At 73.9% G+C, this 55565-nt stretch carries 55 protein-coding genes and 1 riboswitch (1 of these 56 running past the window's edge); of the genes, 30 read left to right on the top strand and 25 right to left on the bottom strand.

All coding sequences use genetic code 11. From position 1 onward, the window contains the following. The 7 genes from cobO to ACIBIW_RS35910 form a co-directional block, all read right to left on the bottom strand. A protein-coding gene (cobO, locus tag ACIBIW_RS35940) for a cob(I)yrinic acid a,c-diamide adenosyltransferase (protein ID WP_399342610.1) crosses the window boundary here: on the bottom strand, positions 1-552 show its 5' portion. The gene continues 75 nt to the left of window position 1, outside the view; only the first 552 of its 627 coding nucleotides appear in the window; the start codon lies at positions 550-552; the stop codon falls past the left edge of the window. Beyond that, positions 552-2687 (bottom strand): putative cobaltochelatase, encoded by a 2136-nt coding sequence (locus tag ACIBIW_RS35935; protein WP_399342608.1) that lies wholly within the window; start codon positions 2685-2687, stop codon positions 552-554. The genes cobO and ACIBIW_RS35935 overlap by 1 nt, the downstream gene beginning before the upstream one ends. Beyond that, positions 2684-4264, bottom strand: a complete 1581-nt coding sequence (locus ACIBIW_RS35930; protein ID WP_399342606.1) for a cobyric acid synthase — start codon at positions 4262-4264, stop codon at positions 2684-2686. Before ACIBIW_RS35930 ends, ACIBIW_RS35935 begins: the two co-directional genes overlap by 4 nt. Continuing rightward, entirely contained in the window at positions 4261-5223 is a 963-nt protein-coding gene (locus tag ACIBIW_RS35925; RefSeq protein WP_399342639.1) for a cobalamin biosynthesis protein, read from the bottom strand. Before ACIBIW_RS35925 ends, ACIBIW_RS35930 begins: the two co-directional genes overlap by 4 nt. Before the next feature lie 52 nt (positions 5224-5275). Further along, positions 5276-5399, bottom strand: a riboswitch (cobalamin riboswitch). An 86-nt stretch (positions 5400-5485) separates the two neighbouring features. After that, entirely contained in the window at positions 5486-5707 is a 222-nt protein-coding gene (locus tag ACIBIW_RS35920; RefSeq protein ID WP_399342605.1) for a hypothetical protein, read from the bottom strand. Between the two features lie 66 nt (positions 5708-5773). Continuing rightward, complete coding sequence (locus tag ACIBIW_RS35915) at positions 5774-7114, bottom strand: anion permease (protein ID WP_399342603.1); 1341 nt, start codon at positions 7112-7114, stop codon at positions 5774-5776. Positions 7115-7290: 176 nt separating this feature from the next. Next, the gene (locus ACIBIW_RS35910; protein ID WP_399342602.1) at positions 7291-8067 is read right to left on the bottom strand and encodes a lysozyme; all 777 of its coding nucleotides are present in this window, start codon (positions 8065-8067) and stop codon (positions 7291-7293) included. Between the two features lie 188 nt (positions 8068-8255). Between ACIBIW_RS35910 and ACIBIW_RS35905 the strand changes: the two genes are divergently transcribed. The 6 genes from ACIBIW_RS35905 to ACIBIW_RS35880 all read left to right on the top strand — a co-directional run bounded on the left by ACIBIW_RS35905 (position 8256) and on the right by ACIBIW_RS35880 (position 15352). Further along, positions 8256-9047 carry a class II aldolase/adducin family protein gene (locus ACIBIW_RS35905; protein ID WP_399342600.1) on the top strand — a complete coding sequence of 264 codons (792 nt, stop codon included), beginning with the start codon at positions 8256-8258 and terminating at the stop codon, positions 9045-9047. A 75-nt stretch (positions 9048-9122) separates the two neighbouring features. Next, positions 9123-10250 (top strand): alpha/beta hydrolase family protein, encoded by a 1128-nt coding sequence (locus ACIBIW_RS35900; RefSeq protein ID WP_399342599.1) that lies wholly within the window; start codon positions 9123-9125, stop codon positions 10248-10250. Between the two features lie 381 nt (positions 10251-10631). Next, complete coding sequence (locus ACIBIW_RS35895; protein WP_399342598.1) at positions 10632-12044, top strand: hypothetical protein; 1413 nt, start codon at positions 10632-10634, stop codon at positions 12042-12044. Positions 12045-12254: 210 nt separating this feature from the next. Beyond that, the gene (abc-f, locus tag ACIBIW_RS35890; protein WP_399342596.1) at positions 12255-13853 is read left to right on the top strand and encodes a ribosomal protection-like ABC-F family protein; all 1599 of its coding nucleotides are present in this window, start codon (positions 12255-12257) and stop codon (positions 13851-13853) included. Between the two features lie 352 nt (positions 13854-14205). After that, positions 14206-14427, top strand: coding sequence for a helix-turn-helix domain-containing protein (locus ACIBIW_RS35885; protein ID WP_018533414.1), 222 nt, complete (start codon positions 14206-14208; stop codon positions 14425-14427). 127 nt (positions 14428-14554) lie between these two features. Further along, positions 14555-15352 carry an enoyl-CoA hydratase/isomerase family protein gene (locus tag ACIBIW_RS35880; protein ID WP_399342594.1) on the top strand — a complete coding sequence of 266 codons (798 nt, stop codon included), beginning with the start codon at positions 14555-14557 and terminating at the stop codon, positions 15350-15352. 54 nt (positions 15353-15406) lie between these two features. Here ACIBIW_RS35880 and ACIBIW_RS35875 read toward each other — a convergent pair whose 3' ends face one another. After that, entirely contained in the window at positions 15407-16168 is a 762-nt protein-coding gene (locus ACIBIW_RS35875) for a nucleopolyhedrovirus P10 family protein (RefSeq protein WP_399342592.1), read from the bottom strand. A gap of 196 nt (positions 16169-16364) precedes the next feature. Here ACIBIW_RS35875 and ACIBIW_RS35870 point away from each other — a divergent pair, with 196 nt between their 5' ends. The 7 genes from ACIBIW_RS35870 to ACIBIW_RS35840 all read left to right on the top strand — a co-directional run bounded on the left by ACIBIW_RS35870 (position 16365) and on the right by ACIBIW_RS35840 (position 20391). Then, positions 16365-16850 carry an Asp23/Gls24 family envelope stress response protein gene (locus tag ACIBIW_RS35870; protein ID WP_399342590.1) on the top strand — a complete coding sequence of 162 codons (486 nt, stop codon included), beginning with the start codon at positions 16365-16367 and terminating at the stop codon, positions 16848-16850. A gap of 49 nt (positions 16851-16899) precedes the next feature. Then, positions 16900-17082: a hypothetical protein gene (locus ACIBIW_RS35865; protein WP_399342588.1), complete on the top strand. Its 183-nt coding sequence runs from the start codon at positions 16900-16902 to the stop codon at positions 17080-17082. Between the two features lie 4 nt (positions 17083-17086). Beyond that, positions 17087-17434, top strand: a complete 348-nt coding sequence (locus tag ACIBIW_RS35860) for an Asp23/Gls24 family envelope stress response protein (protein WP_399342586.1) — start codon at positions 17087-17089, stop codon at positions 17432-17434. Next, on the top strand, positions 17431-18096 hold the full coding sequence (locus ACIBIW_RS35855) for a DUF6286 domain-containing protein (RefSeq protein WP_399342585.1): 666 nt from the start codon (positions 17431-17433) through the stop codon (positions 18094-18096). The genes ACIBIW_RS35860 and ACIBIW_RS35855 overlap by 4 nt, the downstream gene beginning before the upstream one ends. A 3-nt stretch (positions 18097-18099) precedes the next feature. Further along, positions 18100-18675, top strand: coding sequence for an alkaline shock response membrane anchor protein AmaP (gene amaP, locus ACIBIW_RS35850; protein WP_399342583.1), 576 nt, complete (start codon positions 18100-18102; stop codon positions 18673-18675). A 104-nt stretch (positions 18676-18779) separates the two neighbouring features. Continuing rightward, positions 18780-19571, top strand: a complete 792-nt coding sequence (locus ACIBIW_RS35845) for an SURF1 family protein (protein WP_399342582.1) — start codon at positions 18780-18782, stop codon at positions 19569-19571. Positions 19572-19635: 64 nt separating this feature from the next. Next, the gene (locus ACIBIW_RS35840; protein ID WP_399342580.1) at positions 19636-20391 is read left to right on the top strand and encodes an SDR family oxidoreductase; all 756 of its coding nucleotides are present in this window, start codon (positions 19636-19638) and stop codon (positions 20389-20391) included. Positions 20392-20403: 12 nt separating this feature from the next. On the opposite strand, the gene ACIBIW_RS35835 is transcribed toward ACIBIW_RS35840, so the two are convergent. The 3 genes from ACIBIW_RS35835 to ACIBIW_RS35825 all read right to left on the bottom strand — a co-directional run bounded on the left by ACIBIW_RS35835 (position 20404) and on the right by ACIBIW_RS35825 (position 24191). After that, a complete protein-coding gene (locus ACIBIW_RS35835; RefSeq protein ID WP_399342578.1) occupies positions 20404-21426 on the bottom strand; it encodes a DEDDh family exonuclease in 1023 nt (340 codons plus the stop codon). Positions 21427-21529: 103 nt separating this feature from the next. Beyond that, on the bottom strand, positions 21530-22576 hold the full coding sequence (locus tag ACIBIW_RS35830; RefSeq protein WP_399342638.1) for a CopD family protein: 1047 nt from the start codon (positions 22574-22576) through the stop codon (positions 21530-21532). A gap of 76 nt (positions 22577-22652) precedes the next feature. After that, positions 22653-24191 carry a S8 family serine peptidase gene (locus tag ACIBIW_RS35825; RefSeq protein WP_399342576.1) on the bottom strand — a complete coding sequence of 513 codons (1539 nt, stop codon included), beginning with the start codon at positions 24189-24191 and terminating at the stop codon, positions 22653-22655. A 391-nt stretch (positions 24192-24582) separates the two neighbouring features. Here ACIBIW_RS35825 and ACIBIW_RS35820 point away from each other — a divergent pair, with 391 nt between their 5' ends. The 3 genes from ACIBIW_RS35820 (at position 24583) to moaA (ending at position 27798) form a co-directional block, all read left to right on the top strand. Then, positions 24583-24966: a DUF485 domain-containing protein gene (locus ACIBIW_RS35820; protein ID WP_399342575.1), complete on the top strand. Its 384-nt coding sequence runs from the start codon at positions 24583-24585 to the stop codon at positions 24964-24966. After that, complete coding sequence (locus tag ACIBIW_RS35815) at positions 24963-26600, top strand: cation acetate symporter (protein ID WP_399342574.1); 1638 nt, start codon at positions 24963-24965, stop codon at positions 26598-26600. The genes ACIBIW_RS35820 and ACIBIW_RS35815 overlap by 4 nt, the downstream gene beginning before the upstream one ends. 199 nt (positions 26601-26799) lie before the next feature. After that, the gene (gene moaA / locus ACIBIW_RS35810) at positions 26800-27798 is read left to right on the top strand and encodes a GTP 3',8-cyclase MoaA (protein WP_399342572.1); all 999 of its coding nucleotides are present in this window, start codon (positions 26800-26802) and stop codon (positions 27796-27798) included. A 71-nt stretch (positions 27799-27869) separates the two neighbouring features. Here moaA and ACIBIW_RS35805 read toward each other — a convergent pair whose 3' ends face one another. Next, positions 27870-28115 carry a hypothetical protein gene (locus ACIBIW_RS35805; protein WP_399342570.1) on the bottom strand — a complete coding sequence of 82 codons (246 nt, stop codon included), beginning with the start codon at positions 28113-28115 and terminating at the stop codon, positions 27870-27872. Between the two features lie 210 nt (positions 28116-28325). Further along, on the bottom strand, positions 28326-28769 hold the full coding sequence (locus tag ACIBIW_RS35800) for a DUF3099 domain-containing protein (RefSeq protein WP_399342568.1): 444 nt from the start codon (positions 28767-28769) through the stop codon (positions 28326-28328). Positions 28770-29041: 272 nt separating this feature from the next. Between ACIBIW_RS35800 and ACIBIW_RS35795 the strand changes: the two genes are divergently transcribed. Then, positions 29042-29341, top strand: a complete 300-nt coding sequence (locus tag ACIBIW_RS35795; RefSeq protein ID WP_399342567.1) for a GlsB/YeaQ/YmgE family stress response membrane protein — start codon at positions 29042-29044, stop codon at positions 29339-29341. 58 nt (positions 29342-29399) lie between these two features. On the opposite strand, the gene tyrS is transcribed toward ACIBIW_RS35795, so the two are convergent. The 3 genes from tyrS to ACIBIW_RS35780 form a co-directional block, all read right to left on the bottom strand. After that, on the bottom strand, positions 29400-30668 hold the full coding sequence (tyrS, locus tag ACIBIW_RS35790; RefSeq protein WP_399342635.1) for a tyrosine--tRNA ligase: 1269 nt from the start codon (positions 30666-30668) through the stop codon (positions 29400-29402). Positions 30669-30759: 91 nt separating this feature from the next. Beyond that, a complete protein-coding gene (locus ACIBIW_RS35785; protein ID WP_399342565.1) occupies positions 30760-32160 on the bottom strand; it encodes a metallopeptidase TldD-related protein in 1401 nt (466 codons plus the stop codon). Next, positions 32157-33707, bottom strand: a complete 1551-nt coding sequence (locus ACIBIW_RS35780; RefSeq protein ID WP_399342563.1) for a TldD/PmbA family protein — start codon at positions 33705-33707, stop codon at positions 32157-32159. Before ACIBIW_RS35780 ends, ACIBIW_RS35785 begins: the two co-directional genes overlap by 4 nt. A gap of 311 nt (positions 33708-34018) precedes the next feature. Here ACIBIW_RS35780 and fabG point away from each other — a divergent pair, with 311 nt between their 5' ends. Both fabG and fabI read left to right on the top strand, forming a co-directional pair. Continuing rightward, the gene (gene fabG / locus ACIBIW_RS35775; protein ID WP_399342562.1) at positions 34019-34723 is read left to right on the top strand and encodes a 3-oxoacyl-[acyl-carrier-protein] reductase; all 705 of its coding nucleotides are present in this window, start codon (positions 34019-34021) and stop codon (positions 34721-34723) included. A 5-nt stretch (positions 34724-34728) separates the two neighbouring features. After that, positions 34729-35499: an enoyl-ACP reductase FabI gene (fabI, locus tag ACIBIW_RS35770; RefSeq protein WP_399342561.1), complete on the top strand. Its 771-nt coding sequence runs from the start codon at positions 34729-34731 to the stop codon at positions 35497-35499. A gap of 115 nt (positions 35500-35614) precedes the next feature. Here fabI and ACIBIW_RS35765 read toward each other — a convergent pair whose 3' ends face one another. After that, the gene (locus tag ACIBIW_RS35765) at positions 35615-36313 is read right to left on the bottom strand and encodes a FadR/GntR family transcriptional regulator (RefSeq protein ID WP_399342560.1); all 699 of its coding nucleotides are present in this window, start codon (positions 36311-36313) and stop codon (positions 35615-35617) included. Between the two features lie 58 nt (positions 36314-36371). On the opposite strand from ACIBIW_RS35765, the gene ACIBIW_RS35760 reads away from it, so the two are divergent. The 4 genes from ACIBIW_RS35760 to ACIBIW_RS35745 all read left to right on the top strand — a co-directional run bounded on the left by ACIBIW_RS35760 (position 36372) and on the right by ACIBIW_RS35745 (position 39057). Beyond that, positions 36372-37766, top strand: a complete 1395-nt coding sequence (locus tag ACIBIW_RS35760) for a CynX/NimT family MFS transporter (protein ID WP_399342559.1) — start codon at positions 36372-36374, stop codon at positions 37764-37766. A 149-nt stretch (positions 37767-37915) separates the two neighbouring features. After that, positions 37916-38032, top strand: a complete 117-nt coding sequence (locus ACIBIW_RS35755; protein ID WP_399342557.1) for an SGM_5486 family transporter-associated protein — start codon at positions 37916-37918, stop codon at positions 38030-38032. A gap of 210 nt (positions 38033-38242) precedes the next feature. Beyond that, complete coding sequence (locus tag ACIBIW_RS35750; RefSeq protein ID WP_399342555.1) at positions 38243-38449, top strand: hypothetical protein; 207 nt, start codon at positions 38243-38245, stop codon at positions 38447-38449. A 95-nt stretch (positions 38450-38544) separates the two neighbouring features. Next, the gene (locus tag ACIBIW_RS35745; RefSeq protein ID WP_399342553.1) at positions 38545-39057 is read left to right on the top strand and encodes a SixA phosphatase family protein; all 513 of its coding nucleotides are present in this window, start codon (positions 38545-38547) and stop codon (positions 39055-39057) included. 70 nt (positions 39058-39127) lie between these two features. Here the strand turns inward: ACIBIW_RS35745 and serB are convergent, their stop codons facing one another. After that, the gene (gene serB, locus ACIBIW_RS35740) at positions 39128-40345 is read right to left on the bottom strand and encodes a phosphoserine phosphatase SerB (RefSeq protein ID WP_399342550.1); all 1218 of its coding nucleotides are present in this window, start codon (positions 40343-40345) and stop codon (positions 39128-39130) included. Positions 40346-40814: 469 nt separating this feature from the next. Here serB and ACIBIW_RS35735 point away from each other — a divergent pair, with 469 nt between their 5' ends. Then, positions 40815-43409, top strand: a complete 2595-nt coding sequence (locus ACIBIW_RS35735) for an FHA domain-containing protein (RefSeq protein ID WP_399342548.1) — start codon at positions 40815-40817, stop codon at positions 43407-43409. A gap of 220 nt (positions 43410-43629) precedes the next feature. Here the strand turns inward: ACIBIW_RS35735 and ACIBIW_RS35730 are convergent, their stop codons facing one another. The 3 genes from ACIBIW_RS35730 to ACIBIW_RS35720 form a co-directional block, all read right to left on the bottom strand. Beyond that, positions 43630-44469: a transglycosylase SLT domain-containing protein gene (locus ACIBIW_RS35730; protein ID WP_399342545.1), complete on the bottom strand. Its 840-nt coding sequence runs from the start codon at positions 44467-44469 to the stop codon at positions 43630-43632. A 322-nt stretch (positions 44470-44791) separates the two neighbouring features. Beyond that, positions 44792-45874: an S-adenosylmethionine:tRNA ribosyltransferase-isomerase gene (locus tag ACIBIW_RS35725; protein ID WP_399342543.1), complete on the bottom strand. Its 1083-nt coding sequence runs from the start codon at positions 45872-45874 to the stop codon at positions 44792-44794. Further along, complete coding sequence (locus ACIBIW_RS35720) at positions 45871-46575, bottom strand: SDR family NAD(P)-dependent oxidoreductase (protein ID WP_399342541.1); 705 nt, start codon at positions 46573-46575, stop codon at positions 45871-45873. The genes ACIBIW_RS35725 and ACIBIW_RS35720 overlap by 4 nt, the downstream gene beginning before the upstream one ends. 195 nt (positions 46576-46770) lie before the next feature. Between ACIBIW_RS35720 and ACIBIW_RS35715 the strand changes: the two genes are divergently transcribed. Then, on the top strand, positions 46771-47916 hold the full coding sequence (locus ACIBIW_RS35715) for a GAF domain-containing sensor histidine kinase (RefSeq protein ID WP_399342540.1): 1146 nt from the start codon (positions 46771-46773) through the stop codon (positions 47914-47916). Beyond that, positions 47909-48589, top strand: a complete 681-nt coding sequence (locus ACIBIW_RS35710) for a response regulator (protein ID WP_399342538.1) — start codon at positions 47909-47911, stop codon at positions 48587-48589. The genes ACIBIW_RS35715 and ACIBIW_RS35710 overlap by 8 nt, the downstream gene beginning before the upstream one ends. 72 nt (positions 48590-48661) lie before the next feature. On the opposite strand, the gene ACIBIW_RS35705 is transcribed toward ACIBIW_RS35710, so the two are convergent. After that, positions 48662-49450, bottom strand: a complete 789-nt coding sequence (locus ACIBIW_RS35705) for a hypothetical protein (protein ID WP_399342535.1) — start codon at positions 49448-49450, stop codon at positions 48662-48664. A gap of 192 nt (positions 49451-49642) precedes the next feature. On the opposite strand from ACIBIW_RS35705, the gene ACIBIW_RS35700 reads away from it, so the two are divergent. From ACIBIW_RS35700 to ACIBIW_RS35690, 3 genes are all read left to right on the top strand, one after another. After that, the gene (locus tag ACIBIW_RS35700) at positions 49643-50434 is read left to right on the top strand and encodes an ABC transporter ATP-binding protein (protein WP_399342533.1); all 792 of its coding nucleotides are present in this window, start codon (positions 49643-49645) and stop codon (positions 50432-50434) included. A 112-nt stretch (positions 50435-50546) separates the two neighbouring features. After that, complete coding sequence (locus tag ACIBIW_RS35695) at positions 50547-50975, top strand: NfeD family protein (protein WP_399342531.1); 429 nt, start codon at positions 50547-50549, stop codon at positions 50973-50975. 201 nt (positions 50976-51176) lie between these two features. Beyond that, complete coding sequence (locus tag ACIBIW_RS35690; protein ID WP_399342529.1) at positions 51177-52154, top strand: SPFH domain-containing protein; 978 nt, start codon at positions 51177-51179, stop codon at positions 52152-52154. 141 nt (positions 52155-52295) lie between these two features. On the opposite strand, the gene ACIBIW_RS35685 is transcribed toward ACIBIW_RS35690, so the two are convergent. The 3 genes from ACIBIW_RS35685 to ACIBIW_RS35675 all read right to left on the bottom strand — a co-directional run bounded on the left by ACIBIW_RS35685 (position 52296) and on the right by ACIBIW_RS35675 (position 54403). Then, positions 52296-52805 carry an HNH endonuclease gene (locus tag ACIBIW_RS35685; protein WP_399342528.1) on the bottom strand — a complete coding sequence of 170 codons (510 nt, stop codon included), beginning with the start codon at positions 52803-52805 and terminating at the stop codon, positions 52296-52298. 190 nt (positions 52806-52995) lie between these two features. After that, positions 52996-53535 carry a YbhB/YbcL family Raf kinase inhibitor-like protein gene (locus ACIBIW_RS35680; protein ID WP_399342527.1) on the bottom strand — a complete coding sequence of 180 codons (540 nt, stop codon included), beginning with the start codon at positions 53533-53535 and terminating at the stop codon, positions 52996-52998. Between the two features lie 85 nt (positions 53536-53620). Beyond that, positions 53621-54403, bottom strand: a complete 783-nt coding sequence (locus tag ACIBIW_RS35675) for a sporulation protein (protein ID WP_399342525.1) — start codon at positions 54401-54403, stop codon at positions 53621-53623. A 210-nt stretch (positions 54404-54613) separates the two neighbouring features. Here ACIBIW_RS35675 and ACIBIW_RS35670 point away from each other — a divergent pair, with 210 nt between their 5' ends. Then, positions 54614-55255, top strand: coding sequence for a DNA-3-methyladenine glycosylase (locus ACIBIW_RS35670; protein ID WP_399342523.1), 642 nt, complete (start codon positions 54614-54616; stop codon positions 55253-55255). Positions 55256-55565: the final 310 nt, after the last annotated feature.

The raw sequence follows: 55565 nt of genomic DNA, 5'->3' as shown, positions 1-55565 counted from the left end.
GTCCGCGTACGCGCACAGCGCGGGCGGCGCGTCCCTGCCGGTGATCACCACATGCTGGCTGCCGGGCCGCTCCCGCAGCACGGACACCACCTCGTCGGTGTCGATCCAGCCCCAGCGCAGCGCGTACGTGAACTCGTCGAGGACGTAGAGCCGGTAGGTGCGGGCCGCCAGGTCGCGCCTGACCTGCTCCCAGCCCTCCCGCGCGCGTGCGGCGTTGGCCGTGTCGTCCGGGGTGTCCCCCTCGCCCTCCGCCGCGGGCCGCTGAATCCACGACCAGCCCTCGCCCATCTTGTGCCAGGCGACCGTGCCGCCCTCGCCAGAGGCGCCGAGCACCTTCAGCGCGTGCTCCTCGCCGACCCGCCACTTGGCCGACTTCACGAACTGGAACACCCCGACGGGCCAGCCCTGGTTCCAGGCACGCAGCGCGAGGCCGAAGGCCGCGGTCGACTTGCCCTTGCCGGTGCCCGTGTGGACGAGCACCAGCGGGCGGTTGCGACGCTGCCTCGTGGTGAGCCCGTCGTCCGGTACGACGGGCGGCTTCCCCTGCGGCACTACGCGGCCCTCCTCGCGGGCGCGCCCGCGCCCCTGACGTCCCTGACCACTCCCGCGAGCGCGTCCGCGCGCAGCCCGTCGAGCGCCACCAGCGTCCCCGCGAGGTCCGCCGCGAGCCGCCCGGCGAGCCCGAGCCGTACCGGGCCCGTCTCGCAGTCCACCACCACCGACGCCACCGCGTCCGCCGCGAGCAGCCCCGCGGCGCGCGGCACCCCGCGCCCCCCTGCCCCGGTCGCGCGCCCGTCGGTGACCACCACGAGCAGCGGGCGCCGCGCGGGGTCGCGCAGCCGCTCCACCCGCAGCACCTCGCGCGCCCGCAGCAGCCCCGCAGCCAGCGGCGTACGGCCGCCGGTGGGCAGCGCGCCGAGCCGGGCGGCGGCGGCGTCCACCGACGACGTCGGCGGCAGCGCCACCTCGGCGTCCGCGCCGCGGAACGTCACCAGGCCGACCTTGTCGCGCCGTTGGTAGGCGTCGAGCAGCAGCGAGAGGACCGCGCCCTTGACGGCGCCCATCCGGCGCCTGGCCGCCATCGACCCGGAGGCGTCCACGAGGAACAGCACGAGATTGCCCTCGCGGCCCTCGCGCCGCGCCCGCCGCAGGTCGTCACGGCGCACCACGAGTCCTGGCCCCGACCTGCCGCGGGCCCGCTGATGCGGCGCCGCGGCCCGCACCGTGGCGGGCAGGTGCAGCGCCCCGAGCGAACCCCTGGGCCGGAACGAGCCCGTGGTGCGCCCGCGTTCCGTGCGCGCCCGCGACCGCCGACCCGCCGCGCCCTCGCCGAGCCCCGGCACCGTCAGCAGACGCGCGCGGAAGGGCTCATCGGGCCGTACGGCGGCCTGCGCCGCACCGCCCGCGGGGGCGCCGGAGGGGGAGTCGTCCGGCTCGCCGGGCCCCGGCGTCCCGGACCCGTCGCGCTGCGGCGGCACACCGTCGTCCGCGGGCGCCTTTGCGCCACCGCCCCCGGGGCCGCCGTCAGGGCCGCCTTCAGGACCGTCGTCGTCGGGACCTTCGGGACCCGGCGCCTCCCCGGGGCCCCCGGTGCCGTCGGTGTCGCCGCCGTCGGCGCCGTTCGCGCCCTCGGGAGGCGCCGCTTCGGTCCCGTCCTGCGGCTCCTCGGGCGGGAACTCCTCGCCGCCCAGGATCTCGTCGAGCCGTTCCTCGTCGAGCCCTGGCGCGTCGAACGGGTTGCGCCGCCTGCGGTGCGGCAGCGCAAGCAGCGCCGCGGTGCGCACGTCGTCGCGTACCACCTCGGTGCGGCCCGACCAGGCGGCAAGCGCGACCGCGGTGCGCGCCATCACGATGTCCGCCCGCATCCCGTCCACCTCGAACCCCGCGCACACCGCCGCCACCGCGCGCAGCGCCGCGTCCCCGAGCCGTACCCGGCCGAGCAGGGCGCGCGCGGACACCACGCGCTCCCGCAGCGCACCCTCCTCGGGCGCCCAGCGGGCCGCGAAGCCGCCGGGGGAGTCCTCGTACGCGAGGCGCCGCCGCACCACCTCGACCCGCTCGTCCGGGTCCCGGGAGGCGGCCACCTCGACGGTGAGCCCGAACCGGTCGAGCAACTGCGGGCGCAGCTCGCCCTCTTCCGGGTTCATCGTGCCGACCAGCAGGAACCGCGCCGCGTGCCGCACCGACACCCCCTCGCGCTCCACATACGAGGAGCCCATCGCGGCGGCGTCGAGCAGCAGGTCGACGACGTGGTCGTGCATCAGGTTGACCTCGTCGGCGTAGAGGATGCCCCGGTGCGCCTCGGCGAGCAGCCCCGGCTCGAAGCTCTTCACGCCCTCCGCGAGGGCCCGTTCGATGTCGAGGGCGCCGGTCACCCGGTCCTCCGACGCGCCCACCGGCAGCTCCACGGTCCGCGCGGGCCGCGCGGAGGCGGGCGCCCCGGTGCCGTGCGGCCCGTCGGGGCAGCCGGGGTCGGGCGCGGCCGGGTCGCAGGAGAACCGGCAGCCCTCCACCACGTCCACCGGTGGCAGCAGCGCGGTCAGCGCGCGCACCGCGGTGGACTTGGCGGTGCCCTTCTCCCCGCGCACGAGGACGCCGCCGACCGCGGGCGACACGGCGTTCAGCAGCAGCGAGAGCCGCAGCCCGTCCTGGCCGACAAGGGCGGTGAACGGATAGGGGGCAGTCACTCGGCGACCTCCAGGGTGGTCCTCGCCCCGTACGCCTGCGGCGTCCCGGAGCCGGGGGAGTGGACGGGGAGCGGCGCCCCCGGTGGCACGAACGGCAGCCCGGGCGGCGGCCCCTGCTCGATGAGCCGCCAGAGCGCGTCGGTGTCGGCGTGCTCCTCCACGAGGTCGGCGAGCAGGTCGATCTGCGCCTCCCGCAGCTCCTCGAAGCGCACGCCGGGCGCGGGCTCGAAGCGCCGCCCCGCCGCCCGCGCCACCTCACGCAGGAAGGCCCGTCTGAACCCGTCGGACTCCAGCGAGCCGTGCCAGTGCGTGCCCCACACCTGGCCGACCCGGCAGCCGTCGAGGAAGGGCTCGCCGCCGTGGACGGAGGCGACCGCGTGGTGGATCTCGTAGCCGTGGACGCGCTCCCCGAGCGCCAGGCCCGAGGGCCTGGCGAGCGTCTTCCCGGGCCGGAACGCGACGCGCACCGGCAGCAGTCCGAGCCCTTCGACGCGGCCTGCGCGCGACTCGACCTCGTCGTCGATGCGCTCCCCGAGCATCTGGAAGCCGCCGCAGATGCCGAGCACCGGGCGCCCGGCCGCGGCCCTGCGGGCCAGCTCCGCCGCGAGCCCGCGCTCCCGCAGCCAGGCGAGGGCCCGCACGGTGGCCCTGGTGCCCGGCACGACCACCAGGTCGGCGTCGGCGACCTCCTCCGGGCGCTCCACGAACCGCACGGCGACCCCGGGTTCCGCGGCGAGCGCGTCCGCGTCGGTGAAGTTCGACATCAGCGGCACCGCGCACACCGCGACCCGCAGCACCTCGGCGCCGTGCGGCGGCGCCACCGGCGCGAGCGCGCCGCGGCGCGCGAGACCGAGCCCGTCCTCCTCGTCGATCCCGAGGCCCTGCCGGTACGGCAGCACCCCGAGGGTGGGCCGCCCGGTCAGCTCCCGCAGCATGCCGAGGCCGGGTTCGAGCAGCGACACGTCCCCGCGGAACTTGTTCACCAGGAACCCCGCCACCAGCGCCTGGTCCTCGGGTGAGAGCAGCGCGAGGGTGCCGAAGAACGAGGCGAACACCCCGCCCCTGTCGATGTCCCCGACCACCAGCACCGGCAGCCCCGCGGCCCTGGCGAGGCCCATGTTGACGATGTCGGTGCGCCGCAGGTTGATCTCGGCGGGGCTGCCCGCGCCCTCGCAGACCACCACGTCGTGCGCGGCCCGCAGCCGTTCGAGGCAGTCGAGCACGGTGCCGAGCAGCGCCTCCTGGCGTCCGCCGTGGTAGCCGCGCGCGCTCATCTCGCCCGCGGGCCTGCCCATGACGACGACCTGGCTGCTGCGCTCGCCGCCCGGTTTCAGCAGTACGGGGTTCATCAGCGCGCTCGGCTCCACCCGGGCGGCGAGCGCCTGCATCGCCTGGGCGCGGCCGATCTCGGCGCCGTCCCGGGTCACGAAGGAGTTCAGCGACATGTTCTGCGCCTTGAACGGGGCCACCCGCACCCCGCGCCTGGCGAGCCAGCGGCAGATCCCCGCGGTCACCACGCTCTTGCCCGCGTCGGACGTGGTGCCCGCGACCAGCAGCCCGCCCCCGGTGCCGGTCACAGGACCGGGCCCGGCAGGCACCGCGCCAGACACACGGCGGCGGCGAGGGCGCCCACGGTGACCCGGCGCGAGAGGCGCACCGCGCGCGCGATGTCGGCGGGGGTGGCGGCGCGGCCCCGGGCGCCGAGCACCGGGCGGTGCTCGGTGCGGCCGCCGTAGGACAGGGTGCCGCCGAGCCGTATCCCCAGGGCTCCGGCGAACGCGGCCTCGACCGGGCCCGCGTTGGGGCTCGGGTGGTGCTTCGCGTCGTCGCGCCAGGCCCGCAGGGCGGCCGCGGGGGCGCCGCCGGTGAGCACGGCGAGCAGCGCGGTGAGCCGGGCGCCAGGCCAGCCCGCGACGTCGTCGAGACGGGCCGCGGCCCAGCCGAAGCGCAGATAGCGGGGCGAGCGGTGTCCTGTCATCGCGTCGAGCGTGTTGACGGCGCGGAACGCGGCGAACCCCGGCACCCCGGCGACGGCGCCCCACACCAGGGCGCCGACGACCGCGTCCGAGGTGTTCTCGGCGACCGACTCCACCACCGCGCGCGCGAGTTCCCCGGCGTCGAGCGCCTCGGGGTCGCGCCCGCACAGCCGCGGCAGCAGCCGCCGCGCGGTGTCCGTGTCGCCGACGGCCAGGGCGGCGCCGATCCGCTCGGCCTCCCCGGCGAGCGAGGCGCCGCCGAGCACGGTCCACGCGGCGGCGGCGGTCCATGCGACGGCGAGCGGCGGGCGGTGGCGCAGGGCGCGTTCCGCGCCCGCGGCGAGCGCCACGGCGCCGCCGACGCAGAGCGCGGTGTGCGCGGCGCCCGCGCCCCTGTGGTCGCGCCAGAGCGTGCGCTCCAAAGCGCCAGCGGCGCGCCCGAAGGCGGCGACGGGGTGGCCGCGGCGCGGGTCGCCGAAGACGGCGTCGGCCAGCAGTCCCGCGGTGGCGCCCGCGGCGAAGCGCCGCGCGCGCGTGACGGTGGGCGGGCAGCCCGGCATCACTCGTGTCCTCACTCAGGGTCCGCGCCCCGGCTCGAAGGAACGACGGCGAGAGTGTCCTGGCTCCCGGATCGGCGCTGCCCCGGCCTTCCCGCTCGTACGAGCCGTGGCCGTGGGTGGGGAGCGCTCCCCGGTGACAGTGGCGGGACCGCGCCGGATTCGCACCGGCTTCCTCTCCTGCCGCCGTTGTATGGCCCCGGCAGTCCACCACGCCCGGCGAACGGCCGTCAACCAGCCGCTGACCAGGCAGGGGACGCCGGTGTCAGCCCGCTATGAGGTAGATCCCGTACGCCACGGCGGCGGCGCACAGGGCGAAGCAGGCGTAGGCGCCGGTGGCCAGGAGCGCCCCCTGGCCGCCCGCGCGCGGGGCGCCGCCGCGCCGGGCGAGGCCGACGGTGCCGAGCGCGAAGAGGCCCACCAGGGCCACGGTGGCCGCGAGGCTGACCCCGAAGACGGTGCCGATGGCCGTCCAGTCGATCTGCATGGTGTGTTCCGTCCTTGAGGGGCCGTCAGGGGCTCGGATGGGTGGTGCCCGCGCCGGGGCGCGCGGTCACGGGGCGGTGCCGCCCGGCGCCGCGGCCGGTGCGGGGCTCTCGCCGGGGGAGGGGACAGGGGCGGGCACGGTGACCGGGGCGACGGGCACGCCGGGCGCCGTGGCGGCGGGGCCCGGGGCGGGCCTCGCGAGGCTCGAAGCGGGGCTCGTGGCGGCGCTCGGAGCGGCGGCGGGGCTCGCGGTGTCCTCCCGTACCACCGCGTCGGCGGCGAGCATGCCGGGCGCCGGGGTCCGGGGCTCGGGGTCGTTCACGTTGGCGTGGGTGACGGGCCTGCGCCTGGCCAGGTTCCACACCGTGCCGGAGGCGGCGACCAGCAGGACCGCGGTGGCCGCGATGCCCCAGGGGCCGCGCCCCGCGAGGAGTTCGGCGCCCGCGCCGACCAGGCCCGCCGCGGGCAGTGTCAGACACCAGGCCACCAGCATCCGGGTCGCCGTGGACCAGCGGACCACCGCACCGCTGCGGCCGAGGCCCGCGCCCATCACGGCGCCCGAGCAGACCTGGGTGGTGGAGAGCGAGAAGCCGAGCTGCGACGAGGCGAGGATGGCGGTCGCGGCGCTGGTCTGCGCGGCGAAGCCCTGCTGCGGCGCGAGGTCGGTGAGGCCGCGGCCCATCGTCCTGATGATGCGCCAGCCGCCGATGTACGTGCCGAGCGCGATGGCGAGCCCCGCGGAGGCGATCACCCAGACCGGGGGGTTGGAGCCCGGCGCCAGCACCCCGCCGGTGACCAGCGCCAGGGTGATGATCCCCATGGTCTTCTGCGCGTCGTTGGTGCCGTGTGCCAGCGAGACGAGCCCGGCCGACGCGATCTGGCCCGCGCGGTAGCCGCGGGTGGTGGAACCCTCGGCGGCGCCGCGGCCGAGCCGGTAGGTGAGCCGGGTGGCGACGAGCGCCCCGAGGCCGGCGACGACGGGCGCCGCCACCGCGGGCAGCAGCACCTTGGTGACCACCGTCGAGCCGTGCACGGAGGACCAGCCCGCGGACATCACCGCCGCCCCGATCAGCCCCCCGAACAGGGCGTGCGACGAGCTGGACGGCAGCCCGAGCAGCCAGGTCAGCAGATTCCACAGGATGGCGCCGACGAGCGCCGCGAAGATCACCTCGGTGCGCAGGCCCCGTTCGTCGACGATCCCGCCCGAGATGGTCCTGGCGACCTCGATCGAGAGGAACGCGCCCACGAGGTTCAGCGCGGCGGACATGACGACCGCGGCTCTGGGGCGCATCGCGCCGGTGGAGATGGTGGTGGCCATCGCGTTGGCGGTGTCGTGGAAACCATTGGTGAAGTCGAAGGCGAGTGCCGTGACGATCACCATCACGAGAACGAGCGTGATGTGTTCCATTTACCCAGACTTCTGTCGTACGTCGGTGGCTCGTTGAACGTACGTAATCTGAGTGAACGGAAGATGAACCCGGGCAGGCCATGAGGTGTATCGCTACGGCGGGTGCGGTGCTCGGGTCTCGACACCCGCCCCGGCGGCGGGACATGGGCGCGCCCGTCCGCGGGGTTCCGGTCGGCTCAGCCCGCCGCGAAGCGCGCCAGGGCGTCCGCGTCGCCGTGGAAGCGGTTCTGGTCACCGGCCATCGGACCGTGGTCCGCGTACTGCCAGAACGTCCACGTCGTCCACCCGGCGGGCAGCGCGCCGGGCGACGCGGCGTAGTCCGGCACCCACAGCGCATGGTCCCCGAAGCCGCGGTTGCCCCCGGTGCAGGTGTTCCACCACCGGGTGCTCGTGTAGATCACCGGAAGCACCCCCGCGCTCCGCCGCACCTCGTCGCTGAAGTCCCTGACCCAGTCCGCGAGCCCCGCCTCGTCCAGGCCGTAGCACTCGGCGCCGTAGGGGTTGGCCTCGATGTCGAGGGCGGGCGGCAGCGTCCGGCCGTCCGCCGCCCAGCCGCCGCCGTTCTTCAGGAAGTACGCCGCCTGCGCCGCGCCCGAACTCCGGTCGGGGAGCGCGAAGTGGTAGGCCCCGCGCAGCATCCCCGCCTCCCGCGAGCCGTCGAACTGCCCCCTGAAGTACGGGTTCTTGTACGTGGTCGACTCGGTGGCCTTCACATACGAGAACCGCGCCCCCGCCTCGTACGCCTTCTTCCAGTCGACCGTGCCCTGGTGGGACGACACGTCGTTGCCCCGGGGGAGGTCCGCGTACGGCTCCGCCGCGCGCGCCGGGGACGGGGCCTGGGCGAGCGCCAGCGCCGCGGCGGCCGCCAGCAGGCGCGCCGTGCGCGCCCCGGCGCGGGGGCTCGTGGGCCGGGGGAGCGCCGTGCGGTGGACGGAGTGGCGGGCAGCGGGCATGGGTTCCCCGATCGCGAGCGCCGGGGCGCACGCCCGACGAGCTACAACAAATGGGCACGAAGGCTATCGAAAACACCAGCGCTCCCCGCTCGTACACACGGCACACGCCCCGAAAGAGGGAGCCGTGCCCCGGTGGAATCCGCACCGCCCGGGGCCCCCGCGCCCGGCGCGGTGACAGGATGCGGCCCATGCCTCATGACCAGGAGCGGCCCACGCCGCACGCGGAGCGGGCTGCGCCCGCCACGGCCGCCACGGCCGCCGCCGCGCGGCCCGACACCCCCCGACCGGCGGACCCCCACCCGCCGTCCCCGCGCGGCGGCGGACCGGCGGCGGGGGCCGTCGCGCACGCCTGGCGCGAGCTGGTCGCCGCCGCCCGCAGGACCGTCGCCGACGGCCTGGTCGTCGGCACCTCCGGCAACGTCTCCGCGCGCGTGGGCGACACCGTCCTCGTCACCCCGAGCGGTGTCCCCTACGACCGCATCGACGAGGACGAACCGCTCGGCGTCGACCTCGCGGGCAACCGGGTCCTCGGCACCCTCACCCCCACGAGCGAGCTGCCGATGCACCTGGCGGTGTACCGCACCACGGGCGCGCGCGCCGTCGTGCACACCCACGCCGTGCACGCCACCGCCGTCTCCACCCTCGTCGACGAACTCCCGCTGGTGCACTACATGGCCGCCGCGCTCGGCGGCCCCGTGCGCGTCGCCCGCTACGCCCTCTACGGCAGCCCCGAGCTGGCCGCGCACATGCTCGACGCGCTGGAGGACCGCACCGGCTGCCTCCTCCAGAACCACGGCACCCTCACTTACGGCGCCACCATGGACCAGGCGTACGACCGCACCGCGCAGCTCGAATGGATGTGCCGCGTATGGCTCACCGCGAGCGCGCTGCCGGGCCGCTCGCCCCACCTCCTCGACGCCGGACAAGTGGCGGAGGTACAGGAGCGGTTGCGGGGGTACGGGCAGCGAGAGGAGCGCTGACAGGGAGGCGGCATGACAGGACTCGCGGTACCGCTTCGAGTGGCCCGGCCGGTACACCCCCACGACACTGGTCCCGTGCACACCGCCAGAGCGACGGCCGCCGCCGTCACCGCCGTGCTCGGGGCAGGCGCGGCCGCGGTGGCGGCCGGCCGCCTCGCGGGCGGCGCCGCCCTCGGCCGCAGGCCCGGAAGGACGCTGCCCTCGGGGCCGCGGCTCACCGTGCACGCCGCGGGCGAGGGACGGATCACCCTCACCCGCCACCTCGCCTCGCTGCGCCCCGGCGTCCACGGCCTCACCGGCGAGAGCGCCCACGCCGTCGTCGGCGAGGTCCTCGACGACGGCGGGCCGCGCGCCCCCGACACCGTCGTACGCCGCCTCCTGAGGGTCACGGGCGGCGCCCTCGAACCGGGCGCCAGGGTGCGGCTGACGCCCCAGGTGCACGTCGGCGACCCCGCCACCGCCCTCGGCATCGACCACGAGGACGTCACACTGCCCGGCGAACTCGGCCCGCTGCCCGCCTGGTTCGTGCCCGGCGCCCGGGACGTCTGGGTCATCACCGTGCACGGCCTCGGCACCACGAGGGAGCACCCCATGGTGGTCATGGAGCTGCTGCACCGGCTGCGCCCGCACGTCCTCGACGTCTCCTACCGCGGCGACGCGGGCGCACCGGCCGCCCCCGAAGGACTCGGCAGGCTCGGCGAGACCGAGTGGCACGACGTGGAGGCCGCCGTGCGCCACGCGGTGCGCCGCGGCGCCCGCCGCATCGTGCTGCACGGCTGGTCGACGGGCGCCACCATGGCGCTCTACACCGCCGCGTTCTCCAAGCACCGCGACCTGGTCACCGGGCTCGTCCTCGACTCCCCGGTGCTCGACTGGCGTGCCACCGTGCGCGCGCTCGCCAGGGCGGGACACGTCCCAGGACCGCTGCTGCCGCTGGCCGTCCGCGCCGCCGAGGGGCGCACCGGGCTCGACGGCCACCTCGTCGCGGACGCCGCCGAGCGCACCCGCGCCCTGCCCACTCTCGTGATCCACGGCCCCGGCGACCACATCGCCCCGTTCGGGCCCAGCCGGCGCTTCGCCGAGCGCCCCGGCGCCCTCACAGGACTGCACACCGTGTACGACGCCGCGCACGCCGCCATGTGGAACGCCGCCCCCGAGCGGTACGAGGAGACCCTGCGCCGATTCCTCGTACCCCTGCTGTAGGCGCCCACCGCGGTCCCGCCGCCGCGGGCCGCGGACGGGCCGCCCGCGCGTGCGGCTCCCGGGGCCGGTCCGGTCGGCACGCACGCGCGTGCGCCCGCGCGCTCCCGCACGTCTGGCCCCGGTGCGGCGGCGGTACCGCAAACGGCGTATCCGAGGCGGCATCAACGGCGTACCCGGCGCCGGGGCACGGCGCCCGCGGCCCGCGCGTGTGCCGCCGCGCACGGGCCGCGCCCCGGGGCCCCGCGCGGCCCCCGCACGCGTCTTCCGCTTGGGCACGCCGCCGTGACACGCGCGGGGCACGGCCCCCGCGTCCGTCCGTGCCGCCCGAACCGTCGCCATTCCGTTTGGGTTTTCGCACGGTCAACAGGAAGACTGCTCCCCGTGACGTCCCGTATCCCGCGCGACTCCAGGCTCCGACTCGTCCACCCACGACCTCCGGTCTCCGCCACCAAGGCGGTACCCCAGCGCCGCTCACGGCGCTCGGCCTCGCCACCACCGGACGGCACTCCGGCGCCCGCGGAGCTGGCCCGCATGGCCCGCGGGGAACTCGCGGACGCGGTGCGCGTCGCCCGCTGGGCCGACACCGCGCTGCGGCTGAGACCCGAGACCGGCGCCGACGTCTGGGACGGCTGCGGGGTGCTCTCCGACGCCGCCGCCCAGCGCGCCGCCGAGGAGATCGACCTGACCCCGCGCCAGGTCCACGCCGACTGGGACACCGCCCGCCTCGCGGGCCTGATCGAGGTGCACGGCGAGAGCGCGCGCCCCGGCTGGCGGCTGCGCGCGTGGGACCGCGACGACAGCGCCGTACTGCGCGGCTGGGTGGCCCTCTTCGACGCCTGGTCGCTCGCCCAGCCCGCCCCCGACGACGCGCCGCCCGCCACCGTGGCCGAGGTCGTCGAGGCGATGCCCCAACTGCTCTCCCTGCTCCACCTCTCCGCGGGCCCCGTGCCCCGCGCCCAGCTCCTCGACCTGCTGGTGCAGCGCGTCACGGAGCTGCGCACCGAGCGCTGCGAGATCGCCTACGGCCCCCAGGAGGCCCCGCGCGACGACGCCGACGACACCCCCGCGCTCGCCGCCCTCCTCGACTGGGCGCTCGGCGCGCTGGCCGCCGTCGGCGCCGTCGTCCCCGGCGGCGAGGCCGAGCGGCAGGCCGCCCTCACCCCGCTGGGCAGTTGGGCGGTCTGGGTCAAGCTGGAGCAGATCTGCGTCGCCGCGCAGAGCCCCGCGGGCAACATCGAGCAGCACGCAGAGGCCATGCTCCGCGGCTGCGCGGGCCTGCGGCCCAACGCGGCCCGCGCCGAGTACCGCGCCTGGCTCGCCGCCCGCCCCGTCGGCAGCGCGGTCACCGAACTCCTCGACGCCGCCCGCGGCGAGGACGCCCTGCTGCGCGGCCTCGCCTTCGACGCGCTGCGGGTGGTCGGCGCCCCCGCGGAGACCGAAGTGCGCGCAGTGCTCGACGTCACATCGCTGCGGCCCTACGCGCTGCTCTGGCTCGCCGAACTGGAGGGTGCCGACCCCGAGGACGCGCACTCCGCGCTCACCCGCGAGGAGGCCACCTGGCTCTGGGTCGACACCGCGGCCGCGGTCTCCGACCATGGCGACGCGGGGCTGCTCGTACGCCACCTGGAGTCGGCCCTCCAGCCCTCCGTCCCCGCCCTCCTCGACGAGGTGCGCGCGGTCGGCCACCCCCGCACCGTGCAGGTGCTCGTGGCGCTCGCCGCCGCCCACCCCGACCCCGCGCTCTCGAAGGCGGTACGCAGGGCCGCGTTCCAGGTCCACACCGGCGGCGCCTGACCACGGCGCGCCCCGCCGCCCGTCCCACGGCGCCGGGACCCGGGCGGACGGCGGGCCGCCGCCCGCGCGCACGGGCGTGCCCGGCGGCGGAAAAGCGATTGCGGGCCCCGGGTAGAATGGCCCGCATGGCCATTCTCCTTGTGCACTAGGCGGCGTGCCGTACCTCCGAGCCCCGCCCACCCGACCGTTCATCCGCCCTGGAGTCTGTCCGTGATCACCGCTTCCGGTATCGAACTGCGTGCCGGCGCCCGCATCCTCATCGAATCCGCCACCTTCCGAGTCGCCAAGGGCGACCGCATCGGCCTCGTCGGGCGCAACGGCGCGGGCAAGACCACCCTCACCAAGGTCCTCGCGGGCGAGGCGATCCCCGCGTCGGGCACGGTCTCCCGCGGCGGCGAGGTCGGCTACCTGCCCCAGGACCCCCGTACAGGCGACCTCGACGTCCTCGCCAGGGACCGGGTGCTGTCCGCGCGCGGGCTCGACGTCCTGCTGCGCAAGATGCGCGAGAACGAACAGCGCATCGCGGGCGGCACGGGCGCCACCCGCGACAAGGCCATGCGGCAGTACGAGCGCCAGGAGACCGAGTTCCTCACCAAGGGCGGCTACGCGGCCGAGGCGGAGGCCGCCACCATCGCCGCCGCGCTCGGCCTGCCCGACCGGGTGCTCGGCCAGCCCCTGCACACCCTCTCCGGCGGTCAGCGCCGCCGTATCGAGCTGGCCCGCATCCTGTTCTCCGACGCCGATACCCTGCTGCTCGACGAGCCCACGAACCACCTCGACGCCGACTCCGTCGTCTGGCTGCGCGACTACCTGAAGAGCTACCGGGGCGGCTTCATCGTCATCTCCCACGATGTCGACCTGATGGAGACGGTCGTCAACAAGGTCTTCCACCTCGACGCCAACCGCTCCGTGATCGACGTCTACAACATGAGCTGGAAGCTCTACCAGCAGCAGCGCGAGTCCGACGAGAAGCGCCGCAGGCGCGAGCGGCAGAACGCGGAGAAGAAGGCCGCGGCCCTCAACGCGCAGGCCGACAAGATGCGTGCCAAGGCCACCAAGACCGTCGCCGCGCAGAACATGGCCCGCCGCGCCGAGCGGCTGCTCTCGGGCCTTGAGGAGGTGCGTCAGTCCGACAAGGTCGCCCGGCTGCGCTTCCCCGACCCGGCATCCTGCGGCAAGACCCCGCTGACCGCCGAGGACCTGTCCAAGTCCTATGGCTCCCTGGAGATCTTCACGGACGTCGACCTCGCCATCGACAAGGGCTCACGCGTGGTCATCCTCGGGCTCAACGGCGCGGGCAAGACCACCCTGCTGCGGCTGCTCGCCGGGGTCGAGAAGCCGGACACGGGCCGCGTCGTCGAGGGCTACGGCCTCAAGCTCGGCTACTACGCGCAGGAGCACGAGACCCTGGACCCCGAGCGCACGGTGCTGGAGAACATGCGCTCCTCCGCCCCCGACCTCGACCTCGTCGAGGTCCGCAAGGTGCTCGGCTCCTTCCTCTTCTCGGGCGACGACGTCGACAAGCCCGCGGGGGTGCTCTCCGGCGGCGAGAAGACCAGGCTGGCGCTCGCCACCCTCGTGGTCTCCTCGGCGAACGTCCTCCTGCTCGACGAGCCCACCAACAACCTCGACCCGGCAAGCCGCGAGGAGATCCTCGGCGCGCTGCGCACCTACAAGGGCGCGGTGGTCCTCGTCACCCACGACGAGGGCGCCGTCGAGGCGCTCAAGCCCGAGCGGATCATCCTGCTGCCCGACGGCGTCGAGGACCTGTGGGGCGCCGGATACGCGGACCTGGTGGCCCTGGCCTGACCCGCCCCGGCGCCGCCGCGGCCCCTTGGTGATCACGCGGAGTGGATCATTCGGCCCATCGGTGATCCATCATCTGCGTGACGCCGCCTCGTACTCCGGCGTGTCGGGCGACCCGGCGGGCGTTTTCCCGCAAAACCCACCGCGAATTTCGGAGCGCGGCTCTGACCTGCGGTTTTCACGGCGGCGGAGGAGATGTACCGCTGAGCGAACCAACGGAATGTGACGTTCCGTTCGTGTCGGTCGCCGATTCCGCCCGGAACCTTGTCGTACGGACCTTGCCGAATGGGTGGCCAGGAAGCCCGGTAGGGGTGATCATGAGAGTCCAGAGCGCACTTCCCATGAGGAGGCACGGGTGGCCGAGACTCTGAAGAAGGGCAGCCGGGTGACCGGCGCCGCGCGCGACAAGCTCGCGGCAGACCTGAAGAAGAAGTACGACTCCGGTGCGAGCATCCGGGCGCTGGCCGAAGAGACCGGCCGCTCGTATGGCTTCGTCCACCGGATGCTCAGCGAGTCCGGGGTCACGCTGCGGGGACGCGGCGGGGCCACGCGGGGCAAGAAGGCCGCCGCAAGCTGAGGCGGGGGGCGCACCGCTACCGGGTGGTGGCCACCCGGCCGTTCACACGACCGGCCGGGTGGTTACTGTGCAGTCACATGAGGCCGCCGTCCGCGGCACCCACCGACTGCCAGCCAGGAGGCGCCCCGTGACCTCGCCGGACTCCACGGCACCAGCACCCCGTATCCACGAGCACGGCGTACGGCTCACCGTGGAGGGCGACATCGCCACGGTGACGCTCGACGGTGCCGCCAGGCGGAACGCCCAGGGCCCCGCCCTCTGGCGCACCCTGGCCGAGGCGGGCCGCACCCTGCCGGGAAACGTCCGGGTGGTGCTGCTGCGCGCCGAGGGGCCCTCGTTCTCCGCGGGGCTCGACCGCCGCGCCTTCACTCCCGACGGGATCGACGGCGAGGGATCGCTCACGGAACTCGCGCGCCTCGCCGACGCCGATCTCGACGCCGCCATCGCCGGATTCCAGGCCGCCTTCACTTGGTGGCGCGCGCCCGACATCGTCAGCGTCGCGGCCGTGCAGGGGCACGCCATCGGCGCGGGATTCCAGCTCGCGCTCGCCGCCGACCTGCGGATCGCCGCAGACGACGCCCAGTTCGCCATGCGCGAGACCAGCCTCGGCCTCGTGCCCGACCTCGGCGGCACCCACCCCCTGGTCTCCCTCGTCGGCTACGGCCGCGCCCTGGAGATCTGCGCCACGGGGCGCTTCGTCCAGGCCGAGGAGGCCGCCAGGATCGGCCTCGTCAACCTGGTGGTGCCCGCCGCCCATCTGGACGAGGCGGCACGCGACCTCGCCGACGCGCTCCTCGACGCCCCGCGCGACGCCCTGATCGAGACCAAGGCGCTGCTCCAGGGCGCCACCGCGCGCGGCTACGACGAACAGCGCGCGGCCGAGCGCGCTGCGCAGGCGCGCAGGCTGCGGGACCTCATCGGCTGAACGGGGCCGCCCCGGGCCCCGCGCCACCCGTCCGGCCGAACGGACCCCGCCCCGTCACGGCGCCGGCCGTCCCGCCCCGCCGGACGCCCCTGCGCCGCCCGGCTCCCCCCACCCCGTGACCAGCACCGCCACCGTGTCCCCCGCCGGAAGCACGGCGGCCAGCGCCGCCCGTACCGCGCGGGCGGTGTCCAGGGCCCGCGGCCCGGGCCGCACGGCGATCTCCACCCGGACCCGGCGCGGCCCTTCGTCCGGCGCCTCGACGACCACCGGGCGGCCCAGCACCCCGGCGAGCGCCGCCACGCCCGCCACCGAGCGCGCCGCCTGCGCCAGGCGCCCCGCCTCGCCGCCCCCGGGCGCCGCGGCCTCCCGCACACCGCCGTCGGCGCCATCCGGTCCTGGCGTCCCGGCACCGGGCGGGTGGAAGCCCGTCACCCGCAGGTCCACCGCCGTGACCCGCAGCCCGAGCCGGTCCGCGGCCGCCGCCGCCAAGGCCGTGCGCAGCCGCCCCGCGACCGGCGGGATCGGCTCGCCCTCCCGCACCGAGAGGTCCGCCGTCACCCGCAGCGGGCCAGGCGGCAGCGCGCTCGGCGGCGGCGGCACCGCGCCCGGCGCGGCAGCGGCGCCGGGACCGTCCTCCGCAGGGCCGATCCGCAGCGTGCCGAGCGCCGCGCCCGCCACCGTCCGCGCCGCGTGCCGCAGCGCCGCCGCGGCGGCCGACTCCGCGAGCCACGCCCCGTCCTCGGGCCCGCCGAGCGGCAGCAGCCTGCCGAGGCCGAGCCGCCCGCGCACCGTCTGTGTCCAGGAGTCCACCGTCATTGCTCAAGACTGCCGTACTCCCGGAGCGAATCGGAGAAACCGCGCTTAATGTGAACAAAGGCCGCATCTTTTGACAGAACCGCATCCCCCGGGGGACCCGGGAGGCGGAGCGGCGCGACCGGGCGCACCACCACGGGGCGCACGGCCCACCGCCAGGACCGACCGGGAACAGCGAAGAGAAAGCGGGTGAAGCACGATGGCCGAGGCCACGGCACGCAGCGACGCCAGGGGTGCAGGAAGCACCTTCGAGAAGCAGGACCAGGGCGGCAAGGGCGGCGGACAGCGCGGCGTTCCGGGGGAGAGGGGCCGCACCACCATCGCCGAAGGGGTCGTCGAGAAGATCGCCGGGCTCGCCGCCCGCGACGTCGACGGCGTCCACGCCATGGGCAGCGGGGTCTCCCGCACCCTCGGCGCCGTGCGCGACCGCGTACCCGGCGGCGGCAAGTCCGTCACCCGGGGCGTGAAGGCGGAGGTCGGCGAGGTGCAGACCGCGCTCGACCTGGAGATCGTCGTCGACTACGGCGTCTCCATCTCCGACGTCGCCCGCGACGTCCGCGAGAACGTCGTCGCCGCCGTCGAGCGGATGGCGGGACTTGAGGTCGTCGAGGTCAACATCGCCGTCAGCGACGTCAAACTCCCCGACGAGGACGACGAGGACGAGTCCCAGTCCAGGTTGCAGTAGCCACCCCCGGGCGACGCCCGCGGGCCAGTGACTCAGCGAGGAGCACAGGATGAACATGGCCGTGATCGGCCTGGTGGCCGGGATGACCCTGGGATTCGCCGGGTACTTCGGCGGCTTCGGGGCCTTCGTACTGGTGGCGGCGCTCGGCGCCATCGGCTTCGTGGCGGGCAGGTTCGCCGAGGGCGACCTGCAACCGGGAGACTTCTTCCGCACCCGCGACCGGCGGCGGTGATCCGGTGCCCGGGCAGCTCCCCGGCGCCGCGGAGCGCGGCGCCACCCGGATCGCCGACCGGGTCGTCAGCAAGATCGCGGCCTACGCGGCGTACGAGGCGCTCGGCGGCGCGCCCGAAGGCGGGTCGCGCCCCCGTGCCTCGGTGCACGTGCGCCAGGAGACGGCGCGGGTGCGCGTCGCCGTGGAACTCGACTACCCCACCGACGTCGGCGCCCGCTGCCGCGCCGTGCGCAGCCGCGTCGCGGGCCGGGTCAGACAGTTGGCGGGCATGGCGGTGCCCGAGGTCACCGTCGAGGTGGAGCGGCTGCACTCGGACGACACCCGGGGCACCGCGGGCCGGAGGGTGGCATGAGCGAGGCACCGCCGCCGGGACCCGGCGGCACCCACCGCGAGCCGCTGAGCACCCTGGTGCCCGGCGGCGCCACCCCTGCGGGCGCCACCGAGGAAGGACCGCCGACCCTGGAGGGCGGCACCGAGCACCGCTTCTGGTCGCGCCGCCGGGTCCCCGCCGCGATCGTCTCGCTCCTCCTGCTCGCCGCCGCCGGGCTCGCGCTGTACGAGATCGTCTCGGTGCGCGCCGGACGCCCCGCCATGCAGTGGCGCAAGACCCTCGCGAACGACCTCGCGGAGCGGCAGCTCGACGACACCGCCGTCCTCGCGGGCGCCGCCGCCTGCGCCGCGCTCGGCCTCTGGCTGCTGCTGCTCGCCCTCACCCCCGGCAGGCGCGGACTGCTGCCGATGCGGCGCACCCATGACGAGGTCCGCGCCGCGCTGCACCGCAAGGCCGCGTCCCAGGTGCTGCGCGACCGCGCCATGGAGGTGCCCGGCGTGTGGTCGGCGGCGGTGCGCACCAAGCGCCGCAAGGTGAAGGTGAAGGCCACGGCGCACTTCCGCGAACTCGACGACGTACGCACCGACCTCGGGGCCGCGCTGCACGACGGCATCGACCAGCTCGGCCTGGCCCGCCCGCCGTCGCTGAAGCTGCGCGTCGCGCGGCCCGGCAGAAGGGACTGACCCGTGCGCACCGCCAACCGCGTCCTGCTCGCCCTCGTCGGGCTCGTGCTGCTGGTCCTCGGCGGCTCCGTGCTCGCCGTCGGCCTCGGAGCGAGCCCCCCTTCGTGGTGGGTCCACCAGGGCGAGCACGACGTCCTGCTCACCCGCGCGGAGCGCACCCGCTGGCGCGGCGAGGGCTGGTGGTGGCCCGTCGTCATCGCCGTGCTCGCCGTCCTGCTGCTGCTCGCGCTGTGGTGGCTGGCGGCCGCGCTGCGCCGCCGCAGGCTCGGCGAGCTGATGGTCGACACCCGCGACGGGGAGGGCGCGGGGCTGCGCGGCCGGGCCCTGGAGACCGTGATGGAGGGCCGGGCCGCCGCCCTCGACGGCGTCAGCGACGCCGACGTGTCCCTGCACGGCCGCCGCACCGCCCCCCGCTCCCGGGTACGGCTGCGCCTCGAACCCTTCGCGTCCCCCGCCCGCGCCCTGCGCCACCTCACCACCGACACCCTCGCCGAGGCCCGCGCCGCCGCCGGGCTGCGCCGACTGCCCACCGAGGCGCACCTGTACGCGGAGAAGCACCGGGCCAGCCGGGTCCAGTGAGGCGCCGCCGCGGCGCGGGCCCCGCGGGGCAGGCCCCGGCGCCCACCGGCGCGTGGGCACCCCGCCGCCGGGCCGCCCCGGCACCCCGGAGTACCGTCACAGGCGTGTACCGCTTCCTGCTGACCAGGCAATGGGTGATCCTCACCCTGCTGTCCCTCGTGCTCATCCCCGTGATGATCAGGCTCGGCCTCTGGCAGTTGCACCGGCACGAGTCCCGCGTCGCGCAGAACGACCTCGTCGCGAGCGCGCTGGACGCGAAGCCGGTACCGGCGGAGAGCCTGACGTCCCCCGGGCACGAGGTGACACGCGACCAGCGCTACCACCGGGTCACCGCGCACGGCACCTTCGACACCGACCACGAGGTCGTGGTGCGCCGCCGCACCAACGACGCCGAGGAGATCGGCTTCCACGTCGTCACCCCCTTCGACCTCGACGACGGCCGGGTCCTGCTCGTCAACCGCGGCTGGATTCCCGCCAACGGCGCCCAGACCGCGTTCCCCCGCATCCCCGCGCCGCCCGCGGGCGAGACCACCGTCACCGGGCGGCTGATGCCCGACGAGACCACCGCGGCGAGCGGCATCAAGAACGTCAGGGGCCTGCCGCCCCGGCAGATCATGCTGATCAGCAGCGGCCAGCAGGCCAGGAGCCTCGGCAAGCAGGTGCTCGGCGGCTTCGTCGAACTGACCTCGCCCGCCCCGAAGGACGACACCCCGCAGTTGATCTCCGCGCCGGACCACACCGGCATCGGCCCGCACATGGCGTACACGGTCCAGTGGTGGCTGTTCGCCGCCGGGGTCCCGGTCGGCTATGTGATCCTGGTCCGCCGCGAGGCGCGCGAGCGCCGCGCCGCCGCCGCGGAGCAGCCGCGGCCCGAGCGGGAGCCGGCCACCGTCTGACCCGGGCGCGCGCCCCGAGGGACCGGAGGCGGGGGCCGTCGGGGCCGGTGGCAGGATGGGCGCCATGGATCTCGGCCTGAAGGACCGCGTGTACATCGTCACCGGCGGCAGCAAGGGCCTCGGCAACGCCGCCGCCCGCTCCCTGCTCGCCGAGGGCGCCAGGACCGTACTCGCGGGGCGCGACGGGCAGCGCGCCCGGCAGGCCGCGGCCGAGGCGGGGCCCGGGGCGGTCGGCGTGGCCGCCGACAACGCCGACCCGGGGACACCGGCCCGGCTGATCGCCGCCGCTCGCGAGCACTTCGGGCGCCTCGACGGCGTCCTGATCAGCGTCGGCGGGCCCGTCGCCGGCGGCGCGGCCGAGCCGATGGACGAGCACTGGCGGTCCGCGTTCGAGTCCGTCTTCATGGGCTCCGTACGGCTCGCCCAGGCCGCCGCCGCGGAGTTGGGGGAGGGCGGCGTCATCGGGTTCGTGCTGTCGGGCTCCGTGCACGAGCCGCTGCCAGGACTCGCCGTCTCCAACGGGCTGCGCCCCGGGCTCGCCGGATACGCCAAGACCCTCGCCGACGAGCTGGGCCCGCGCGGCATCCGCGTCGTCGGACTGCTGCCCGCGCGCATCGAGACCGACCGGGTACGCGAACTCGACGGCCTCGCGCCCGACCCCGGGGCGCACCGCGCCCGCATGGAGGCGCACATTCCGCTGCGCAGGTACGGCACCGCCGAGGAGTTCGGCACCTGCGCCGCCTTCCTGCTGTCGCCCGCCGCCTCCTACCTCACCGGCACCATGCTCCCCGTCGACGGCGGCGCGCGGCGCGCCTTCTGACCGCCGCCGCGCTCAGCTCCCCGGCTCCGCGGGCTCGACGTCGAGCAGGAGCTGCCCGAAGGCGGCCTCGTCGACCACGGGCGTCCCGTACTGCCGCGCACGGACCGTCTTCGAGGTGCCGGAGCCCGGGTCGTTGGTGACCAGCAGGCTCGTCAGCCGGGAGATGCTGGTCGCCACGTGCAGCCCGGCCTCCACGGCGCGGTCCTCAAGCAGCTCGCGCTCCACCGAGGTGTCCCCGGAGAACGCCACCCGCATGCCCTGCTTCAGCGGCCTGCCGGGCTCATAGCGCCCCGGGTTCTGATACGGGCACGGGGGCCGCTTGCGGCTCTGGCGCCAGCCCGAGGGCTGGTAGCCGTACCGGCCGCCCGTGCGGTGCGCGGGCACCGGCGCGTCGCTCCACTCCGTCAGCGGCAGGCACTCAAGCAGCGGCAGCCGCACACCGCTGCCGGCCGCCGCGCGCAGGCTCGGCCTGAACGCCTCGGCGAGCACGCGCGCGTCGTCCAGCGCGTGGTGCGCCCTGCGCTGCTCCACACCGAAGTGCGCCGCGAGCGACTCCAGCTTGTAGTTGGGCAGTCGGAGCCCCAGCTCCTTCGACAGGGCGATGGTGCACAGCCGCTGACGCACCGGCGGAACCAGGCGCGCGCGTGCGAACTCCCTGGCGATCATCGACCAGTCGAAGACCGCGTTGTGCGCGACCAGGACGCGGCCTTCGAGGCGCGCCCCGAACTCCCCGGCGACCTGCCCGAAGAGCGGCGCGCCCGCCAGCGCCTCGCTCGTCAGGCCGTGAATCCACACGGGGCCCGGATCGCGCTGCGGGTTGACGAGCGTGTACCAGTGGTCCTCGATCTCGCCGCGCGCGTCCACCCGGTACACCGCCGCGGACACGATGCGGTCCGCCCTGCCGAGGCCCGTGGTCTCCACGTCGACGACCGCGTACCCACCGGGGTAGGCGGGCGGCCAGGGGGTCTCGGGGGCAGTGCGCGCGGCCGGGACGCTGGGGGCCGCGGGCACCGCCCGCGCGGAGTCTTCGAGCATGGTCACTGAGGATACGGTGCCGCACCGACAACGCAGGAACGGGGCGCCCGCCGTCAACTGCCGGGACCACGCACCGTCTGACGCCCTCCCAGCGCCCCCCGGCTCACCACCGCGGCGGTATCGGCGCCACCGTCAGCAGCGCCGAGAGGGCCACCACGGCGCCCAGCACCACGAGTTCCACGCGCGCGGGCGCCAGGGCCCCCGCCAGGTCCTGCGACGGCGCCGCGCGCGGGGCCCGTATGGCGCGCCGCAGCCGCAGCCGCGCCGCGAGCGCGAGCCATGCGGCGGCGCCCACCAGCAGCAGCTTGACGAGCAGGGTGCGCCCGTACGCGGTCGCGTACACCTGGTCGAGCACGAGACCAGGCGGCATCCTGCGCAGCGCGCTGACGGTGCCGGTGGCGGCCACCCCGGCGAGCAGAACGGCCGCCACGCGCGCGTACCGGCCGAGCAGCGCGGCGCGCGCGCCGGGGGAGTGCCCGTGCCGCAGCAGCCGCAGCACCTGCCAGAGGCAGCCCACCCACAGGGCGGCGCAGGCCAGGTGAACGAGGGTCAGCAGGGAGCCCGTCAGCGGCGACGTCTCCACCTGAGGGTGGGCGCGGAACGCCTCGGCGACCACGAGTGCGACGGGCGGCCCCGCGGTCGCGATCCGGCCCGCGTCCTGGCGGGCCCATGGCCCGGCCACCAGCAGGGCGTTGATCTCGACGAGTGCCAGCACCCCGTCGCGTGAGTGGTAGAGCCCGCCGAGGTCCACGTCGGCGAGGCCGTGCGGCACCTGGTTGCCGCCCGCGGCCACGGCGGCGAGCCCCAGCGCGGCCGGGAGCGCGGCGAGCGCGGCGTACCCGCCCCATCGCCTCGGGGGCGGCCCGTCGGACAGCCCCCGCAGCAGCGCCCCCGTGCACGCCTCCCCGGTCAGCACGCACAGGGCGCAGAAGACGACCGCGCGCAGCACCGCGAGCCCCGCGGCGCCCGGGACGTCCGCCTCGCCCGTGCCCCGGGTCGCGGCGGAGGGTCCGAGCAGCAGCACCCCGGTGGCCGCGGCGAGCAGCAGCACCGCCGCCACGCCCCGCCGGGCGCCGCCGCGGTCCGCGGCGGCGGACCCGGCGGCGACGGCCGCGCGCCCGCCGGTGGCCCGGGGGGCATCCGATATCAGACCCACCCCAGGATCTTCACCGGGGCCGGAGCGGGCGGCAACCCGGCGGACCCGCGCGGGTGCTCCGCTCCTTCCGCTACTTCTGAACGGCCCTCAGGGCGTCCGCGATCCCGACGCCGTAGAAGCCGTTCTTCCGGGTGCCGCCCTCGCACACCGCGTCGGCCTTCCCGTCGCCGTCGATGTCGTACGGGTCGGTGCAGGGCGTGGCGTCGGCCTGGCGGTACAGCATCCGCTTGAGCTGCGCGGGGTTCGCGTGCGGGTGGGCCGACTCAAGCAGCGCCACGACGCCCACGACGTGCGGGGTCGCCATCGACGTACCGGACATGTAGCCCCACTGGCCGCCGGGCAGCGCACCCAGGACCGAGCCGTTGGTGGCGGGCGCGGCGGGCGGCTGGTAGGCGGTGCTGTCGCCGCCGGGGGCCGCGATGTCGACGATGCCCTCGCCGTAGTTCGAGTAGGACGACTTCAGGTCCTTGGCGCCGGTGGCGGCGACGGTCACCACGCCGGGGAGCTGGGTGGGGATGTCGAAGCAGTGCGCGGTGTCGACCTCACGGTCGGCGGGGGTGGAGTCGTTGGGGCTGTTCGGGTCCGTGATGCGGGGGGCGGCGAGGTCGTACTCCTCGTTGCCCGCGGCGGCGACGTTGACGGCGCCCTTCTTCTCGGCGTACGCGCTCGCCCGGGTGACGGCCTCGACCAGGGCCTTCTGGTCGGGGTCCGTGGTGCAGTTGAAGTACCAGGGGTCGGTGTAATAGCTGTTGTTGGTGACGTCGACGCCGTGTCCCGCGGCCCACATGAAGCCGCAGACGACGGACTCGGCGTAGAAGAAGCCGTCCGGGTCGGCCACCTTGATCCCGGCGACCCTGACCCCGGGGGCCACGCCGGTGATGCCGACGCCGTTCTTGGCGGCGGCTATCTCGCTGGCCACGTGGGTGCCGTGCGGGCTCTCGCCGGTCGCGGGGCGCCAGGCGCCCTCGGTGGTGTCGGGCCTGCCCGAGGCGCAGCTCGCGGAGGCGCCCCGGTCGAAGTTGGGCGCGATGTCGGGGTGGGTGTCGTCGACGCCGGTGTCGATGACGGCGACCGTGACCCGCTTGCTGCCGAGCGTCCTCTCGTGCGCCTTGTCGGCCTTGATGGCGCGCAGGTCCCACTGCTCGCCCTCCAGCGGGTCCTGCCCCGCGCCCGCCCTGGCCCCCGCGGCTTCGAGCTGGGCGGCGCTCAGCGGCTTCGGGGCGCCGGTGTCGGCGGTGGCCTGGGCGGGCAGCGGCGCGGTACGGGTGGCGCCCGCCGACTGCACGCCGGGGGCCCTGCGCACCCGGCGCGCGAAGTCCGGGTCCGCCGAGTGGGCGACGGTCACCCCGATGCGGTCGTATGTCACCACGACGCTGCCGCCCGCCCCGGCTATCGCCTTGCGGACGGCGGCGCCGTGCCCGGGTCTCGCGTTGACCAGATAGCTGAGCGCGGGTCCTTCGGCCGCGGGCGCGGCGTGCCCTGCGGCGGCCCCCGAAGGGCTCTGCGCGGCGTACGCGCCGCCGGGCAGGAACGCGAGCGCGGCGGTGAGCGCGAGGCCGAGCGGGAGGGCCGCGGCGCGGCGGGTGCGGGAGGTCGGGGAAGCGGCCATGGGGTCTCCAGGTTCTTCGCGTAGGTGGGGGCGGGGGAGCGCCGGGCGGCGGCGTGCGGTGCTCGCGGGGAGCGTACGGACAGGTACATGACGGCTCGCTCAGGGTGAAGTTAACCCCTGGTATCAAGGGCCAGCAACGCGTCCAAAGAGAGCCGAGTTCCGCAAAAAGCCGAAGAACGCCGCGAACTGATCGAGCAAAGGAAAGAAATCGGCCCGCGTTGAACCGCGCCCCTCGCGCCGCCGTGCCGTTGTGCAGGGAGCAACGCGCCCGCGGGCGCCCGTCTCCCCGAAGGAGAGCCAAGTCGTGTCAGCGACCGAACAGCCGCCCCCGTCCCCACACGGCCCCGCATCCCGGGGGGCCGTCCCCATTCCCCAGGCAGGAGGAGACCCCGTGGCTCCCGACGCATCGCCACCCCCGAAGCCCCCGGCGTCCGAGGGCGCCCCGGGCGCCCCCAGGCCGCTGCCGTCCGCCGAGGAGTTCGTCCAGGTACAGGCCAGCCCCCAGTTCGGGGAGCTGCGCCGCACCCACCGCGGCTTCGCGTTCCCGCTCACGGTCGCCTTCGTGCTGTGGTACCTGGCGTACGTCCTGCTCTCGAACTACGCCGACGGCTTCATGGACACCAAGGTCGTCGGCAACGTCAACGTGGCCCTGATCCTCGGCCTCGCCCAGTTCCTGACCACCTTCCTCATCGCCTGGTGGTACTCCCACCGCGCCGCGGCCCGGCTCGACCCCAAGGCCGAGGCCATCAAGTCACGGATGGAGGGCGGCGCATGACCCCCGCGCTCAGCCACACGGCGGGGCTCACCCTGGCCGCCGATCCGGTCAGCGAGCACCGCACGCTGATCATCTCCCTGTTCGCCGTGATCGTCGTGGTCACCCTCGGCATCACCGTCTGGGCCGGGCGGCAGACCAGGGACGCCGCCGACTTCTACGCGGGCGGCCGCCAGTTCAGCGGCTTCCAGAACGGCCTCGCGGTCTCCGGCGACTACATGTCCGCCGCGTCCTTCCTCGGCATCGCGGGCGCCATCGCCCTCGCCGGCTACGACGGCTTCCTCTACTCCATCGGCTTCCTGGTGGCCTGGCTTGTGGCGCTGCTGCTCGTCGCCGAGCCGCTGCGCAACTCCGGCCGCTACACCATGGGCGACGTCCTCGCCTACCGGATGCGGCAGCGCCCGGTGCGCACCGCCGCGGGCGTCTCCACCATCGTGGTGTCGATCTTCTACCTGCTCGCCCAGATGGCGGGCGCGGGCGTGCTGGTCTCGCTGCTGCTCGGCATCACGAGCGACGCGGGCAAGATCGGCATCGTGGCCCTGGTCGGCGTGCTCATGGTCGTGTACGTCACGGTCGGCGGCATGAAGGGCACCACCTGGGTGCAGATGGTCAAGGCCGTGCTGCTGATCGGCGGCACCGTACTGATCACGATCCTGGTGCTGGTCAAGTTCGACTTCAACATCTCGGATCTGCTCGGCAAGGCCGCGGACAACAGCGGCAAGGGCTCCGCCTTCCTCGAACCGGGGCTCAAGTACGGGGTCACCTCCACCTCCAAGATCGACTTCATCTCGCTGGGCATCGCCCTGGTCCTGGGCACCGCGGGGCTGCCGCACATCCTGATCCGCTTCTACACGGTGCCCACCGCCAAGGCCGCCCGTAAGTCCGTGAACTGGGCCATCGGCATCATCGGCGTCTTCTACCTGATGACGATCGTGCTCGGCTTCGGCGCCGCGGCGCTGATCAAACCGGACGAGATCATCGCCTCCAACCCGGCGGGCAACACCGCGGCGCCGCTGCTCGCGCTCCATGTCGGCGGCACCGACTCCAGTTGGGGCGCGATCCTGCTCGCGGTGATCTCCGCGGTGGCCTTCGCGACCATCCTCGCCGTGGTCGCGGGCCTCACCCTGGCCTCCTCCTCGTCGTTCGCGCACGACATCTACGCGAACGTGATCAAGAAGGGCCGAGCCACCGAGAAGGAGGAGCTGAAGGCGGCCCGCTGGGCGACCGTGCTCATCGGCGTCGTCTCCATCGCCCTCGGCGCGCTCTCCCGCGACCTCAACGTGGCGGGCCTGGTCGCGCTCGCGTTCGCCGTCGCCGCCTCCGCCAACCTGCCGACGATCCTCTACAGCCTGTTCTGGAAGCGGTTCACCACCCAGGGCGCGCTCTGGTCGATCTACGGCGGCCTGGTCGTGGCGGTCGGCCTCGTGCTCTTCTCGCCCGTGGTCTCGGGCAAGGAGACCTCGATGTTCCCCGGCGTCGACTTCCACTTCTTCCCGCTGGAGAACCCGGGCATCATCTCGATCCCGGTCGGCTTCCTGCTGGGCTGGCTCGGCACCCTCCTCGGCAAGGAGACCCCGGACGCCGACAAGTACGCCGAGCTTGAGGTGCGTTCGCTCACCGGCACCGGCGCCCACTGAACCCGCACCGCCGAGGCCGCGCGCGGCCCCCGGCGGGCGCGGGCCGCGCGCGGGCGCGGCGCGGCACAGGACCTCGTCCTCCCCTGGGAGGTCCCCACGACGCGTCCGCGTCCGCGCTCGTGGGTTCGCGCACCTGACGGGGCCGCCGCACTCACGTACTCTCGACACGAGAGCGGAATCGATCAGGGAGGGGGACCACATGCTCGTCGACACCTACGGTCGCGTGGCCACCGACCTGCGGGTCTCACTGACCGACAGGTGCAATCTCCGGTGTACGTACTGCATGCCGGAGGAGGGATTGCAGTGGCTGGCCAAGCCTGACCTGCTGACGGACGACGAGATCGTCAGACTGGTACGGATCGCCGTCACCCGGCTCGGCGTCACGGAGGTCCGCTTCACCGGCGGTGAACCGCTGCTGCGCCCCGGTCTGACCGGCATCGTCGAGCGGGTCGCCGCGCTGGCGCCCCGGCCCCGCATGTCGCTGACCACCAACGGCATCGGGCTCGCCCGCACCGCGCGCGCCCTCGCCGCCGCCGGGCTCGACCGGGTCAACGTCTCGCTCGACACCCTGCGCCCCGACGTCTTCAAGGCCCTCACCCGGCGCGCCCGTCACCACGACGTGCTGGCCGGGCTCGCCGCGGCCCGCGACGCCGGGCTCACCCCGGTCAAGGTCAACACGGTGCTGATGCCCGGGTACAACGACGACGAGGCGCCCGACCTGCTCGACTGGGCCATCGCCGAGGGCTACGAGCTGCGCTTCATAGAGCAGATGCCGCTCGACGCCCAGCACGGCTGGCAGCGCGACGGCATGGTCACCGCGGGCGACATCCTCGAATCGCTGCGCACCCGTCACACGCTGGCCCCCGAGGGCGACACGGAGCGGGGCTCGGCCCCCGCGGAGCGCTGGCTCGTGGACGGCGGCCCGTACCGCGTCGGGGTGATCGGCTCGGTCACCCGCCCCTTCTGCGCCGCCTGCGACCGTACGAGGCTGACCGCGGACGGCCAGGTCAGGACGTGCCTGTTCGCCACCGAGGAGACCGATCTGCGGGCCGCGCTGCGCCGCGGCACCGGCCCTGGGCACGACGACGAGATCGCCCGGATCTGGCGCCTGGCGATGTGGGGCAAGAAGGCGGGCTCGGGCCTCGACGACCCCTCGTTCCTCCAGCCGTCCCGCCCGATGTCGGCGATCGGCGGCTGACCGGCCGCGCACCCGGCGGGCGCCGGACGGGCGCCGTGCGGGCCGGGTGCGGCGGTGCGGGAGGACACTCCCTAGCCGTCCCGGTGGCCGGACTCCCACTCGGTGAGCGTCACGACGTCCTTCAACATCCCGCGCACGCCGAGGAACTGGGACAGGCTCTCGCGGTGCTCCTCGCAGGCGAGCCAGGTCTTGCGGCGCTCCGGGGTGTGGATCTTCGGGTTGTTCCAGGCGAGGACCCACACCGCGGCCGTACGGCAGCCCTTCGCGGAGCAGATCGGGGTGTCTTCGTTCACCGGCGGGTCCAGATCGTCACTCACCGGTACGTCCCGAAGGGCCGGTGCTGCGGAAAAAAAGGGCGACGCCGAGCAGCCACGGGGGGAGCTGCCCGGCGTCGGTCCGTCGCTCCGACGGGGGATGCGGAGCGCTTGGAAAGTATGTCACGCGGGACCCGCTGCCCGGCACCGGAACAGCATGATTGATCTGAGCTTTTCTTGAGCTGGGCGCGAGGCGGGGCGTCCGGTTCCGCATCACCGCCGGTCATGGGGGGTTCCGCCGGATGGAGCCTCCGTTTCGGCGTCCGTGTTCCCCCGCGCGGCGGAGGCCGTACGCGCGTCCGAAACGCCACCGGAGGCGCCGAAGCCGCCCCCCTGCGACGCCGGGGAGCCCGGCCCCGCGGCCGTCAGCGCGCGGCGCGCGGGCGGCGGCACGGTCACCGACGGCAGTGAAGGCGCGTTCTCCCGGCCCGCGTTGGCGATCACCACCGCCACATAGGGCAGCACGAACCCCAGGACCAGCATCACCACCGCCACGGCCCGCTGCACATCCCACAGCACCGCCGTCAGCACCACGGCCACCGTGCGCACCGCCATCGAGATGATGTAGCGCCGCTGCCGGGAGCGTACGTCGTCCGCGAGGCCCTGCCGGGCCGCCGTGATGCGGAAGACCTCGCCGTCGCTGTGCTTGCGCAGCACCCTGCACCATCCTTCCCGGGGCCCGCGCGGGACGGGGGCGGCCGGTGTGCGTGGAACTCCCCTGCCCCGCGGTCCTTCGCTGCTCACGGTACGCCGCCGGGCCCCCGGGTACGAGGGCGGGTGCGCCGCCTCCCGGCGCCCGGCCCGGCCGCTCGGCGCAGCGGGGCTTCCGACATGCGCCGTATCCCGTATGCCCCGAGACTGGGAGGGATTCTCGCCCCCGGGCGCGACGCACGGTCCGCCGTGCCGCGCCACTGTCACGAGGAGGCCCCATGGGCTGGTTGTGGGCGATCATCGTCGGGCTCGTGCTCGGCGTCCTGGCCAAGGCGATCCTGCCGGGCAAGCAGCACAGCCCGCTGTGGCTGACGGTCATCTTCGGCATGATCGGGGCCGCGGTGGGCAACTCGCTCGCCGGCTCCTTCGGCATCAGGAACACCCCGGGCATCGACTGGGGCCGCCATGTCCTCCAGTTGATCGCGGCGCTGATCATCGTGGCGCTCGGGGACATGCTGTACCTGGCCGTCAGGGGCCGCCGGCGCCGTGACCGCGACCGGGACCACGTCGACGTCTGAAACCGGACAGGGCCCCGTACACGCGAGGCGTACGGGGCCCGGTGGCCGGGAAGCGGGCTCAGGCGCCGGTGACCTCGACCGCCGCGAGGTTCCGCTTGCCCCTGCGCAGCAGCAGCCAGCGCCCGTGCAGCAGGTCGGCGGGCGCGGGCACCGCGTCCTCGCCCGCCACCTTGGCGTTGTTCACGTACGCGCCGCCCTCCTTGACGGTGCGCCGGGCCGCGGACTTGCTGGGCGCGAGCCCGGTGGCGGCGAGCAGGTCCACCACGGGCGCCAGCTCCGCCACCCGGGCGTGCGGCACCTCCGCGAGCGCCGCCCGCAGCGTGGCCTCGTCGAGCGCGGCGAGGTCGCCCTGCCCGAACAGCGCCCGTGAGGCGTCCACCACCGCGGCGCACTGGTCCGCGCCGTGCACCAGCGTCGTCAGCTCCTCCGCCAGCGCCCGCTGCGCCGCGCGCGCCTGGGGCCGCTCCGCGGCCTGCCGTTCCAGCTCCTCGATCTCCGCGCGGGAGCGGAAGCTGAAGATCCGCAGGAACGTGGCGACATCACGGTCGTCGCTGTTCAGCCAGAACTGGTAGAAGGCGTACGGGGAGGTCAGCTCCGGGTCGAGCCAGACCGTGCCGGACTCCGTCTTGCCGAACTTGGTGCCGTCGGCCTTGGTGATCAGCGGGGTGCCCAGCGCGTGCACCACGGCGCCCGGCTCCACCCGGTGGATCAGGTCCGTGCCCGAGGTCAGATTGCCCCACTGGTCGCTGCCGCCGGTCTGGAGCGTGCAGCCGTGCCGCCGGTACAGCTCAAGGAAGTCCATCCCCTGGAGGATCTGGTAGCTGAACTCGGTGTAGCTGATGCCCGCGTCGGAGTTCAGCCGCCGGGAGACGGCCTCCTTGGCGATCATCTTGTTCACCCGGAAGTGCTTGCCCATGTCCCGCAGGAACTCGATGGCGGAAAGGCCCCGGGTCCAGTCCAGATTGTCGACCATGAGCGCCGCGTGCGGGCCCTCGAAGTCGAGCAGCGGCTCGACCTGCGCCCGCAGCCGCTCCACCCAGCCCGCGATGGTCTCCGGCGCGTTCAGCGTCCGCTCCGCGTTCGGCTTCGGGTCGCCGATCAGCCCGGTGGCGCCGCCGATCAGGCCCAGCGGGCGGTTCCCGGCCTGCTGGATACGGCGCATGGTCAGGATCTGCACGAGATTGCCCAGGTGCAGACTGGGCGCGGTCGGGTCGAAGCCGCAATAGAACGTGACGGGGCCGTCCGCGAACGCTTTGCGCAAGGCGTCCTCATCCGTGGACACGGCGATCAGACCGCGCCACTTCAGCTCGTCGACGATGTCCGTCACGGTTCTCATAGCTCCTTCACCGACCCGGGGCCCGGCAGGTGCCGGGCCCCCGTCAAGTCTATGGGCCGCCCCGGGCGGTGCGGCCCGCGCGTCACACGCCCTGGCTGACCGAACTCATGTTGAAGTCCGGGATGCGCAGCGCGGGCATCGCGGCCCTGGTGAACCAGTCGTTCCACTCACGCGGCAGGGTCTTCTCGGTGCGCCCGGCCTCCACGGCACGGCCCAGCACGTCGACGGGGGACTCGTTGAAGCGGAAGTTGTTCACCGCGCCCACCACCTCGCCGTCCTCAACCAGGTACACCCCGTCCCTGGTCAGACCGGTCAGCAGCAGCGTCGCCGGGTCCACCTCGCGGATGTACCAGAGGCACGTCAGCAGCAGCCCGCGCCCGGTCGCGGCGACCATCTCGTCGAGCGAGGCGCCCGAGCCGCCGTCCAGGACCAGGTTGTCGATCGGCGGCGCCAGCGGCAGCCCGGTCAGCGCCGCGCTGTGCCGGGTGGTGACCAGCCGCTCAAGGCGCCCGTCCCGTATCCAGTCCGTCGCGGCCAGCGGCAGCCCGTTGTCGAAGACCGAGGCGTCGTCGCCCGAGGTGTGCGCCACCACGAACGGCGCCGCCTGGAGGCCCGGCTCCGCGGGGTCGCTGCGCAGGTTCAGCGGCAGTTCGGCGATCTTCTCGCCCACCCGGGTGCCGCCGCCCGTCCTGGAGAAGACCGTACGGCCCTCGGCGGCGTCCCTGGCCGCGGCCGACCACTGCTGGTAGATCAGCAGGTCCGCGACGGCCGTCGGCGGCAGCACCGTCTCGTAGCGGCCCGCGGGCAGCTCCACCCGGCGCTCGGCCCAGCCGAGGCGCCGCGCCAGCTCCGCGTCGAGTTCCGCGGGGTCGACGTCGGTGAAGTCCCTGGTGGCACGGCCCGCCCACGCGGAGCGGGTGTGGTCGGGCGACTTGGCGTTGACCTCCAGCGTCCCCGTCGGCTGGTCGTGCCGCAGCCTGACCCCCGACGAGGTGCCCAGGTAGCTCGACGTGACCTGGTGGTGCGCGAAGCCGTACAGCTCCCGCCCGCCCGCGCGGGCCGCCGCGAAGGACTCGCCGAGCGCCGGGGCGAAGTCCGCGAACACCGCGGACGACGTCTCGGCGGGCGGCGCGGTGAAGTCGCGCGACGCCGCACCGGGCGCGGGCAGCGGCTGGGCGTCCTCCGCGGGGCCGGCGGCGCGCGCCGCCGCCTCCGCGGCGCGCACCAGCGGCTCCAGGTCGTCCGAGGTCACCGCGGAGCGCGACACCACACCGCTCGCGGTGCCCTGGGCGCCGTCGACGGTCGCGACCACCGTCAGGGTGCGCCCCCGGGTGACGCCGTTGGTGGTGAGCGCGTTGCCCGCCCAGCGGAGGTTGGCCGTGGACTCCTCGTCCGCGATCACCACGCAGCCGTCGGCGGTGGACAGGTCGAGCGCGCGCTCGACGACCTCGTGCGGCCGGCTGGTACCCGTGCTGGACGTCATCGCCCCGCCTCCTGCGTCGTGTTGAGAACGTTCACCCCGCGAAACAGCGCCGAGGGACAGCCGTGCGACACGGCCGCCACCTGGCCGGGCTGTGCCTTGCCGCAGTTGAACGCGCCGCCGAGCACATAGGTGCGCGGTCCGCCGACGGCGGTCATCGAGCCCCAGAAGTCCGTGGTGGTGGCCTGGTAGGCCACGTCCCTGAGCTGTCCCGCAAGACGGCCGTTCTCGATGCGGAAGAACCGCTGTCCCGTGAACTGGAAGTTGTAGCGCTGCATGTCGATGGACCAGGAGCGGTCGCCGACGACGTAGATGCCGCGCTCCACGCCGCCGATCAGGTCCTCCGTGGACAGCCCGCCGGGGTCGGGCCGCAGCGACACGTTCGCCATCCGCTGCACCGGCACATGCCCGGGGGAGTCGGCGTACGCGCAGCCGTTGGACCGCTCGAAGCCGGTGAGCCTGGCGATCCTGCGGTCGAGCTGGTAGCCGACGAGGGTGCCGTCCCGCACCAGGTCCCAGGACTGCGCCGCGACGCCCTCGTCGTCGTAACCGACGGTGGCGAGGCCGTGCTCCGCGGTCCTGTCGCCGGTGATGTTCATGATCTCGGAGCCGTACTTCAGCGACCCGAGCTTGTCGAAGGTGGCGAACGAGGTGCCCGCGTACGCCGCCTCGTAGCCGAGTGCGCGGTCCAGCTCGGTGGCGTGGCCGATCGACTCGTGGATGGTGAGCCAGAGGTTCGACGGGTCGATCACCAGGTCGTACAGGCCCGCCTCGACGCTCGGCGCCCGCATCTTCTCGGCCAGCAGCTCCGGTATACGGGCCAGTTCGCCGTCCCAGTCCCAGCCGGTGCCCGTCAGGTACTCCCAGCCGCGGCCCACGGGCGGCGCCAGGGTCCGCATCGAGTCGAACTCCCCGCTCGACTCGTCGACCGCCACCGCCGTGAGCTGCGGGTGCAGCCGCACCCGCTGCTGGGTGGTCACGGTGCCCGCGGTGTCCGCGTAGAACTTGTTCTCGTGCACCGTCATCAGCGTCGCGTCGGTGTGCGTGACACCGTCGGCGGCCAGCAGCCGCGCGCTCCACTCGGCGAGCAGCCCGGTCTTGTCCGCGTCCGGCACCGAGAACGGGTCGGTCTCGTACGAGGACACCCAGGTCCGCTCGGCGTGCACCGGCTCGTCGGCCAGCTCCACCCGCTGCCCCAGGGCCACGCCGGGCCCCGCGGGCTCCGCGCCCGCGGCGTCGATGACCTGGCGGGACAGCTTCGCCATCTCGACGGCCTGCGCCGCCACCCCGGCCGCCGCGTCGGGCGTCAGGTCGACGCCGGAGGCGAAGCCCCAGGCGCCGCCGTGCACCACGCGCACCGCGTAGCCGAGGTCCGTGGTGTCGAGCGAGCCCGCGGGCCGTGCGTCCCGCAGCCGCCACGAGGCGTTGCGCACGCGTTCGAAGCGGAAGTCGGCGTGCTCGGCGCCGAGCGAGCGGGCGCGTGCGAGCGCCGCGTCGGCGAGTTCCCGCAGCGGCAGTGCGAGGAACGTCGGATCGATCTCATGGGGCACGGACGGCCTCCCGCTTCCTTGGCTACATGGCACGGCGCCGGGGACTCCCGACACGGGCAGTCAACCACGGTGCGCCCGGTGAAGTCGGCCGGATATCGACGGCTCCCACGGCGCGCGGACGCGCCGGGCGGCGCACCGGCGGCCCGCGGGCCCGCGGAGATCCGCCGGAGAGGGCCCTGGCGCGGCCTTCTGTAGGAATCCAACAGCGGCCGCCGCGAGCCACTGTCGGAGGCGGAGCCCTCCGGCGGGGGGACGAAACGATAGCTTCGAGGAGTACAGCCGCCGAGAGATGCGAGTGAAAGGGTGATCCGTTGAGCCGCTCGGTTCTTGTCACCGGAGGAAACCGCGGCATCGGCCTGGCCATCGCCCGGGCGTTCGCGGACGCCGGGGACCAGGTCGCGATCACATACCGCTCGGGCGAGCCACCGTCCGGCTTCTTCGCCGTACGGTGCGACATCACCGACGCCGAGCAGGTCGAGCAGGCGTACAAGGAGATCGAGGACCACCAGGGACCCGTCGAGGTCCTCGTCGCCAACGCCGGTATCACCCGGGACCAGTTGCTCATGCGCATGACGGAGGAGGACTTCTCCGCCGTCATAGAGACCAACCTCACCGGCACCTTCCGCGTGGTCAAGCGCGCCAACCGCGGCATGCTGCGGGCCCGCAAGGGCCGTGTGGTGCTGATCTCCTCGGTGGTGGGGCTGCTCGGCTCGGCGGGCCAGGCCAACTACGCGGCCTCCAAGGCGGGCCTCGTGGGCTTCGCCCGCTCCCTCGCCCGCGAACTGGGCTCCCGCAACATCACGTTCAACGTCGTGTCCCCCGGGTTCGTCGATACCGACATGACCCAGGCGCTGAACGAGGAGCAGACCAAGAACATCCTGGCGCAGGTGCCGCTCGGCCGGTACGCGCAGCCGGACGAGATCGCCGCGACGGTGCGCTTCCTCGCCTCCGACGACGCCTCGTACATCACTGGAGCCGTCATCCCGGTCGACGGCGGATTGGGCATGGGTCACTGATCACCATGGGAATTGTCGACGGCAAGCGAGTCCTCGTCACCGGCGTCATCACCGACGCCTCCATCGCCTTCCAGGCCGCCAAGGTCGCCCAGGAGGAGGGCGCCGACGTCCTGCTCACCGGCTTCGGGCGGATGAGCCTGGTGGAGCGCATCGCCAAGCGGCTGCCGAAGCCCGCGTCGGTCATCGAGCTTGACGTCACCAACCAGGAGCACCTGGACAGCCTCGCCGAGCGGGTCGCCGAGCACTACGGCGACGACAGCGGCATCGACGGCCTGGTGCACTCCATCGCCTTCGGCCCCCAGGGTGCCTTCAACTTCCTCGAAGGCACCTGGGAGGACGTGCAGACCGCCGTGCACGTGTCCGCGTACTCCCTGAAGTCGGTCACCACGGCCCTGCTGCCGCTGCTCGGCAAGCGCGGCGGCTCCGTCGTCGGCCTCACCTTCGACGCCAGCATCGCCTGGCCGAAGTACGACTGGATGGGTGTCGCCAAGGCCGCGCTGGAGTCCACCAACCGCTATCTGGCCCGTGACCTCGGCGCCCGCGGCATCCGCTGCAACCTGATCTCGGCGGGCCCCATCAAGTCCATGGCGGCCAAGTCCATCCCCGGCTTCGACGAGTTGGCGGACGTCTGGAACCACCGGGCGCCCATCGGCTGGGACCTCGCCGACGCGGAGCCCGCGGGCCGCGGCATCGTGGGGCTGCTCTCCGACTTCTTCCCGAAGACCACCGGCGAGATCGTCCACGTCGACGGCGGCGTCCACATGATGGGGGCCTGAACCCCGCGTCCGGGCCCGGCCTTCCGCACCACGGCGCCCCGACGGCCACCACGGTCGGCGGGGCGCCGCCCGTGACCCACCGGCGCCGGACACGCCGGGCGCCGACGCGGGCCGTTCAGTACGCGGCCGGGGTCGGCGGCATGCCGCTGCCGGGGCGGCAGGAGAAGGGGTAGCGGGCGGCCTCCGCCGCGGCGGTCTCCGCGTCCCCGGCGCGGATCGCGTCGACGAGTCCTGTGTGGTCGAGGTACCTCTCCTCGCGCAGCCGCCCGCCCATGTCCTCGCGCAGCGCCGACCGCAGCACTTCGAGCAGGTCCGCGTAGACCGCCGTCATCACCTCGTTGTGGGCGGCGGCGACCACCGCCATGTGCAGCGACGCGTCCGCGGTCACGAACGCCTCCGTGTCGCCCGACTCCCACGCCCGCTCCCTGCGCGTCAGCAGCGCGTCCAACTGCCGCAGCTCGCGCTCCGTGCGGCGCTCGGCCGCCAGCCGCGCCGCGCTCGACTCCAGCGCCGCGCGCATCTCCGCGACGTGCAGCGGATCGGTCCCCGCGAACCTGCGCTGCATCACCCCGGCAAGCTCGCTCGCCGCCACCACATAGGTGCCGGAGCCCTGCCGGATGTCGAGCAGCCCGTTGTGCGCCAGCGCGCGCACCGCCTCGCGGACCGTGTTGCGGGCCACACCGAGCTGCTCGACCAGCTCGGGCTCGGTCGGGATACGGGAGCCGACCGGCCACTCGCCCGAGGCGATCTGGGCCCGTAGCGCGGCGATGACCTGCTCGGACAGCGCGGAGCGGCGCGGATGACTCAGAGGCATGACGCGTACCGCCGTTCGAGTGGCCAGCAAATCATCCCATGATTCTATGATGGTCCGCATGGCTTCCGAGGACATACGCACGGCGACACCCGCCCCCGCCGGTACCGACACCGGCACCGAGGCCCCGGGCGCGGCCCGCGCGGCGGGCACGTGGCTGCCGCGTCTCGTGACGGCCGGCATCGTGCTCGCCGCGCTCAACCTGCGCCCCGGGATCACCAGCCTCGGCGCCCTCCTCGAAGACGTCAGGGACGACCTCGGGATGAACGGCACCGTGGCGGGGCTGCTCACCTCCATGCCACCGCTCTGCTTCGCCGTCTTCGGCAGCGCGGCCCCCCGGCTGGCGCGCCGCCTCGGCCCCGCCACCGTGGTCTGCCTCGGCATGGTCGCCATCGGGGTGGGCCTGGCGCTGCGGCCGTTCTCCGGCGGCACCGCGCTCTTCCTCGCCGCGAGCGCCGTCGCGCTCATGGGCATCGCGGTCAGCAACGTGCTGATGCCGGTGATCGTCAAGCGCTGGTTCCCCGACCGGGTCGGCAGCATGACCGGGCTCTACTCCATGGCCCTCGCCGTCGGCACCTCGGCCGCCGCCGCGGTCACCGTGCCCATGACCCATGCCCTCGGCGGCGGCTGGAAGCCCGGCCTCGGCGTCTGGGCGGTGCTCGCCGCCGCGGCGGTGGTGCCCTGGGTGCCGGTGCTGCTGCGGCGCGCCCCGCAGAACGCCGCCGAGCGGCGCGCGCCCGCCCGGACGGCGGGGGCAGCCGGGGCCACGGGGGTCGCGGGGGCTACTGGGTCCACAGAGGCCGCTGAGGCCGCTGAGGCCGCTGGGGTCGCTTCCGGGGCCGCCGCGTCCGCTCCACGGATGGCCAGGAGCCGTACCGCATGGGCCCTGGCGGTCTTCTTCGGGCTCCAGTCCACGGGCGCGTACATCACGATGGGCTGGGTGCCGCAGATCTTCCGGGACGCGGGTGTCCCGGCGGGGACCGCGGGCGTGCTGCTCGCCGTGATCATGGCAATGGGCGTGCCGCTCGCCTTCGTGATCCCCCGGGTCGCCACCCGGCTGCCGCACCAGGGCCCCATCGTGGTGCTCCTCGGCGTCTGCGGCCTGGCCGGGTACACCGGGCTGTACCTCGCGCCGCACTCCGGCGCCTGGGCCTGGGCGGTACTGCTCGGCATCTCGGGCTGCGCCTTCCCGCTCGCGCTCACCATGGTCGGCATGCGCGCCAGGTCGGCCGCGGGCGTCGTGCGCCTCTCCGCCTTCGCGCAGAGCACCGGCTATCTGATCTCGATCCCGGGGCCGCTGCTCGTGGGCGTGCTGTACCAGCAGAGCGGCGGCTGGACGCTGCCGATCCTGCTGATGGGGGCGCTCATGGTGCCCCAGATCGGCTTCGGCGTCCTCGCGGGCCGGGGCCGCACCGTGGAGGACGAGCTGGAGGCGGTGCGCGCCCCCGCCGGCTGACACGCGCGGGAGGCGCCCGACGGCCGCGCGCGTGTACGCAGCCGCCCCCGGGGCCCCGCACCGCCAGACCCCCTACCCAGGCGCCCCCGAACCCGAGGCCCCCGCACCCCGGCGCCGGTCACCCCGGGGGCCGGTGGGAGACTTGGCGCATGCCAGTCCTCGAACCCCAGCCGCAGAACGGCCAGCGCAAGCTGCTGATGGTGCTCGGCATCATGCTCGCCATCACCGTCGTCATCGGCGTCATCGCCACCGTCGTCTCCCCCTGAGCCCCGGTCGCCCCCGCCGCCACGGACCGGGCGGCCCCGGTGCGGCCCACACCACCCCGGGGGTGGTGCTGGCCCCCCGTCCCCTAGGGGGCCAGGGTCAGGGTCAAGTGGGTGGCGTGCCGGATGGGTTGGGGGGCGCGCTTTCCGTAGATTCATGGTCGGGGCCGCGAGGGGCGGCCCCACAGACCGAGGGGAACCACGGAGGCGTTCATGTCGGCCAGCACCCAGACCCGGCCCGTACCGGCGACCACGGGCGGCGCCGATGCCCGACTGCCCTGGTGGGGCGTCGCGCTTCCGGTCCTCGCGTTCGTGACCCTCCTGCTGGTGATACTCAACCCGGCCGAGGCCCAGGCCGCGGGGGACACCACGGCGGCGCACCTCATGAGCCGCCTGCTTGACGCCCTGCCCCTGTTCTGACCCCGGCCCCCGGCCCCCCCGCAGTGCGCGCCCCACCGGGGCCGCCGTACCAAGTCCCTGCGCCGGGCCCCGGGTTTCATGCGAAGCTGGAATGCATGAGCGTCGCAGAACAGCGCAAGATCGTCCTTCTCCGGCACGCCAAGGCCGACTGGCCCCAGGTGTCCGACCACGAGCGCCCCCTCGCCGACCGTGGCCGCCAGGACGCCCCGCTCGTGGGAAGGCGGCTCGCCGACACCGGCATCGCCTTCGACCTGGCCCTCTGCTCCACCGCGAGCCGCACGAGGGAGACCTGGAAGCTCGCCGTCCACGAGCTGCCGCACCGGCCGAGGACGGTCTACGAGGAGCGGATCTACGAGGCGTCCCCCGGCGAGCTGATCGCCCTCCTCAACGAGACCCCCGACGACACCCGCGACGTCATCCTGATCGGCCACAACCCCGGCGTCCACGGCGTCGTCGACATCCTCGCGGGCCGTGCGGAGGGCGACGCCAGGACCCGGATGACCGACCGCGGCTTCCCCACCGCCGCCTTCGCGGTGCTCACCCACTCCGGCCCCTGGAAGACCCTGGAGCCCGGCACCGCCACGCTGGACGAGTACTGGGCACCCTGAGCGGGTGGGGGACCGCCTCCGGGGCCCCGCCACAGCGTGCCCCCCCCCGGAGGCCGGGCCCCGGGCGGGCTCAGTCCTCGTCGGTCCGCGCGGTCTCGACCTCTTCCCTGGTGATCCCGAGCAGATAGAGCACGGTGTCGAGGAACGGCACGTTCACCGCCGTGTGCGCCGCCTCCCGCACCACCTGCTTGGCATTGAAGGCGACCCCGAGACCGGCCGCGTTCAGCATGTCCAGGTCGTTGGCGCCGTCCCCGATCGCCACCGTCCCCGACAGCGGCACGTTCGCCTCCGCGGCGAACCGGCGCAGCAGCCGCGCCTTGCCCGCCCGGTCCACGATCTCGCCCGTCACCCGCCCGGTGAGCCGCCCGCCCTCGATCTCCAACGTGTTGGCCTGCGCGAAGTCCAGCCCGAGACGTTCCTTGAGGTCGTCGGTGACCTGGGTGAAGCCCCCCGAGACCACCCCGACCTGGTAGCCGAGCAGCCGCAGCGTCCTGATCAGCGTGCGCGCCCCGGGCGTCAGCCGCACCTGCTCGCGCACCCGCTCCACCACCGACGCGTCGAGCCCCGCGAGCAGCGCCACCCTGGCGTGCAGCGACTGCTCGAAGTCCAGCTCGCCGCGCATCGCCGCCGCCGTGATCTCCGCGACCTTGTCCTCGCACCCGGCGTGGGCGGCGAACAGCTCTATGACCTCGTCCTGGATGAGGGTGGAGTCCACGTCCATCACCACCAGCCGGCGCGCCCTGCGCTGGAGCCCCGAGGCCACCACCGCCACGTCCACCCCCCAGGACGCCGCCTCCACCGCGAGCGCGCTGCGCAGCGGTTCCGTGGGCACCCCGGACACGGCGAACTCGACCGCAGTCACCGGGTACTTGGCGAGCCGGAAGATGCGGTCGATGTTGCCACCGGCCTCGGTGATGCTCGCGGCGATGCCCGCCGTGGACCGCGAGGTCAGCGGGTGCCCGAGGACCGTCACATGGGAACGGCCCACACCGCGCGGCTGGTTGTCGCCGGTGCCGGAGAGGATCTCCGCCTGTAGCTTCATGGACTCGGCCCAGCCGTGCACGGTCGCCCGCACATCGCCCTCGACGCCGCCGGGCGGCTGGGTGACGAGCGCGCACAGCACGATGCGGCCGCGGGTCACCACCTGTTCGATGTCGACGACGTCGAGGGAGTACGCGGCCAGGGTGTCGAAGAGACCGGCGGTGATACCGGGCCGGTCCTTGCCGAAGATCTTGACCAGCAACGTCGGAACGTCGTCCGTCGCACCGGGGGTATGCGAAGCGTTCATGGTGCCCCCACCGTAGCCGGGCGGGGGCACGCGGTGCCGCGCCCGTCCGCGTACCGGACGCCACGCGCGCGGCCGGGGCCGGTCCAAAGGCGGGCGCGTACGGGCAGGTCAGGGGCGGCGATCCGGGTGGACTCGGGGAGGGACGCGGAGGGACGCGGGTGGACGTGGCCGGGCGGCGCGGCCGTGACACGCGGGGGCGCACGGCGCGGTGGCACGTGGGGGCCGCGCACGGCGCGGGGGGCCGCGCACCATACCCCAAGGGCAGTTGTACCGCAGGGGAAACACAAGGCTGCGACGCCCCTGTGGACACTGGTGAGTACCTCGTACGCACTTTTCACAAGGCCCGACTTTCGGTCAGGCGGGTGGGCCTGAAATAGTTCCCCACGTTGTTCGACATCCCTAGACTCCCCATGACGGGGGGACTCCCCATGACGGGGGTAAACCGGGGGACAAATCAGTGGGGCGTGGAGTGCCGGAACTCGTACTGGAATTGAACGGAAGGACCTGGACCCTCGATCCGTCCAGGCCATACACCATCGGGCGGGACCCGCAGGGTGACATCGCGCTCGACGACGCCCGCGTCTCGTGGCGGCACGCCACGGTGAGCTGGAACGGGCGCGGCTGGGTCATCGAGGACCACGGCAGCACCAACGGCACCTTCGCCCAGGGACAGCGGGTCCAGCAGGTGGAGATCGGCCCGGGGGCCGTGGTGCACCTGGGCAACGCGACCGACGGTCCGCGGCTCAACGTGCACGGCGCGCCCGCGGCCGCCGCGATGTCGGCGCCCCCCGCGCAGCAGCAGGCCCAGCAGGCGCCGCCGCAGCAGCAGCCGTACGCCCCGCAGCAGGGCGCGGCCGGCTGGGCGCAGCAGGCGCCGCCGCAGCAGATGCCCCAGCAGCCGCAGCAGCAGCCGGTTCAGCAGGTCCCCCCGCAGCCCGGGCCCTCGCAGGGCGGCTGGGGCGGCCCGCAGGGCGGCGGCCAGTTCCCGCAGCAGCCGCCGCAGCAGCAGGGCCCCGGCGGCGGCGCGGGTGCGGCGCCCCCGGTCTACGGCGACCGCAGCCCGACCACGTTCCACCAACTCTCGCTCGGCCGGGTGATGCGCATCGGCCGTGCGCTGGAGAACGACCTCGTGGTCTCCGACCTCCAGGTCTCCCGCAACCACGCCGAGTTCCACGCGACGCCCGACGGCCGCTTCGAGATCCACGACCTCGGCTCGCACAACGGCACGTACGTCAACGGCCAGCCGATCCCGAAGTCGGGCCGCGTCCTCATCGGGCCCAACGACATCGTCGGCGTCGGCCACTCCACGTTCCGGCTCGTCGGCGACCGGCTGGAGGAGTTCGTCGACACCGGCGAGGTCTCCTTCTCCGCGCGCCATCTGACGGTCACCGTCGACGGCGGCAAGCAGATCCTCAAGGACGTCTCGTTCGGCGTCCCGGAGAAGTCCCTCATCGCCGTCATCGGCCCCTCGGGCTCCGGCAAGTCCACCCTGCTGAAGGCGCTCACCGGCTACCGCCCGGCCAACCAGGGCGACGTCCTGTACGACAACAGGAACCTCTACAAGCAGTTCGCCGAGCTGCGCCAGCGCATCGGCCTCGTGCCGCAGGACGACATCCTCCACAAGGAGCTGTCGGTGCGTAAGGCGCTGAAGTACGCGGCCAAGCTGCGCTTTCCCGCCGACACCACGGAGCAGGAGCGCGCGGCCCGTATCGACGAGGTGCTGCGCGAGCTGAAGCTGGACATCCACAAGGAGAAGAAGGTCACCTCGCTCTCCGGCGGCCAGCGCAAGCGCGTGTCGGTCGCCCTTGAGCTGCTGACCAAGCCGTCGCTGATCTTCCTGGACGAGCCCACCTCGGGCCTCGACCCGGGCATGGACCGCGACGTGATGCAGTTGCTGCGCGGCCTCGCGGACGACGGGCGCACCGTCCTCGTCGTCACCCACTCGGTGGCCGAGCTGGCGATCTGCGACAAGCTCCTCGTGATGGCGCCCGGCGGCTCCGTGGCCTACTTCGGGCCGCCCGAGGAGGCGCTGAACTTCTTCGGCTACCAGACCTGGGCCGACGTGTTCTCCGCCTTCGAGGAGTACCGCGACTACGACTGGGCGGGCCGCTGGAAGGGCTCGCAGCACTACCAGATGTACGCCGCGGACATCGACTCCGTCGCCGCGCAGTCGGTGCAGATGCCGCCGCCGCAGGCGGTCAAGCCGCCCAAACCGCAGCCCTGGGGCGCCCAACTGCTGACCCTGGTCAGACGGTATGTGTCCGTCATCGCCTCCGACCGCGGGTTCATCGCCCTGATGGTGATCCTGCCGGCGGTCCTCGGCATCGTGAGCGTGGTCATCCCGACGGACTTCGGGCTCAAACCGCCGCCGCACGGGAAGTTCAACAGCAACGCGGGCACGATCATGCTGATCCTCGCGGTCGGCATGTGCTTCGCGGGCGCCGCCAACTCCGTACGAGAACTGATCAAGGAACGGGTCATCTACGAGCGGGAACGCGCGACCGGCCTTTCGCGCTCCGCCTATCTGATGTCCAAGGTGATCGTCCTCGGTGTGACCACCGCGTTCCAGGGCGTCATCATCTGCGGCATCGGCTTCTCCAGCCGCGAGATGCCCGACGAGGGCGTGGTGCTGTCGAGCATGCCGTCCGTCGAGCTGTGCCTGGTGATCATCGCCCTCGGCTTCACCTCGATGATGTTCGGCCTGGTGATCTCCTCCCTGGTGAAGACCGCGGAGAAGACCATGCCGCTGCTGGTGATGTTCGCCATCGTGCAGGTCGTGTTCACCGGTGTCCTCTTCCAGATCTACGGCTCGATCGGCGTCGAGCAGATCGCCTATCTGATGCCGTCGCGCTGGGCGATCGCGGCGGCGGCCGGCACGCTGCAACTACAGACGGTGATGCCGCCCTGGGACCCGAAGAACCCCGGCGACGTGGACCCGCTGTGGGACCCCACCGCGGCCCAGTGGGTGACGAACATCGGCATCCTCGTGCTCATCGGCGTCATCTGCGGCTTCGCCGTGGCCCGGCTGCTGCGCCGCCACGAGCCCGAGGTGATGCGCAAGTGACACGCGGCGAAAACCGCGCAGCCCGCACCCCCATGGCCGACGCGGGGCCCGGAAAGGCCGGTAGAGCGGGCCCCGTACGAGAACCGGGAAATTCCGCCGAGTAGGGCGAGGAAGGGCGCGGAAGGGCGACGAAGGGCGGCACCCGGGGGGTGCCGCCCTTTTCACGTCGCTGGGACTCAGAGGTCCCGAGGAGCCCCAGTGGCGAGGCCGTCAGGAACTCTCAGTACGCGCTGTTCACGTTGTCCATCGAGCCGTAACGGTCGGCGGCGTAGTTCGCCGCGGCGGTGATGTTGGCGACCGGGTCGTAGATGTTCCAGGAGGTCCCGGACACGTGGTACGTCTTGAACGTGGGCGGGATCACCTGGAGCAGGCCCTTGGACGGAATGCCCATACGGGCATTGACATCCCAGTTGTTGATGGCCTGCGGGTTACCGCTCGACTCCCGGAGGATGTTGCGGTATAGGCCGTTGTACGTGCCCGGGATGCCGTGCTTCTTCATGATGGACAGGGATTCCTTGATCCATCCGTTCAGGTTGTTCGCGTAGACCGGCTTGCGCTCGGCGGCGCGGCTCGCGGCCTCCTTGGCCTGGTGGGCCTGGGCGGCCTTCTCCTTCTCGGCCTTCGCGACCGCGGCGGCGCGGACCTGGGCGGCCTCCTTGACGGCGGCCTCCTTCTTGTCCTCGGCCTTCTCGGCCGCCGCCTTCGCGACCGCGTCACGCTCGACCTTTATCTGCGAGGTCGCGTCCTGGTCGGCGCCCGCGAGCTGGTTGGTCACGCTCGCGTGCGCGTCCTTGATCTCGTGGCCGCCCTGGGCGGACCACGACACCGGCGCCTTGGCGTCCGCGTGGGCGGAGCCCTCCGCGTCGTGCGGGGCGAGGGACACGGCGAGCGCGGCGGCACCGAGGGTCGCGACACCGGCGACCGTCACCTTGTGGGTCCTGGTCAGCGTGATGCTGCTGCCAGGCTTCGTATCGCGTCGTAGGAAGGCGGGGCGTTCGGGAAGACTGGGGCGCTTGTCGAGAATGGCCGGGCGTTTGGGCAGAGCAGTGCGCTTGAACATAGCTTTCTGGACCTCTTCGAATGGGGGAGATCGCTCGTCCGGCAGGGACAGATGTTTCCGGCACAAACGCCGCGGGTAAGTCCGCGACGTCGAGCGACGGCAGCCATTCTTAGCGGCCGCAAAATTCTGTGGCAAAGGTGTGACGTACGAAAGCAGATAGTGGTGACCGGGGCGCACGAGTACAAAGAGCCACGCCGTTTTACCCGCTCAAAGTGGGCAGAAAGCACCACTAGGAATGTTCGTACGTGATGTGGGCCCTATGCGCGGGCTCACATGACACGGTCTTTATTCTCACGCGTTGTCGCCGGTGCAATGCCCTGGGTCAGCGCCTCCGCGCCTTCTCCCGGGCCCCCTCGGGCAGCAGCAGATGCACATCGCCGAACTCATGCCACAGATAGCGGTGCGCCAGCGCCTCCCGGTATCCGCGCTCCACCGCGGCCCGCCCCGCCACGGCCTCCAGCATCAGCAGATGCGACGCCCCGGGCTCGTGCAGCCCGGTCAGCAGCCCGTCCACCGCCCGTACCCCGCGCTCCGGCGTCACCACCAGGTCCGTCCAGCCGCCCGCCGCCCGCACCGCCCCGGCGCCGTCCACCGCGGACTCCACGGCGCGCACCGCCGTCGTCCCCACCGCGACCACCCGCCCCCCTGCGGCCCGCGCGGCGTTCAGCAGCCGCGCCGACGCCCGGGGCACCCGGAAGCGCTCCGGGTACGGCGGCTCGTGCGCCTCGGCGGACGCCACCCCGGTGTCGAGGCGCACCGGCGCGAACCCCACCCCCCGGCTCACCAGCTCCGTCACCAGCGCCGCCGTGAAGGGCCGCGCCGCGCTCGGCATCTCCGCGCTGCCCGAGCCGTCGCGCCGCGGCAGCGCGAACACCGTCTGGTACGCCGCGAGCGGCTGGTCACGCAGCGTGTAGGCGTACCGGATGGGCCTGCCGTACCGGCCGAGCAGCCCCGGCACGTCCGCCACCGACACCCGCGACCACCACAGCCGCCCGCCCCCGGCCGCCAGCGGCTCTTCGAGCACGAGGCCCGCCCCGCCCGGCAGCTTGACCTGCGCGCCCGCGGGGCCGCCCGCACGCGCGTGTGTGGCGCCCGAGCCGTCGGGCTCCCGCAGCTCCACCGCCCAGCGCCCGTCGTCGCCCCGGGTGGAGAAGTGCACCACCACACGCGCACCGCCCGCCTCGCCGTCCACCGCGGCAGGAAGCGTGGGGGAGGTGTTCACGACCAGCACGTCACCCGCCCGCAGCAGCCCCGGCAGCTCCCCGAACGCGTGATGCCCCACCTCCGCCCCCTCGGGCCCCCGCGACACCAGCAGCCGCACCGCGTCCCTGCCGAGCCCCGCGCCCCGCAGCTCCGCCGGGACCCGCGCCGACAGCTCCTCGGGCACCCGCTCCACCACGTTCACGACCGCACCCCCACGGCCAGCGAGGGCGCCGTGTACCTGCCGCTGGGCGGCCGCTCGTCCAGCAGCCGCAGGAAACCGGGCACGACCTCCTCCGGCAGCGGGCGCTCCCCGAAGTCCGGATCGTCGGGCACCGCCGCCCGGTACAGCTCGGTGCGCAGGTCGCCCGGGTCCACCGCCCACACCCGAAGCCCCGGCTCCTCCACCCCCAGCACCGCCGCCAGATGGTCGAGCGCCGCCTTCGACGCCCCGTAGCCGCCCCAGGTGCCGTACGCCTCCACGGCCGCGTCCGAGCTGACACACACCACCGCGCCCGCGCCCGACGCCCGCAGCAGTCCCAGCGCCTCCTGCGTCAGCGCGAGCGGCGCCACCACGTTCGTCTCCAGCGCGTCCCGCAGCCCCTCGGGCGGCAGCTCGCCGAGCGCCACGAGCGGCCGCGCCCCCAGCGCGCTCGCGTTGTGCACCAGCAGGTCGAGGCCCCCGAGCCCGCGCGCGGCCGCCACGAGGTCCGCGCGGTGCGCCCCGTCCGTGACGTCACCCGCCACCGGCACCACCCGCCCGCCGCCCGACAGCGACCGCGCCGCCGCCCCGAGCGCGGCCGCCCCGCGCGCGTCCAGCACCAGGTCCCAGCCCCGCCGCGCCAGCGCCACCGCCAGCGCCCTGCCGAGCCCCTTCGACGCCCCCGTGACCACAGCGACCGGCATGATGTCGTCCCCTTCCTGCTCGGCCCCGGGGACCCGCTCCCCGTCGGCGCTGCCACCGTAGGAACGCCGCGTGCCGCCCTGCCTCGTGCGCGAGGCGGGGCCCGCCGGGGCCCTTCGCCCTACGCCGAGCGCCCGAGACGACGGCCGCCCACCGGCCGATACGCACGGTCACACCCCGCCGGTACCGTGAGGGACATGAGTCACGGCCCCCGCTCCGGCCTGTACGCGGTCAGCTCCGCGCTGCTCGCCATGAGCCGCCAGATGGAGGTGCGCGACGTCCTCAAGACGATCGTCGCCTCCGCCCGTGAGCTGCTCGACGCCGAGTACGCCGCCCTCGGCGTCCCCGACGACCACGGCGGCTTCGCCCAGTTCGTCGTCGACGGCGTCAGCGACGCCCAGTGGAAGGCCATCGGCCCGCTGCCGCGGCAGCACGGCATCCTCGCCGCGATGCTCCACGAGCAGCACCCCCAGCGCCTCGCCGACGTACGCGAGGACCCGCGCTTCGAGGGCTGGCCCGCGGCCCACCCCGAGCTGTCCGACTTCCTCGGCCTGCCCATCAGGGACGGCGAGGAGACCATCGGCGCCCTCTTCCTCGCCAACAAGCGCTGCCCCCGCACCGACGGCGGCTGCGGCTTCACCGAGGGCGACCAGGAGCTGCTCGGCATCCTCGCCCAGCACGCCGCCATCGCCCTCACCAACGCCCGCCTCTACGAGCGCAGCCGCGAGCTGACCATCGCGGAGGAGCGCTCACGCCTCGCCCACGAGCTGCACGACGCCGTCAACCAGAAGCTGTTCTCGCTGCGCCTGACCGCCCAGGCCGCCGCCGCCCTCGTGGACCGCGACCCGGCACGCGCCAAGGGGGAGCTACAGGAGGTCGCCAGGCTCGCCGCCGAGGCGGGCGACGAGCTGCGCGCCGCCGTCGTCGAGCTGCGCCCCGCCGCCCTCGACGAGGACGGCCTCAGCGCCACCCTGCGCACCCAGATCCACGTCCTCGACCGCGCCCACGCCGCGCATGTGACCTACGCCTCGTGCGGCGTACGGGCGCTGCCCGCCGCCCAGGAGGAGGCCGTGCTCCGCGTCGCCCAGGAGGCCCTGCACAACGCCCTGCGGCACGCGGGCGCCGCACACGTCGACGTCCACCTCGGCCGCCGCGGCCGGGGCGCGGTGCTGCGCGTCACGGACGACGGCCGCGGCTTCGACCCGCGCGCGGTGCGCCGCGCGGGCCGCCACCTCGGCCTCGTCTCCATGCGGGACCGGGCGAGCGGCGTCGGCGGCGTGCTCACCGTCACATCCGAGCCCGGCAAGGGCACCACGGTCGAGATGGAGGTCCCCGGTGGCTGAGGACACCCCCGCACAGGGCCGCGCGGCCCGCCGCCGCGGCCCCGCCGTCCGCGTGCTGCTGGTCGACGACCACCAGGTGGTCCGCAGGGGCCTGCGCACCTTCCTTGAGGTCCAGGACGACATCGAGGTCGTCGGGGAGGCCGCCGACGGCGCCGAGGGCGTCGCCAGGGCCGAGGAGCTGCGGCCCGACGTGGTCCTCATGGACGTGAAGATGCCCGGCATGGACGGCGTCGAGGCGCTGCGCGTCCTGCGCGAGCACGGCAACCCCGCGCGTGTGCTCATCGTCACCAGCTTCACCGAGCAGCGCACCGTGATCCCCGCCCTGCGCGCGGGCGCCGCCGGCTACGTGTACAAGGACGTCGACCCCGACGCGCTCGCCGGGGCCATCCGCGCCGTGCACGCGGGACACGTCCTGCTCCAGCCCGAGATCGCCGGGGCCCTCCTCTCCCAGGACGCCTCGGGCGGCGGGGGCCGCGCGGGTTCCCTGACCGAGCGGGAGCGCGAGGTGCTCGGCCTCATCGCCGTCGGCCGCTCCAACCGGGAGATCGCCCGCACTCTGGTCCTCTCCGAGAAGACCGTGAAGACCCATGTGTCGAACATCCTGATGAAGCTCGACCTCGCCGACCGCACCCAGGCCGCCCTCTGGGCCGTACGCCACGGCGTCGCCGACTGACCCCGGCGCCCCCGCCAGCCACCCAGGACGGCCCGGGACCCCCGGCGCACACCCCCGGCCGCACCGGCCCGGTCAGCGCAGCCTGCGGTCCCGCTCCTCCACATACGCGTTGTACGCCGCCACCTGGGCCCGCCTCGCCGTACGCTCCACCGGGCGCAGCGCCTCCGCTCGCGCCGCCATCTCCGACGCGCTCACCGCACCGCCCTCCCCGCTCTCGTACGCCACCGCCACCACGAGCCCCACCCGCCGCGCCAGCTCCAACACCCGTACCGCGCGCGGCGGATACCCCGGGGCGAGCGGCTCGCCCTCCCCGTGCGCCCGCGCCCGGTAGGCGTCGATGGCCGCCTCGGCCGCGGGACCCGACGCCGCCACGTCGAGCCGCGCCAGCAGCTCCGTGGCGTCCCGCAGCGCCTGCGCAAGCTCACGCTCCGCCTCCCCGAGCGACGGCACGTCCGCGGGCGGCGCCTCCCGCACCGGCAGACAGTGCCACACCACCTCGACGTGCACGTCCCCCGCGGGTCCCGCCTCGTGCACCTCGGGCACAAGGCCGAGCGCCGCACCCTGGCACACCACCGCCTCCCCCGCGTCCAGGGCGCGCGCGTTGAACTCCGGCGGACCGCTGAGCCCCAGCGGGTGCCCGGGCACCGGCAGCGCCACCCTGAGGCCCGTCACCCCCAGCGCCCGCAGCCGCCCGAGCGCCAGCGAGAGCCCCACGGGACGCGGCTCGTCCGGCAGCCCCGCCACCCGGTGCGCCGCCTCCTCGCCGACCACGGCCGACACCGCGTCGTCGGGCGAGACCGAACCGGCCAGCAGGGCGTTCCCCCAAGCCGCCAACCGTCCTGAACGTGGTTCCGAGAGCATGCGCACCAGCCTAGAAGCACCCGGCCGCCCCCAGGACACCCACCGCCCGATCCGGCCCCGCCCCCGGCCAAGGACCGGCCGATGGGAAGGACCGTGTGAACGGTGGCGTAGGTTTTGTACGGGGGCGGCCCTCACAAGGCGCTGCGACAGCCGACACCGCATCGACACTGCAATTTGGGAGACAACGCGCTCATGAGCGATGTACTGGAGCTGGTGGACGTATCCCTGGTCCGCGACGGCCGGGCTCTGGTGGACCAGGTCTCCTGGTCGGTCAAGGAGGGGGAGCGCTGGGTCATCCTCGGACCCAACGGAGCCGGGAAGACCACCCTGCTCAACATCGCCTCCAGCTACCTCTTCCCCAGCACGGGCACCGTCAGCATCCTCGGCGAACAGCTCGGCAGAGTCGACGTCTTCGAACTGCGCCCCAGGATCGGCGTCGCCGGGGTCGCCATGTCGGAGAAGCTGCCCAAGCGGCAGACCGTGCTCCAGACCGTCCTCACCGCCGCCTACGGCATGACCGCGGGCTGGCAGGAGACCTACGAGGACATCGACGAGCAGCGCGCCCGCGCCTTCCTCGACCGCCTCGGCATGAACGACTACCTCGACCGCCGCTTCGGCACCCTCTCCGAGGGCGAGCGCAAGCGCACCCTCATCGCCCGCGCCCTCATGACCGACCCGGAACTTCTCCTCCTGGACGAGCCCGCCGCGGGGCTCGACCTCGGCGGCCGCGAGGACCTGGTGCGCCGCCTCGGACGGCTCGCCCGCGACCCCATCGCCCCCTCCATGATCATGGTCACCCACCATGTCGAGGAGATCGCCCCCGGGTTCACCCACGTCCTCATGATCCGCCAGGGCAAGGTGCTCGCCGCGGGCCCCCTCGAACTCGAACTCACCTCCCGCAACCTCTCCCTCTGCTTCGGCCTCCCCCTCCTCGTCGAGCAGCGCGGCGACCGCTGGACCGCGCAGGGCCTCCCCATGACGTGACCCGCCCGCGCGCCCCCGGACGCCCGGGCGCGCCTCCGTCCACCTCCCGCGCGCCTTCCCGCACTTGACAGAGGGTCTGTCCCGTCGGCGACCCCGCGCCTACCATGAACACGTGGACATTGACGCATGGGTCTGGTGGCTGGTCGGCGCCGTCGCACTCGGAATCCCGCTCGTGGTGACCGCCATGCCCGAGTTCGGGATGTTCGCCGTCGGCGCGGTCGCCGCCGCCGTCACGGCCGCGCTCGGCGGCGGGATCGTCCTCCAGGTCGTGGTCTTCGTGATCGTCTCCGTGGCCCTCGTCGCCGTCGTACGCCCCATCGCCAACAGGCACAGCACGGCACGCCCGGGACTCGCCACCGGCATCGACGCCCTCAAGGGCAAACAGGCCGTCGTGGTGGAGCGCGTCGACCAGGAGGGCGGCCGCATCAAGCTCGCGGGGGAGATCTGGTCCGCCCGCTCCCTCGATGCCTCCCAGAGCTACGAGGCCGGGGCCCAGGTGGACGTCGTCGACATCGACGGCGCCACGGCCATCGTCCTGTGACCACCGCCCCGGCACGCCACCCGCCCACGCGCCCCCGTACGCCCAACTCGCCCCGGCCGGACCCTTGTCAACTTGCCGGAAGCAGCACGACACGCCCGGGTGTCTGACACACTCGACGAACAAGATCTACAACAACCTCAGCAGGGTCCGGAACACGGGATCTTCTGGAACACCGAGGCAAGAAGGGTACGGGAAGCCACGATGGCACCGATCATCATCGTCCTGATCATTCTGGTGGTGCTGGTCTTCATCGCGCTGATCAAGACCATCCAGGTCATTCCGCAGGCGAGCGCCGCCATCGTCGAACGCTTCGGCCGCTACACCCGGACGCTCAACGCCGGGCTGAACATCGTGGTCCCGTTCATCGACTCCATCCGCAACCGCATCGACCTGCGCGAGCAGGTCGTGCCGTTCCCCCCGCAGCCGGTGATCACCCAGGACAACCTGGTGGTGAACATCGACACGGTCATCTACTACCAAGTCACCGACGCCAGGGCCGCCACCTACGAGGTCGCCAGCTACATCCAGGCCATCGAGCAGCTCACCGTCACCACCCTGCGCAACATCATCGGCGGCATGGACCTGGAGCGCACCCTCACCTCACGCGAGGAGATCAACGCCGCCCTGCGCGGTGTCCTCGACGAGGCCACGGGCAAGTGGGGCATCCGCGTCAACCGCGTCGAGCTGAAGGCCATCGAGCCGCCCACCTCCATCCAGGACTCGATGGAGAAGCAGATGCGCGCCGACCGTGACAAGCGCGCCGCGATCCTCCAGGCCGAGGGCGTCAGGCAGTCCGAGATCCTGCGCGCCGAGGGCGAGAAGCAGTCCGCCATCCTGCGCGCCGAGGGCGAGGCACGCGCCGCGGCCCTGCGCGCCGAGGGCGAGGCCCAGGCCATCCGCACCGTCTTCGAGTCCATCCACGCGGGCGACCCCGACCAGAAGCTGCTCTCCTACCAGTACCTCCAGATGCTCCCGAAGATCGCCGAGGGCGACGCCAACAAGCTCTGGATCGTGCCCAGCGAGATCGGCGACGCCCTCAAGGGCCTCTCCGGCGCCATCGGCAACTTCGGCCCCACGACACCCGGCGCCCCCACGGGTGGCGCCCCTGCCGCGCCCGCCGGCGCCGGCACCACCAAGACCGTCGGCGAACAGCGCCGCGAGCGCCCGCGCATCGACTGACACACGCCGCCCCGCGACACACCACGGGCCCGGGAGCACACGCCCCCGGGCCCGTCGCCCCCCCGTCCGCACCGCGGCCGCCTGGCTCACTCGCCCGCAAGGCCGCGGCACGGGGCTCGGGCCGCCAAAGCGGCCGTTGGCTCAGGCCGCCGCGGCGGCCGTCAGCCACCCGGGCAGCGCCTCCCGCTCGCCCTGCGCGAGGGCCAGCAGCATCGCGTCCGCGGGCGTCGGCTCGAACGGCCCGCGCAGCAGCGGCATCCCCGCCTGCTCCGGGGTCCGATCGGCCTTGCGGTGGTTGTCCTGCGAGCACGACGCCACCGTGTTCAGCCAGGAGTCGGCGCCGCCCTGCGAACGCGGCACCACATGGTCCACCGTGGTCGCCCGCCTGCCGCAGTACGCGCACCTGTGCTGGTCACGCACCAGCACACCCCGCCTCGACCACGGCGCACGTCTTCGAAACGGCACCCGTACGTAGCGGCACAGCCTGATCACCCGGGGCACCGGGAGGTCCACCAGCGCGCCGCGCACCCGCAGCGCGGGGTGCGCCTGCTCGACGACGGCCTTGTTCTGGAGCACCAGCACGATGGCGCGGTTCATCGTCACCGTCGACAGCGGCTCGAAACTCGCGTTGAGGACCAGCGTCTCCCGCATCCTGCCCACCTCCCGTGTGCGCCCCGCCCACCTCCCTGGCGGGCTGGGATCAACTCTGGCCGGGTACGCCGGGATGGACAACGCAATAAAAAGATGCCCGCCCCCGACCCACGCAAGGTCGAGGACGGGCGAACTCCTGGTGAACGCCGCGCTGTCGGCGCCCTCACGGACACCGGACGGGGCGACGCGCTCAGCCTCCGGCGGGCGCCGTGTACTCGCCGATGAGGTGGCCGCGCGCCAGCGTGTGGAACCGCAGGTTGAACCCGACGAACGCCGGGGTGGCGTCCGCCCCGGGGCCCAGCTTCTCCTGGTCCACCGCGTACACCGTGAACACATAGCGGTGCGCGGGGTCGCCCGCCGGGGGCGCGGCCCCGCCGAAGTCCCTGGTCCCGTAGTCGTTCCTGGCCTGCACCGCGCCCGCGGGCAGCCCCTCGAACGCCCCGGTGCCCGCGCCCGCCGGCAGCTCGGTCACCGACACCGGCAGGTCGAAGAGCACCCAGTGCCAGAATCCGCTGCCGGTCGGCGCGTCCGGGTCGAAGCAGGTCACCGCGAAGCTCTTGGTCTCCGCGGGGAAACCTGCCCACCGCAGGTGTGGCGAGGTGTTCCCGGCCGCGTAGACCTGGGCGTCCTTCAGCACCGCCCCCGCCGTGACGTCGTCGCTCGTCACCGTGAAGGACGGCACCTCGGGAAGGAAGTCATGGGGAAGCGGCGGCCTGATGGGCTCGGTCACAACGGCACCTCCTGGTGGTTCCAGCTCACTGCGCGCCCGGAGGGGGAGACCACCGGGCGCGACTCTTCGCCGACGAGCCTAGGACCTAGAACCAGTTGCGACGGCTACCGACCTCGGAGATCCAGTGGTTGAGGTAACCCGCCCAGTCGGTGGCGTGGAAGTCGTGCAGCCCCACCTGGAACGACCGGTAGGTGTCGCTGCCCTCGCTGAACAGGCCAGGCTTCTTGTCCATCTCCAGGACGACGTCCATCTCGCGGTCGTCCGCGACAAAGCTCAGCTCCACCTGGTTGAGACCGCGGTACTGCTGCGGCGGGTGGAACTCGATCTCCTGGTAGAACGGCAGCCGCTGCCGGGTGCCCCTGATGTGCCCCTGCTCCATGTCGGCGCTCTTGAAGTGGAAACCGAGCTGCCCGAACGCGTCGAGGATCGCCTGCTGGGCCGGCATCGGGTGCACCGTCACCGGGTCCAGGTCGCCCGAGTCCACCGCGCGTGCGATCTCAAGCTCCGTGGTCACCCCGATGTGCATCCCGTGCACCTCGCGGCCCCCGAACGCGGTGACCGGCGTCTCCCAGGGGATCTCCAGGCCGAAGGGCACCACGTGCACGGCACGCTCCTGGAGCGAGAAGGCACCGCCGAGCCGCACCTTGCCGAACTCCATGTTCCGCTTGTACTCGCCGTCGTTGGTCTCCACCTCCACCCTGGCCTGGAGCCCGACGGTGAGGCCCTGGATCTCCTGGTCGACCGAGCCGCCCTCGATGCGCACCTCGCCCTGGACCACCCCGCCCGGTACGACATTGACGTCGTTCAGCACCGTCTCGATCGACGCCCCGCCGGCCCCCATGCTCGCCAGCAGCTTCTTGAACCCCATGTCTCTCCTCCCCAGGCGTACGCCCGTGGTGCGAACCCTTGTGATGCGACTCGAACCCTCTCAACGCGAACGCGCGACGGCTGGTTCCACCGCGGGAACACTTCCGATTGCGATACGGACACGTTCCGCCGGGGCCGGGGACCCGCACGCCCGCCCCGTCCGCCCCTGGCCCGCCGGGCACCGCGCCCGCCGGTAGTACGCTCGGGCACCATGATCGAGGCACCCGACCGTACGCCCCTGGGACGGGACTTCTTCGACAGGCCCGTCCTCGAAGTCGCCCCCGACCTGCTCGGCCACACCCTGGTACGGAACACCCCCGGGGGCCCGATCGAACTCCGCCTCACCGAAGTCGAGGCGTACGCGGGCGAGATCGACCCCGGCTCCCACGCGTACCGCGGCCGCACCCCCCGCAACGACGTGATGTTCGGCCCGCCGGGACACGCGTACGTCTACTTCACCTACGGCATGTGGTTCTGCCTCAACGTCGTCTGCGGTCCCGAGGGCAGGGCGAGCGGGGTGCTGCTGCGCGCGGGGGAGGTCGTGGAGGGCGCGGACCTGGCCAGGAGCCGCCGCCTCGCGGCCCGTAACGACCGGGAGTTGGCGAAGGGCCCCGCGCGCCTCGCCACCGCGCTCGACGTGGACCGCGCGCTCAACGGCACCGATCTCTGCGGCGATCCCGGCGACCCGCTCTGCCTGCTGGCCGGTGACTCCGCGCCACCCGCGCGGGTGCGCAACGGGCCGCGGACGGGCGTCGCGGGGGAGGGGGCCGTCCATCCCTGGCGCTTCTGGATCGCCGACGACCCCACGGTCAGCCCCTATCGCGCCCATGCGCCGCGCAAGCGCCGGACTTGACTCCGGGTGGGGAGATCCGTAAGGTAGCCCGAGCCGCTTGAACCGGGTACGGCGTAAGCCAGCAGCCGGAAGCGGCCAACCACTACCTTTCGATCTTCCCCTGGCGGGGCTTCATTTCGCATGCCGAAATGTGGGCGCCGCCCCTGTGTGCTCCGTTCTGGGGCGCCCGGGAAATCGGTTATCGTAGTGAAAGCCGAGGGCCGCGAGGCCGCATTGGCATCCCGTTCCGGCCGGGAATCGGGTCCGAAAGGATCTGGTAGAGTCGGAGACACCGAAAGGGAAAGCGCCCGGAGGAAAGCCTGCTGAGTGT

This window comes from Streptomyces sp. NPDC050560, from assembly GCF_044457285.1.
Taxonomy (GTDB): Bacteria; Actinomycetota; Actinomycetes; order Streptomycetales; family Streptomycetaceae; genus Streptomyces.
The sequence above is the reverse complement of the archived record's forward strand: the minus strand, read 5'-3'. Positions and strand labels throughout refer to the sequence as shown.

Bases quoted from the DNA above. Each gene is read 5' to 3' on its own strand.
- ACIBIW_RS35760 (WP_399342559.1), top strand. From the start codon at position 36,372: ATGGCTTCCGAGGACATACGCACGGCGACACCCGCCCCCGCCGGTACC.
- ACIBIW_RS35840 (WP_399342580.1), top strand. From the start codon at position 19,636: ATGGATCTCGGCCTGAAGGACCGCGTGTACATCGTCACCGGCGGCAGC.
- ACIBIW_RS35825 (WP_399342576.1), bottom strand. From the start codon at position 24,191: ATGGCCGCTTCCCCGACCTCCCGCACCCGCCGCGCCGCGGCCCTCCCG.
- ACIBIW_RS35865 (WP_399342588.1), top strand. From the start codon at position 16,900: ATGAACATGGCCGTGATCGGCCTGGTGGCCGGGATGACCCTGGGATTC.
- ACIBIW_RS35795 (WP_399342567.1), top strand. From the start codon at position 29,042: ATGGGCTGGTTGTGGGCGATCATCGTCGGGCTCGTGCTCGGCGTCCTG.
- ACIBIW_RS35910 (WP_399342602.1), bottom strand. From the start codon at position 8,067: ATGCCCGCTGCCCGCCACTCCGTCCACCGCACGGCGCTCCCCCGGCCC.
- ACIBIW_RS35870 (WP_399342590.1), top strand. From the start codon at position 16,365: ATGGCCGAGGCCACGGCACGCAGCGACGCCAGGGGTGCAGGAAGCACC.
- fabI (WP_399342561.1), top strand. From the start codon at position 34,729: ATGGGAATTGTCGACGGCAAGCGAGTCCTCGTCACCGGCGTCATCACC.
- ACIBIW_RS35855 (WP_399342585.1), top strand. From the start codon at position 17,431: ATGAGCGAGGCACCGCCGCCGGGACCCGGCGGCACCCACCGCGAGCCG.
- ACIBIW_RS35700 (WP_399342533.1), top strand. From the start codon at position 49,643: ATGAGCGATGTACTGGAGCTGGTGGACGTATCCCTGGTCCGCGACGGC.
- ACIBIW_RS35920 (WP_399342605.1), bottom strand. From the start codon at position 5,707: ATGCAGATCGACTGGACGGCCATCGGCACCGTCTTCGGGGTCAGCCTC.
- ACIBIW_RS35690 (WP_399342529.1), top strand. From the start codon at position 51,177: ATGGCACCGATCATCATCGTCCTGATCATTCTGGTGGTGCTGGTCTTC.
- moaA (WP_399342572.1), top strand. From the start codon at position 26,800: ATGCTCGTCGACACCTACGGTCGCGTGGCCACCGACCTGCGGGTCTCA.
- ACIBIW_RS35915 (WP_399342603.1), bottom strand. From the start codon at position 7,114: ATGGAACACATCACGCTCGTTCTCGTGATGGTGATCGTCACGGCACTC.
- ACIBIW_RS35675 (WP_399342525.1), bottom strand. From the start codon at position 54,403: ATGGGGTTCAAGAAGCTGCTGGCGAGCATGGGGGCCGGCGGGGCGTCG.
- ACIBIW_RS35815 (WP_399342574.1), top strand. From the start codon at position 24,963: ATGACCCCCGCGCTCAGCCACACGGCGGGGCTCACCCTGGCCGCCGAT.
- ACIBIW_RS35750 (WP_399342555.1), top strand. From the start codon at position 38,243: ATGTCGGCCAGCACCCAGACCCGGCCCGTACCGGCGACCACGGGCGGC.
- ACIBIW_RS35835 (WP_399342578.1), bottom strand. From the start codon at position 21,426: ATGCTCGAAGACTCCGCGCGGGCGGTGCCCGCGGCCCCCAGCGTCCCG.
- ACIBIW_RS35875 (WP_399342592.1), bottom strand. From the start codon at position 16,168: ATGACGGTGGACTCCTGGACACAGACGGTGCGCGGGCGGCTCGGCCTC.
- serB (WP_399342550.1), bottom strand. From the start codon at position 40,345: ATGAACGCTTCGCATACCCCCGGTGCGACGGACGACGTTCCGACGTTG.
- ACIBIW_RS35715 (WP_399342540.1), top strand. From the start codon at position 46,771: ATGAGTCACGGCCCCCGCTCCGGCCTGTACGCGGTCAGCTCCGCGCTG.
- ACIBIW_RS35705 (WP_399342535.1), bottom strand. From the start codon at position 49,450: ATGCTCTCGGAACCACGTTCAGGACGGTTGGCGGCTTGGGGGAACGCC.
- ACIBIW_RS35720 (WP_399342541.1), bottom strand. From the start codon at position 46,575: ATGCCGGTCGCTGTGGTCACGGGGGCGTCGAAGGGGCTCGGCAGGGCG.
- ACIBIW_RS35730 (WP_399342545.1), bottom strand. From the start codon at position 44,469: ATGTTCAAGCGCACTGCTCTGCCCAAACGCCCGGCCATTCTCGACAAG.
- ACIBIW_RS35785 (WP_399342565.1), bottom strand. From the start codon at position 32,160: ATGACGTCCAGCACGGGTACCAGCCGGCCGCACGAGGTCGTCGAGCGC.
- ACIBIW_RS35905 (WP_399342600.1), top strand. From the start codon at position 8,256: ATGCCTCATGACCAGGAGCGGCCCACGCCGCACGCGGAGCGGGCTGCG.
- ACIBIW_RS35765 (WP_399342560.1), bottom strand. From the start codon at position 36,313: ATGCCTCTGAGTCATCCGCGCCGCTCCGCGCTGTCCGAGCAGGTCATC.
- ACIBIW_RS35670 (WP_399342523.1), top strand. From the start codon at position 54,614: ATGATCGAGGCACCCGACCGTACGCCCCTGGGACGGGACTTCTTCGAC.
- ACIBIW_RS35745 (WP_399342553.1), top strand. From the start codon at position 38,545: ATGAGCGTCGCAGAACAGCGCAAGATCGTCCTTCTCCGGCACGCCAAG.
- ACIBIW_RS35755 (WP_399342557.1), top strand. From the start codon at position 37,916: ATGCCAGTCCTCGAACCCCAGCCGCAGAACGGCCAGCGCAAGCTGCTG.
- ACIBIW_RS35685 (WP_399342528.1), bottom strand. From the start codon at position 52,805: ATGCGGGAGACGCTGGTCCTCAACGCGAGTTTCGAGCCGCTGTCGACG.
- ACIBIW_RS35925 (WP_399342639.1), bottom strand. From the start codon at position 5,223: ATGCCGGGCTGCCCGCCCACCGTCACGCGCGCGCGGCGCTTCGCCGCG.